Source organism: Pantoea sp. EEL5, from assembly GCF_049892805.1.
Classification (GTDB): Bacteria; Pseudomonadota; Gammaproteobacteria; order Enterobacterales; family Enterobacteriaceae; genus Pantoea; species Pantoea ananatis.
Genome location: NZ_JBNDNJ010000005.1, coordinates 57,311 through 114,474, shown reverse-complemented (window position 1 = coordinate 114,474; position 57,164 = coordinate 57,311). Strand labels below are relative to the sequence as shown.

Here is a 57,164-nt window from a genome sequence, read left to right as displayed (position 1 = left end):
GTCAAACAGGTGCGCTATCTGGGCGATAAACTCCGTGAAGCCGGCGTACCCATTGTTGAACCGACGGGCGGACATGCGGTATTTCTTGATGCTCGTCGTTTCTGTCCACACCTGACGCAGGATCAGTTCCCTGCGCAGAGCCTGGCAGCCAGCATCTATATGGAAACCGGCGTGCGAAGTATGGAACGTGGAATTGTTTCCGCCGGTCGTAGCAAGGAAACGGGGCAGAACCATCGCCCCAAACTGGAGACGGTACGTCTCACTATTCCACGCCGTGTTTACACTTACGCGCACATGGATGTTGTTGCCGATGGCATCATTAAACTGTACCAGCATAAAGAAGATATTCGTGGTCTGACGTTTGTTTACGAACCTAAACAACTTCGCTTCTTTACTGCGCGTTTTGACTTTATTTAATACAACCCTGGCCCCGCAGGGGCCCTGTTTCTCTCCTATAGCCCTTCCTTTATTTCAGACCTGCCGCCATGGCAGGTCTGCAGTAGAACCGTTATTATCCAGCGGATTCAGAATGACGCCAAAATGATAATAAAGAGTCAACAGGAGAATTTCTCATGGTTATTAAGAAAACAACACCCGGTTTAATGAGTGGAACGATGCTTATCATTGCCACCGTCATAGGTGGCGGTATGTTCTCACTGCCGATTGCTATGGCTGGCATATGGTTTCCAGGCGCATCAATTATTTTAACGCTCATTGCCATAATGATGCTGTTAACCGGACTGATGCTGGTTGAAGTCAATCTCCATTATGGCGGTGGTGCGAGTTTTAACACCTTCACACAGGATTTATTAGGTCATAAATGGAATGTTGTGGTGGGTATCGCATTTGGCTTTGTCTTGTATATTTTAACTTATGCTTATATTTCTGGCTCTTCTGCTGTCATCTCTCAGACGGTAGAAAAATACAGCGGATTTTATCTTCCAGCCCGCTTATCTGTGATCATCGTAAGCGTGTTGGTCGGTGGCATCGCATGGTACAGCTCACTTTTGGTTGGTCGTATTACAACGGTGTTAATTATCGGGAAGTTTGTTGCCTTTTTTGCTACCTTTTCTGGCCTGATATGGCATGTCGAAGGCGCTAAACTTATTGACAGTGCCGCCTGGGCGCTGCCTGACACGCAATATCTGCCTTATATTTTAATGACGCTACCTTTCTGCATCATCTCTTACGGTTTCCACGGCAACGTGCCCAGTCTGGTGAAGCTGTATGGCACTCAGGGGGTTGAGAATATCACCCGGTCGATTTTTATTGGCACGGCTTTCGCTCTGCTGCTTTACATATTCTGGTTGGTCGTCACCATGGGCAATATCAGCCGCGCCGATTTTTCGCCCATTATCGCCAAAGGGGGGAATATTGATGTATTTGTCGAGGCAATAGGGGGCTTATTTACCAGCACGTCTATGGATCTGATCCTCACTTTCTTTGGTAATTTTGCGGTAGCCAGTTCATTGCTAGCCGCGACGCTGGGGCTTTTCGATTATATTGCCGATCTGTTTCATTTTTCAGACGACCGTTCTGGCCGGTTTAAGACGGCCCTGGTAACGTATTTGCCACCCGCTGTCGTTTGTTTCATCCTGCCCGGTGGCTTTGTCTATGCAATTGGCTATGCCGGTCTGGCCTTTACGATCTGGAGCGTTATTCTGCCGCCTTTTCTTGTGAAAGCGGCCCGCAAGCGTTTTCCCACTGCAGTCTATACCGCACCCTGTAATAACATGATCCTTAATCTGGTTATCGCGGTGGGGGGATTCGTTTACCTGACGGTGGTACTTGATGTATTCCGACTGCTGCCTTCGTTTAGCTAAAGTGAAGCGAGCGCGATGTGTGCACCTTATCACCATCACCATCCTGTGCTCTCATGCTGCCTGATTAGCCCAGTGTCCCTTGCCGGGGGCTGAGCGACTCACGTCTTCAACACTTCTCAGGCTTCAGCCGCGATGCTCCCACGGACAAGCTGGCTGAAGCTCAGTGTCAGGGCTCAGTGAGCCCCGATCGACAAAGCGTATAACGACCTGTTATTCAAGGTGTGATGACAGGCAGCAGGCTAAAGGGTGATACCCTGCTGCTGCAGTCGCGTTGCGCGGAATCTTACCTGAAGGCAAACATGCATCTCTTCATGGCAACATCCTGAGATGAGGTCTGAGCAATGTGAATTGGGGTTTTAACAAGAGCGGCCCTCATTAAAACCAGTCAGAGGGCCAAGAGATCGGGACAGTGGTATTTATTTTGCTGATTTATTATTGATTTTTACTCGTTCAGTTAACAGACTGGTTTCAAGATCAGAAAAATTCAGGGTTCTCAAGAAGGCAGGATTAATATTCTTACAGGGTAACAGTCGGGTATCACCAAGGTTATTGACAAGAATGAGGTAAGGATTTGTTCCTTGCATATCAATCACAGAGTTCAATTTCCACATAATTTCCTCCTTGGTTCATGGATGTCATGAACACAGCTGGAATTATGCGTGGTAATCCGCCGGAAAAATGAGGAATCAGTGCTACCTGATGCTCTGTTTCCCTCATGGTAAGCATTAAATTATAAATACTTGATGTACATCTATGTCATTAAATTGTCACAATGAAAGCCATCGCGAATCGCGTAAGAAATAATTAACTAAAATTTGATCGGACCGACGATGAAACAGAGTTGTCATAATGGACGTAGTTATGAAGGGTTCATTTTCCTGCATCACACGTGTTGATTAAATCTGAATTTATTTTACATGACGCCCTGTCAGGCATTACGCCTTTTTCCGGATCTAAGCATTTTTCGCCAGGGAAGGTGTTGTCTCTGATTACTTATGTCTTAAAATATTAATAACATAAAAACTACCAATTTAACCTCATGGAAACAGGCTTGTGAGGTATATTCCTTACATGCTTATTATTTATTTCGCTATCTCATCCCAGCGCATGTCACAATTCAGGCGTTGCTTCTGGTATGGTAGTGGACTTGCATATTTTCATAGCGATAATCTTGGTTTTGACGAAAAAATTGTTCAACGCACAATCTGCAATCCACTAATTGATCATTTTGTCGCGGCGGTCATTTAATTTTAATTACCCCTTTTTTTCATCAATGCTGTTATGTCACGCAAGGACACAGCGAATCATGCGGGAAATAACCAAATAATAACTTTAATTAACAGTGAGATTACAATGCCAAATAAATTACTCAGTGCTAACGCCACCGTTCCACAGTGGGATCGCCATAATCTGGTTCCGAGAATCGTTCATCTCGGATTTGGTGCGTTTCACCGTGCCCATCAGGCTGTCTATGCAGACGTTCTTGCTGCTGAACACAGCAGCGACTGGGGTTATATTGAAGTCAATCTTATCGGCGGTGAGCAACAGATTGCCGATCTCAAGCGTCAGGATTTTCTCTATACCGTGGCAGAAATGTCCGCCAGTGCGTGGTCAGGCAGGGTGGTTGGCGTCGTCAGGCAGGCGCTTCATGCGCAGGTTGATGGCACTGAAGCCGTGCTGGAGGCGCTATGCCAGCCGCAGGTTGCCATTGTGTCGTTAACGATTACCGAAAAGGGCTACTGCCACGCGCCCGCGACAGGCGAACTGATGCGTGACCATCCCCTCATCGTAGCTGACTTAGCACAGCCCCATCAGCCCCATTCCGCCCCAGGCATCATCGTTGAAGCGCTGGCCCGCCGCAGAGCGGCGGGGTTAGCCGCCTTCAGCGTCATGTCCTGCGATAACATTCCTGAAAATGGCAGGGTGATTGCAGGGGTCGTTTGCGCCTATGCGCGGCAATGCGATCGCGAACTGGCAAGCTGGATCGAACAGCACGTCACTTTTCCTTCTACCATGGTGGATCGTATCGTACCCGCCGTCACCCAGGAAAGCCTGAATAAAATTGCGCAGGTAACAGGGGTGCAGGATGCTCTGGCGGTGGCCTGTGAACCCTTCAGGCAATGGGTGATAGAGGATAACTTCGTAGCCGGACGTCCTGAGTGGGAAAAGGCCGGCGCAGAACTCGTTAACGATGTTGTCCCGTACGAAGAAATGAAGTTGCGCATGTTAAACGGCAGCCACTCATTTCTGGCCTATCTTGGTTATCTGGCGGGCTATGAACATATTTGTGACTGCATGGAGGATCCCGATTTCAGACGGGCAGCACGAACGTTGATGCTGCAGGAGCAGGCACCGACATTGCAAGTTAAGGGCGTGGATCTGACGCGTTATGCTGACCTGCTGATCGCGCGCTTTGAAAACAATGCGTTAAAGCACCGTGCCTGGCAGATAGCCATGGATGGCAGCCAGAAACTTCCTCAGCGCTGGCTGGACTCGGTTCGTTGGCATCTCAGAAACGAAAGTGATTTTGACCTGCTCGCCCTGGGCATTGCCGGTTGGATGCGCTATGTCTCAGGCGTAGACGAGCAGGGAAATCCGATTGAAGTGATCGACCCGTTATTACCCACTTTGAACGCTGCTGTGGGATCCAGTGCTGATGGCGAGGCGAGGGTGAAAGCATTATTAGGTGTCGATGCCATTTTTGGTGAGGCGCTGGCAAATAATGCGTACTTTGTGGAGCAGGTAACCCGTGCCTATCAGCTTCTGCTTGATAAAGGGGCGAAAGGCGCGGTAGCCGCTGCCGTTGCGCATTAATCTTCAGTGAGGCAAGCCACGGGCAGTGGCTTGCCTGGCGATTACAGGTTATCGTTTGGACGGCCAGATTGGTCGGCAACGACGCCCGTATCTGGTTTGAGTTCGCGCGTAAACCAGCTTACGACTTCCTGGATCACTTCCGGCTGGTACCAGGTGAGGTCGGCATGCTCTGCCCCTTTCACCACAACGTAGTCCACTTTCTCACCGGCTTTCCTGAGTGCATCAAACAGCTGCGCACTTTGATGGGGCGATACCAGAGAATCTTTATCACCGTGCATAATCAGGAAAGGCGGCTTGCTGTTTCGTAAATGTCCCATAGGGCTGGCATGCCGTGCTTTTGCCGTGTCGTCCATGATGCTTGCGCCAGCAAACTCACGAAAGGCTGGACCGTGCACCAGCAATGCCTCGGTTACCGCAGGTGACTGATGAACTTTTTGAATTTCATCGGCATAACCTTCGCCAATGTTAAGGAGGTCGGATATGCCATATAGCGTTGCCACTGCCTGCACATCAGAGGATTTATCGGTGAAATCACCGCGATCAAACGCCGTTTCCCCCTGTGTGGTGCCGAGCATTTGCACAAGCCATCCCCCAGCCGAATCGCCGAGTACACCAATGCGCGCGGGATCAATGCCGTATGTCTCGGCATGTTGTCGCAAATAGCGCACTGCCGCTTTACCATCATTTACCGGAGCCGGGAAGGTATCCGGTACAACGCGATATTCCGCAGCGGCCACAACAAAGCCAGCCTCTGCCAGCGCCATACGCATCTGGATGTACTTATCGTGATTGGCACTGGTAAAACCGCCACCGGGAAAATAAATGATGGCGGGTTTAGGCGCGTCGGTGCGGGGCACTAACAGCGACATATGGAGCGGCCTGGTCTCTCTTGCCGTCGTGATTTGTGAATAAACGATGCCACTTATGGCATCTATCTGATTGCGTGTTGGTTTGACCTGAATAACCTTTGCACCCTCACGATAACCCGTCAGATCGTTATGCTCTGTCGCCATCGCGCTCCCCATTGTCATCATTACTGCTAACCCACCAATTAAAAAATTGTGGCATAGATTCATAATTTTTCCCCAGACGTTGAGAGAAATGCTCTCAATTGAACAAAAAAACCTGCATTGAGGCTGTCATTTTCAGCAATCAGACGGTAATGCATAAACGGCAAAGAGAAGTTGAGCGAGATTATGAAAGCCGGATTTTGGGGGAAAGATTGCGGAGTGATGAGGCGCGAGCCAAACCTTGTGGCGGTCTGGCCCGATGAGATTAGCGAATGACGATGGTAAGCAGGATAAAAACGACTGCGATAGCTACCACCTGAATAAAAATCCGATCAAGCGTGAATTTACGCATAGCGTCACCTCACGGCGTGAGTATTTGCCAGATACCCAATCCTGTCAGGATCAGGCCGGTTAAAAGAAAAATGAACGAAATTGCGCTTTCAGATGAAAACTTCATGATGTGCTTCCTTGTCATTATGATGACGGTTAATCGCATCCGTTGATGTGAACATTAACGTCACCTGGTGAGACAGCGTCCGGCTTCTGCCTGTCAGAAACCTATGCCGTTATCCCGGCCCGAGTGCGCTGATGTTTCGGCGGCAGGCACCTCTTTATTACGCCGCTCGATATCAATGTTGCATCAGGTGATAAGTCTGACGGTTTAACGATAGGCGGTAAGCCTCTTTATCGGCTGATTTTGGCGTCATGTTCCTGTGCGGCTATCCGCATGCATGGCGACAAAAAAGGGATGATCCAGCCTGCTGTTAACGCTGCTCGTGTAGGAATAACTGCTGCGACAGCAAGACATCGCGTCAATAAGGCTTACAGCGATTGCACTCGCTTTGCGGGAGGAGGGAATAGCGCGTTTTTGAACAGTAACATGACCACAGTCCTCATTCGTTAACTGCTGGCTGACCAGAATGGCGATTGTCATGCGGGTAATCATGGTCGGCTTTGCGAAACAGCCATCCGAACCTTCAATCACGCCGATACCATGAAGCCTGAATGAATGCGTGCCTAGTATAATCAGGATGCAACGTGAGTAAAGCCAATACCTGTGGGTGAGTGAGGATAGGTTTAAGTTACTCAGACATGAAATTATCGTTGCTGATTTCCGGTCACGGTTATCAGCCCTTACCAGTGCCTCTGATTCAGGGCGCTTTCACGCCATTCGCCATTCGCAGTTGCGAAGGGGTCAAGCCTGTCACCTGTTTGAAGCGGTGGCTGAAATGACTTAGCGAACTAAAGCCAGTATCCAGTGCGATTTGCGTCAACGGCAGCGAGGTTGACTGCACCATCTGCTGTGCTTTTTCCATGCGGCGCTGCATGACGTACTGATGCGGCGCAATACCGAGCGACTGGCGAAACATCCTGGCAAAATGGTACTCACTCAGGTTTGCCTGAGTGGCCAGTGCATCAAGCGTGAGGGGCAATGCCAGGTGCGCATCAATAAAAGCCAGCGTATTGCGTAATACAAAGGGGGCCAGTCCACCCGTTACCGCCGGAGGCCGCCACTGAACGCTGGAATAGTGCTGGATCAGATGAGTTAATAACAGGGTGCTGGCAGTGCTCAACATGAGGTGATTTGCGGGCTGCTGCCAGTCACAGCTGAGTAAGAACTGGCGATACAACGTGGTGATACTGGCATCACTGCAAAATATTTTCTCATCCAGTGCAATCGACAGCGGGCTGCGATCCCATATTTTCTCGCCCACATCGCGTAAATGCTCATCTGTGCAATAGAGATGCACAAAAGAGAGGTTATTACGTACGTCCCATGTGGATTCGCTCTGCTGCGGCATCAGGCAGAATTTATCTGGTCCACCGCCGTTTCGCCAGCCGGAAGCGGTTTTGTGGTAACTCTCATAGCCATCGGCAACATACAGGCTTAGCGTGTGATGGTTACTGTTTACGGTAATCCTGTCTTGCTTGTTGTGCCATGCTGCCAGCCGGATGCCGGAGTTAAGCATGACCGATTCGCGCAACACAGCTTTATTTTGACGCAGTATTTCAAACGTGTCGTAAACGCGAGACATAACTCTTTTCCGCCCGTTCATCAGAGGCTCAGTCTAGGGCGAGAGCCAGCAGGTAGCCAGATCTGTATCGTTAAAATGCGCAAGATTTTGCAAATCAGACGCAGGTTCATAGAAGCGTGCGTCCTCATCAGTTGGGACACTGTGTTCTGCTTCGTTTAAAGGAAAAAGCATGAACGCATTACTCTATGCTGTGGTCGTGGTTATCTGGGGTACAACCTGGATTGCCATCTTTTTGCAACAAGGGCCCGTTGATGTCACGGTGTCCGTTTTCTGGCGCTTCGCCATAGCCAGTATTTTATTGTTGACGCTCCTGCAGATAATGGGGCGCCTGCGCAGATTATCGCCGCGCGATCATCTGTTTTGCGCTTTGCAGGGCTGCTGTGTATTTTGCTTTAATTTTTGGTGCTTTTACACCGCCGCCGGTTATATCAATACCGGTTTAGAGTCCGTGATTTTTTCCATGGCGGTGCTGTATAACGCAGTAAACAGTTATCTGTTTTTTGGGCAGCGCCCCCAGCCGCGTTTCTGGTTTGCGGTCACGCTGGGATTAACGGGCATGATCCTGTTGTTTTGGGACGATCTGCACATCAGCGGCGCAAGCGGTGGACTGTGGCGAGGCATCGGCCTGTCGGCGTTGGGCACGTTTGGCTTTTCTCTGGGCAACATGATCAGCCTGCGGCATCAGCGCAGACAGCTGGAAACCATGACCACTAACGCCTGGGCTATGTTATACGGCGCAATGGTCATGGGCATTATCGCTCTACTTCGTGGCGTGAGTTTCTCACCGCTCTGGACACTGAGCTACCTCAGTGCCTTGCTTTATTTGTCCATATTCGGTTCGGTCATTGCGTTTTGGGCGTATTTCACCCTGGTCAGACGTACGGGCGCCGCTAAAGCCGCATACACAACACTGATGTTTCCGTTGGTTGCCCTCACCTTATCGACGGTTTATGAAGGCTATCACTGGCAAAGCCACAGCGTGGTGGGATTGCTGATGATCCTGGGCGGTAACCTGGTGATGTTCGGACGTCCCTTGCGCTGGCCAAAACCGAAACCCATGCCGGGCACGCTATAAAGCAGTGATCAGATAAGGCGTTATTCACTGGCTTGCGGAATGCTCTGCGGCTGAAGTTGATATATCCATGCGGTGACACTGTCACCGTTTTCCAGGGCCACCTTAACGCTGATCCGGTCATAACCCTCCTCAAATTCATCCAGCATCGGCCAGTGTAGGTACAGATTGTCCGAGGAAAAAAGAAAGCCCTGCACTTGTGGCCCGCGATCGTCCACAACAATACCGGGGAAGCCTGCAGCCGCGCCGCGCCCTTCAGTAAAAAAAACGCCCCGGACAACTCCGGCCTGCCAGGCGCCACCGATGTTCTCCAGAAGAGAGGCGTTACTGCGGCCCGGACACAGGGTGCCATAAACAAACAACCTTTCCATATTCGTCTCTGTCACAAAAAATGCCACCTTACCTGTCTGGAATGTCGTTGTCATCAGGCAGGGGCGATCAGGTCACGAGTCTGTATATCAGGCTGATAAACAACAACCTTATGCAAGGCAACGCGCAAATAGAACAGGGTTTAATCGCTAAAGGCTGAGGCAAGTCATTATTTTTTATTCCCGTCAGCGGTTGAGTGACTTAGTCTTTATTTTCTATTTATCAAGTTTTAGAAATTAAATATATCTCTGATTAACAGGTAAAGCTGGTTTGTACTGTGCCGATAAGAATGCATTGCGATAACCTTTTTTCAATTTCACACTCAGGGGCTTTTATGACTATTACCCAGCGTTTGGTGCTGGCATTTTCATTGCTGGCGTTATCACTTTGTGCGCTCGTTGCTGTTTCATTATCCGTGATATCCGGTTTCCAGTCGCGCTTTGAATATGTTCAGGTGAATGCGATACCCAGCATTAAAGATCTGAACAAGTCAATCAGTGCAACTAACCAGCTCGGGCTGGCATTGTATCGTCATCAGTCGATGGCCGACAGCGCGAAACAGTCCGCAGCTGAAGATAAAATCAATGGCATTCTTGATAATATTAAATCGCTGAATGACTACTATATGGCGAATGATATTTCCAGTGATGAAGATAAAGCGATGACGGTACAGGCGCAACGTAACCTTGACGCGGTTCGTAGCACGCTTCCGGCATTTCTTGCAGCTTCGCGCAGTCACGATAATGCCCTGTCGCTAGAACAGCTTCAGGGCGAAAACGGCATTGGCGCCGCTGCCCGCAAAATGGAGTCTGACTTCACCAAACAAATCGATTTGAATATTAAAATTGGTGATGGATTAAGAGCAGAGAATAACCGTATTTATTCACAGACGTTTTGGATGATGACAAGTGCATCCGTGCTGGTTATTGTGTTACTCGGCCTGTTCTCTGTCAGTATTATTCTGGGAATTAAAAGAAGCCTGACCAGCATTAAAGATACGATGTCGACCGTCAGTAATAACCTTGATTTGACCTGTTCAGCGCCTGTCCTCAGAAACGATGAAATAGGCCAGACCGCATCAGCGTTTAATGATTTGTTGAAACGTGTATCCACCACTCTGATGTCTGTGAACCATTCAGCGCAATCTGTCAGTACGGGCGCGACGCAAATCGCAGCGGGCAATGAAGACCTGTCATCGCGTACGGAACAACAGGCGGCTTCACTGGAAGAAACGTCAGTCAGTATGGCGACGCTGAGCGATACCGTGCGTCAGAATGCGGAAGGTGCGGTCCAGGCCAGCAATCTGGCAAATAATGCCAATACGCTGTCCAAACAAAACGGCTCCGCAGTCAGTCAAATGTTGACGACGATGGGCGACATTCGCGGCAGTTCTGCCAAAATTTCTGAAATCACCGGGCTTATTGAGGGGATTGCTTTCCAGACCAATATCCTGGCGCTTAATGCCGCGGTAGAAGCGGCACGTGCCGGTGAACACGGCAGGGGGTTCGCGGTCGTCGCCTCTGAGGTCCGTAATCTGGCACAGCGCTCTTCGTCCGCAGCCCGGGAGATTAAAGATCTTATCAACGTGTCAGTTTCACAAGTTGAGCAGGGCCTTGAGCAGGCAACAAGCGTGGGCAGCAATTCAGACAACGTCAGCAATGCTATTCAACAGGTCGCTGATTTAGTCAATGAAATTGCGGCCGCTACGGCCGAGCAGAGTAAAGGCATTGAGCAGGTTCATCTGGCCATCGGGCAAATGGATGAAGTGACGCAGCAAAACGCCTCACTGGTTGAAGAAGCGTCTTCGGCGTCTAAATCTCTGCAGGAGCAGGCAGAAACGCTGTCGAGACTGGTTTCAACCTTTAAGGTTAATGACAGTGTCACCCAGGTTGCTTCACCAGCCAGTGTGCCGGTGAGCCCGTCAGTACCCGCATTGAAAAGGCCGGATTTGAAAGCAGTCAACGTCGATAAGGTTAACTGGGAAAGTTTCTGATGCCTTCTTTAGGGATCTAAGCCCGCCGGTGCCTGCTGGCGACAAAAAGCGCTGTGTACGACAGCGCTTTTTTATTGCCCGATGCACGTCTTTTCTGCCAGTAAAGCGGGTGAGCGTGTCGCTTGTTGTCCTGGGTAACAGGCAGGCCTGATCAGGCCCCCTGTTACTGCCGGTTATCACTCACTGATCTTGCACCTGATTCTGACGGCGTCCTTCTCTTTGCATGACCAGGCTGAGCGAGGCCGGTAACAGCGTTAACGTGACCAGCGTTCCGGTGACCAGACCGCCGATAATGGCGTACGCCATTGGCCCCCAGAAAACCTGCCGGGAGATGGGCAACATGCCGAATATCGCCGCACAAGCCGTCAGTAATATTGGTCGGGCGCGATGAATAGCCGCGTGATAAATCGCCTCGTTGTGCATCATGCCTGCCTGAGTATTACTGTCCACCTCACTGATCATGATCACCGCGTTACGGATGATCATGCCTGCCAGCGCGATAATCCCTAACAGCGCAACAAATCCCATTGGCGTTCCACTCGGCAACATGGCGATAACGATGCCGGGTAAGCCGAAAGGGGCCATCAGCAGCGCCAGCAACATTCTTGAGAAGCGTTTCAACTGCAGCATCAACAGGATAAGCATCACACTCAGCGTGACCGGCAACACCGCAAACACCGATCGGTTACCTTTATCCGATTCGGCGACGGTACCGCCTTCTTCAATATGATAGCCGGCAGGCAAGGACGCGCGGAATGTATCCAGTTCGGGCTTCAGCTGATCTGAAACGTTTTCAGCACGCGCCGTAGGGGCAATATCGGTTTGCACCGTAATGTAAGGCTGGCGCTGACGTCGCCAGATAACCGGATCCTCAAGCTGCCATTTCAATGTCGCAACCTGACCCAGTGGGATTTTCTGTCCAGAGGCGGTATCCAGCATCAGACCGTTGAGGATATCGGTATTTTGCCGTTCCTCATCGTTTCCCCTGAGCACCACATCAATCAGTCGGTTACGATCACGGATCGTGGTTACCGTACTGCCTGACGTCACAGTATTCAGCATGGAGGCAATGCTTTCAGAAGAGACACCAACCGCACGCGCTGCCGTCTGATTGACATCAAGTCTGATAACCCGCTCGGGTTCACCTGCTGTCATATTCACCTCACGCGTATTTGGCGATCGTGACAGCTGTAAGGCCAGTTTTTCCGCAATTTCACGAACCTGCCTGTAGTCGGGGCCTGTAACGCGGTACTTTAGCGGCCAGCCAATCGGTGGCCCCAGTTCAAGGGGCGAAACGCGCGAGGTGATATCACTAAAGTCACGTGCCAGGATGTGATCCAGCTTGTTGCGTACTCTGTCACGAGCGTCAAGGCTCTTCGCAACCACCACCAGCTGGGCAGTATTTTCATTGTCCAGCAAGACCTCCATCGGCAAATAGAAACGTACCGCGCCAGAGCCGACATAACTGGAGAAATGATCGATGTCGTTATCGCTGCGTATCAGGTTTTCCAGTTGTCCGGTTCGCCGGGTGGTTTCGGTTTGAGAGGCATTCGCGGGCAATGTCAGGTTCACTAACAGCTCAGGGCGGTCTGAAGCGGGGAAAAATTCCCCCTGCATCAGCGTTGTGCCGAAGATCCCCATGCCCAGCAGCAGGAGGGCGAGAGTGACCGTCGTCCAGCGATACCTAAGCGTTTGATCGAGCAGGCGGCGATAAAATCGGCCCATCAGCCCCGGCTGTTTGTGCGTTGCGTGGGCGCTATCGGTCAGCAGCCAGGTGCCTGTCACGGGTGAAAACAGAATAGCCACCACCCAGGAGCAGAGCAGAGAAATCAAGACAACCGCAAAAAGCGAGTAACAATATTCGCCCGCGCTGGAGGCGGCAAAGCCCACTGGGATAAAACCGGCTATCATCACCAGCGTGCCCGTCAGCATAGGGAAGGCCGTGGTTTTAAACGCAAATGTTGCCGCCTGCCATTTGCTGTCGCCTGCTTCAATGCGTGACACCATGGTTTCCACCGTGATCATCGCATCATCAACCAGCAGCCCGAGTGCAATAATTAAGGCGCCCAGTGAAATACGTTGCAAACCTATCCCTGCAAACGTCATTCCGACAAACGTCATGGCCAGCACCAACGGGATCGCCGCCGCGACCACCAGCCCCGCCCGAAAACCCAGTGAAAAAAAGGATATCGCCAGGACAATGATGACGGCTTCCGCCAGCACCTGAACAAATCCGCTAACCGCCGTTTTGACGACGGTGGATTGATCGGCGACTTTTATCATATTGATACCATGCGGTAACTGGCTGGCGATAATTGCCATCCGCTGATTGAGTGCCTGGCCAAATCTGAGCATGTTGCCAGAAGGGGCCATGGAAACCGCCAGCCCAATGGCGGGCTCACCATTGACACGAAAGGTGGAAGAGGGTGGCTGTGAGGGCTGAAGCGAGATCGTCGCAATATCCGACAGCGGGATAAAGCGCTGACCAATGCGCAGTGTAACCGCCTCCAGGTTTGCCACCGTCGTCAGCGCACCGCTGACACGAAGCGCAATATTCTCTTTATCGGTGCGTATTTCCCCCGCGGGCGCCACGGCATTCTGCGCCGTTAATGCATCGCTGACTTGCTGAAGCGTAAGGCCCATACCATCCAGCTTCCTGGGTGAGAAGGCGATAACAATCTGCTCCTCCTGTTCACCCAACAGGGTAATTTTGCCCGTGTCAGGCACATCCATCAGGTCACGACGAATATTATCGACCTTATCGCGCAGTTCACGTGGGCTGAAGCCATCGGCGGTAAAACCATAAATGGTGCCAAACGTATCACCAAACTCATCATTGACGCCTGGGCCCTGAACGCCTTGCGGCAGGCTTGGGGCGATATCCTGCATTTTTTTCCGGATCTGGTACCAGATGGTTGGAACCTGTGCCGGGGGCGTATCATCGCGCAGATTAACAAATATCACCGTCTTGCCAGCCCGCGTTTCACTTTCAATAAAATCCAGCGAAGGCGTTTCCTGAAGCTTTTTTTCCAACGTATCGGTGACCAACTGCATGGTGTCTTCGACCGTGGCGCCAGGCCACTGTGCCGACACCACCGCCGTTTTAATCGTAAAGGCGGGATCTTCATTACGCGGCAGATCGATGTAGCTGAGAACACCCGTCGTCATCACTAACAGCATAAAGAAGATCACCAGCTGCTGGTGCGCTAGCGCCCAGGCGGACAGGTTAACGCCGTGCAGAGTGCTGTCCGGTTTCATTTGTCGTTCTCCTCAAGCCTGACGCGCTCGCCTGGCAGCAATGTTTTTACGCCTGCGGTGACCACGCGCTCGCCCGGCTGCACGCCAGCGCTGAGATAGATCTGCTGTGCATCAAACCGCGTCAGTTGGATGGGCCTGACCTGAATCTGCTGGGTTTTGCTGTTAACGACGAAGACGGCAGGCCGCTCCCCGGCTCGCGTGAGTGCACTGGCTGGCAGCGCAATGACCTGGTCCACTTTTCCGGGAAAAGTGCCCAGTACCGTTGAACCCAGTGCCATATCGGCTGGCGGATTGGTCAGCGTCACGCGAAGCCGCCAGGTGCGGGTTTGTGAATCGGCCTGCGGGCTGATATCACGAAACTGCCCGTCCGCCTTCAGCGCAGGATTGGATAACAGCGCGATCCGGATCGGCGTGGTTGTCGCCTTTTCTGTGAGTGTAGGTTCGGCGAGGTCAAACACGGCATCGCGCTTGCCGTCGGCTGCCAGCGTCATGACCGTCTGCGCCGCACTCACCACCTGCCCGGGCTGAACGTTTATCGAGGTGATCACGCCGTCACGCGGTGCGGTGAGCTGTGTCCAGGCCATATTATCGCGCGCATTTTTAAGCGCAGCCTCACTGCTTTGACGGCGGGAAACGGCGACCTGCCAGTCACCTTGCGCGCTATCTAACTGCGCGCGGGAGATGGCACCGCCCGGCATGAGCAGCTTCATACGGTGAAGCGTGAGAGCGGCAACGCGCTCCGATGCCCGTGCACTGTTGAGATCGGCCGTCGCGCTGCTGAGCTGATTTTGGGCAGCGTTACTCTCTAATGTCGCAAGCACCTGACCTGCGGTAACGTGCTGACCCATATCGGTCGTTCGGGCGGTTACCCGACCCTCCAGTCTGAACGCTAACGCTATTTCTTCGTGCGCCCGGATCTCACCCGTTTGCGTCATAAGACCGCCACTGGAAAAAGGCGGTACCGTCAGGGTACGGACGGGACGTAGCGTGTCCCGCTGGGCAGGCTTTTCATCTCTACACCCTGCAAGTATCAAGATGCCCACCACGAACAGTGGCGGTACAGCAGCGTTGAAGAGGGTGAGGTGGCGCAGCGCCTGGCGAGCAAAACAAGGAATAAAATCTGTCATAGCCGGATTCCTTAAATGAGACAGCCTCATTTAACGTGGCTTATGTCCAGAATCCTTTTATGAATCATCAAGAAATGGTCAAGGTCAGCAAAAATGCCTGGCGCAGGGCGCGCAGGCTTCACTTTTGCCGGTCCTACTCTGCTGGCAGGCTTTCTATTATGGGTAGCGTAATCATGATGTGTAATCCTCCTTCAGGCGGCAGGCTGGCACGGATAGCACCGCCGTGAGCCTCAACGATGGCTTTCGCAATAGACAATCCCAAACCGCTCCCGCCAGAATGACGGGCCCGGGAGGAGTCTGCCCGGGTGAAACGGTCAAACATAACGCTTAAGAACTGAGGATCGACACCCGGACCATAATCACGAAACTGCAGGGTGATGGCGGAGTCTGGGGCGTGCGCATCAATGGAAATTCGCTTGCCTTCGGCCGCATAGCGCAATGCATTCTCCATTAAAATCGTGATCACCTGACCGAAGCGGAAAGCATCGCCCGTATAAGGCAGCGATGTTGGTGACTGAACATCTATTTCCACCTGCTTAGCCTCCGCCTGTAGCGCCAGCCAGGAAGCCCTTTCCCGCACCAGGTCAGTAAGATTAAACCGGGACAGATTCAGGCTCAGCTGACCGGCATCGGCTAGCGACAGCAGATGGAGCTCGTCTGTCAGCCGGCTCAGTTGCGTCAGCTGCTTCATAATCATGGAAAACTGTCGAGGTTCGGGTTCAAACACGCCGTCCACAATGCCCTGTAGTCGCCCCATGGCCGCGGTTAAGGGCGAGCGGAGTTCATGGGCAATCGCAACATGTGAGGCTTTAAGTTCACGCTCATAGCGCGCCAGCTGCTGGGTCATCAGGTTAAAGTCATCGGTGAACCGCACTAACTCCTGCGGCGCGCCTTTTACCTGACCGACCGAGGTGCTGAATTTTCCCCGTGCGACATCACGCGCCGCGTGCGCCAACTGGCTGAATTGTTTTGCCAGCGGCAAGGCAAAGCGCAATCCCATCACCACAAAAAAGGGAATAATGAAAGCGACCAGCACGGCTACGGTAATCCAGTCCGAAGACGCAATAGAAGGGTCGGAAAAGCCAACGCCCCACCATTGATCGACGATCTGATGAAAGCGAGCCGGATCCTGCTCCGGATGCAGGCGCAGTTGGGAAAACTCTGCCCAGAGTGCGGCGGGCATACGGTAGTAAACCCAGAGTATTTGCAGGGCAAATCTCAGCCACATGCAAAAGGCGATAAGAATCACGCCGCCTAAGCCGAGAATCAGTATGCGGATACAGATCCAGCGCCACATTGAATCGTTGCTGTCTGGCTTCATGGTTGTCTGAACCTGTAACCCACGCTGCGCACTGCGGGTAAAATCTCCGTCATCCCTGCGGCCTCAAGCTTGCGGCGGAGATTGTAGACGTGTGTATCAACGACGCGTTCAAGCGCATCACTCTCTGGCAGACAGTTCTCGAGCAAAAACAGTCGGCTGAACGGGCGAGTGGGTGCGCGCATTAAGGTCACCAGAATGGAAAATTCCGTCGGTGTCAGATCGAGTCGGTGAGTGCCTTGTGCATTGTTAACCACCGCGGTCAGGGAGTCAGGATCGACCTCCAGCCCTGCCCAGCATAGCTTATCATCCGCCACTTTCGCTTGCCGCGCGCGGCGCAGTACGGCCTGAACACGCGCGACCACCTCGCCGGGATGGTAGGGTTTAACGACATAGTCATCTGCGCCATAGCGCAACGCGCCGATTCTGTCTGGCGCGTCTCCCATCGCGGTTACCATAATAACGGGCGTGTCACCGCTGCGTCTGATCGCGGCCAGCACTTCGGTGCCATTCATCACCGGCAGCATGACGTCCAGCAATATCAGGTCAGGTTGCCAACGCCCGACCTGTTCCAGCCCCGTCATGCCGTTACTGGCGACCATCACGTCATAGCCATCACGTTTCAGATAGGCTTCCAGTACGCTGGCGGCATCGGCGTCATCTTCAATAATCAATACGCGTTTTGTTTTCATTTGGGCCACCTTGACCGTTTCTCCATCGTTTCCTGGGCTTTTGTTGACACGCTGTTTTTATACTCCAGCCTGGTCGCGACAATGTCGCCTTCATGACACCACCTGATGAGATCAAGCAAAGTGATAATAACCGGAAAACATGCGCTTCACATGGTCAGTTTAATGCTGACGCTAAGTGTTCTGAATGCCAGGGCAGATGACAGTTCTGCGCCGGAAAACAGCCTGACAGTGGGTTTGGCGGCAAACAATGCACCACGTTACAGCGGGGCGAAACAGCTTCACTGGCAAGCCGTTCCGGTTATCCAGTGGCGCGAGGGGCCGATATTTTTTGATTCTCAGAAAGGGATAGGTTACGACTTACAGGCTGAAAACGGCCTTTACCTGGAGCATACACTGGGATTAAGTCTGGGTCGCTCAGACCGTGATTCGTCGTGGCGAGCAGGGGACGACAGCCTGAAAGGCATGGGGAATATCGATCCGGTTGTCAATACCGCCCTGGCTCTCGGTTGGTCGGTAACGCCCTGGTTTATCGTGGAAGGAAAAGCGACGCTTCCTCTAAGCGACAGCCAGGGTGTTCAGTATCAGACATCGGTCACCCTCATTCCATGGCAGACGAAAAGTGACACTGTAGCATTGCAGATAGCAGGACTGTTTGGGGATGCGCGCTATATCAACACGTTTTACGGGGTAAGCAGGGAGCAGCATGTCCGAAGCGGGTACGCCGATTACACCGCCCATGGCGGCTTCTATGGGACGGATGCCAGTGTGACATGGAGCCATCAGTTTGCTTCAGGATGGGGAACCAGTTTAATCGGCGATTACAGCTGGCTGGATAAAAACGCAGCGGACAGTCCAATTGTCTTCCGCCGCGGGGGGGCCTCCGTGACGGCGGCAATCACCTACTCATTCTGACAGGCCAGACCAACAGGATTGTCTGACGGCTACGGGCGCTGAGTTCCTGTGAGGGTTAAGCCAACCCCCAAAACAGGTCTGTCAGCGCTTAACCTTTATGGCATGCAATCCGGTCATAGCCTGTTGGCGATTTCTTTGCGGCTGCTTTGCGCTTTTTGCTGTTGATCTTAGGCAGCCAAATCCTGAACTGCTCAGCCAGCAGTCTCGCCTGTTGTTCATCAACCGTCCGGCAAATAAACAGCTTACTCTTGGTCTGATGCGTCACATCAGTGGCATAAATTTCGTAGCTGCTGCCGCGCTGATCGTATTCGATGTCGGTGAAATGCATGTGTGGCCACAGGCCAGTTCTGACCTCAAATTTGCTCAATTCCATGTTTGTTACCGTTAAGTTATTGCTGTGATTAATGTCGTTATCCCTGGTCGGGCCAGTAAATGTAGAACAAATTAGGATTTGTGCCAGTGCGAGGCAAAATTTTTCCGTATTTTTCAAGAGTGATGTGTAAAATCAAGGTATTACCCTCTAATGCAGACTGGTCTTAAGGAGAAAAAATGATTGTCAGGACATGGCACGGATGCGTTCCGCGAGAACATGCCGAAGGGTTTGCCCGCCATCTACAAAAGACGGGTGTTGAGCACGCCCTGGCGACGCCAGGGAATAAAGCCGCTTTCGTGCATCAGGAAGCGCAGGGAGAGTGGCAGCATTTTTTTCTGGCGACGTACTGGGAGGATTTAACTGCAGTGAAAAAGTTTGCGGGTGAAAATTACCACGTCGCCGTGACCTGGCCGGATGATAAGGCCTTTGCCTTAGTCTCTGACCCCTATGTTTTCCAGCATCAGGTGAGCGAAATCGTGCCGCTGTAAATGCTCAATATCGGTGCACCCGTCGGTTGATGAAATCAGCCGACAGGCTGACAAAAGCGGAGAAGATAGCCGTCGGGGTCCTGAACCAGGAACTCTTTTTGACATTCGACGCGTTCGCCCGTGTCGTAACAATTTTCGCGTAGCGGCCGAAAGAGGGGCGTACTCAATCTGAGCAGACGACTGTAGAGCGTCTCAATGTCCGGAACGTCAATCTGTAAGTTTATTCCTCGTCCCAGAGGATAGGCCATTTCAGCGGTGAGCCAACCGCCTTCGTGTACCTGTTCAATCATTAGCTGTACTTGACCATAACAGAGATAGGCAAAGTCAGGATTCTCGCGCCTGATTCTCACCTTAAAACCGATCGCCTCCACGTAAAAAGCCCAGGATGCCGCAAAATCCGTCACGGCAAGTTCAGGCACCATCGGGTTCCAGTATTGAGTGGCTGAGGTTTCATTGGGACGCATGGTTACGGGTAACACCCTGAATTTCAATAAAATTGTGGTTAAGTGAAATTTTCTGTCGAATAAAGCGGGCCAGACGACTAATAAATAACGCGATTCACCTCTGTGACTTTCCCCGATCGTAGCGATTCTGTCAATTTTGTCCTCAGCCTTTTTTGAACGCCAAACTGTCTTTTTAGTACCTTCACGCAACTGTCAAACATATCTGTTTATTTAATGTGATTAGTCTGGTAAAAGTGAGAAATATCATGTCAATTTGTTAATTTCTCAAGGTGTTTAATGTTTGGTTAAGGTTCCGGGCGTATGATTTGAGACCGGTGTGAAATAAATATTTTTCTAATGTTTTATTTCTCTTGCCAGATTTTTGTGATTTTGCCTGTTTTTTGCCGATTTTGACGACGTTTGATGAACGTTCAATTGCATTTTTCTCACTTTTGCATTTCAAAATTCATCTCAGTTTGTAGAAAAACGGCAAAACAGTTTAAGGATATTACTTGATGGCGTTTCTTCCGTTTTCCCGCCCATCTCTGGGTGAAACTGAACTGTCTGCAGTACGTGATGTGTTTGCATCGGGATGGATTACTACCGGGCCAAAATGTGCAGAACTTGAGCGTGCATTTTGCCAGCTGACCGGAAATCAACACGCTATCGCCGTGACTTCCGCCACCGCCGGTATGCACGTCATGTTGATGGCGCTGGGCATTAAGGCAGGGGATGAGGTTATTACCCCTTCACTGACCTGGGTTTCCACACTCAACATCATCACTTTACTGGGCGCCACACCGGTCATGATCGATATTGACGTCGATAACCTGATGGTCACGCCTGAAGCCATTGAAGCGGCAATCACCCCAAATACCAAAGCGATCATCCCTGTCCACTACGCTGGCGCACCCGCCGATATCGATGCCATTTATGCTATTGGCAAACGCCATGGCATTCCGGTCATCGAAGATGCGGCACATGCGGCCGGCACGTATTACAAGGGCAAGCATGTTGGCGGGCATGGCAATGCTATTTTTTCATTCCACGCTATCAAAAATATGACCTGCGCCGAGGGTGGTCTGGTCGTGACCGACGATGCTGCCCTTGCCGATCGGATCCGTAGCCTCAAATTTCATGGCCTTGGCGTCGATGCCTTTGACAGACAAACCCATGGCCGTCAGCCGCAGGCGGAAGTCATCATGCCCGGCTTTAAATACAACCTGCCTGATATCAGCGCGGCCATTGCGCTGGTCCAGCTTGAAAAGTTGCCTGAAATCAACCAGCGCCGCGCGGCCATTGCGCAACGCTATCTGGAGGCGCTGAAAGATACGCCCTTCAAGCCGCTGGTTCCGCCCGCCTGGTCGCACCAGCATGCGTGGCATCTCTTCATCATCCGTGTGGATGAGCAGGCATGTGGTTTCTCTCGCGATGCGCTGATGCAGAAGCTTAAAGAGCAGGATATCGGAACCGGCCTCCATTTCCGCGCGGCCCACACACACAAATATTACCGCGAGCACTATCCGCAATTATCGTTGCCCGCGACTGAGTGGAACAGCGAGCGCATTTGTTCGATTCCGCTGTTTCCCGACATGACAGATGATGACGTTGAACGCGTTATCAGCGCACTACGTGAACTGACTGGGGTTTAAATGTTCGACGATAAAGAGATTGAAAAAGTATCGGTAGTGATCCCGGTCTATAACGAGCAGGAAAGTTTACCGGCATTAATTCAGCGCACGAATGATGCCTGTAAAAGTCTTAATCTGGACTATGAGATCCTGTTGGTTGACGACGGGAGCCAGGATGCATCAGCCGTAATGATTGCTGACGCCGCCTCGCTGCCGGACAGCCATATTGTGGCTGTGCTACTTAACCGTAATTATGGCCAGCACTCCGCGATCATGGCGGGCTTCAGTCACGTCAGCGGAGATTTGATTATCACGCTGGATGCAGACTTGCAAAATCCACCTGAAGAGATCCCGCGTCTGGTGGCTGCCGCCCAGGAAGGCTATGACGTTGTGGGCACCGTTCGCCAGAATCGCCAGGACAGCTGGTTCCGCCGTCAGGCATCACGCACCATCAACCAGATGATTCAGCGCGTGACCGGAAAATCGATGGGTGATTATGGTTGCATGCTGCGGGCTTACCGTCGCCACATCATTGATGCCATGCTGAACTGCCACGAGCGCAGCACGTTTATTCCTATTCTAGCGAATACCTTTGCACGACGCACGATCGAATTGCCCGTCACTCATGCTGAACGTGAGCACGGCAGTTCAAAATACAGCTTCATGCGCTTAATCAACCTGATGTATGACCTGGTGACCTGCCTGACCACGACCCCGTTACGTATGCTGAGCGTGCTCGGCAGCCTTATTGCGCTGACTGGTTTTGCCTTCTCCGTGGTGTTAATTCTTCTGCGACTGTGTTTCGGAGCAGCCTGGGCCGGTGATGGCGTCTTCGTGTTATTTGCCGTGCTGTTTATTTTCATCGGCGCGCAGTTTATTGGTATGGGGCTGCTTGGCGAGTATATCGGCCGTATTTACAACGATGTTCGTGCCAGACCTCGCTATTTTATTCAACGTGTTATCAATCCTCAGAAAGACCGTTCTGTACAGGAAACCGAGTAATGAAAACTATCGTCTTCGCTTATCACGACATGGGTTGTGCGGGCATCAATGCGCTGTTAAAAGCGGGCTTTACCATCAGCGCGATCTATACCCATGCCGACACGGCGTCAGAAAATCACTTTTTTGGCTCAGTGGCGCGAATCGCGGCTGAAAATTCTATCCCGGTTTATGCCCCGGAAGAGGTTAACCATCCTCTGTGGATCGATCGCATCAAATCGGCTGAACCCGATGTGATTTTCTCTTTCTATTACCGTAACCTGCTGTGCGATCAGATTCTGAACAGTGCGAAGCAGGGTGCCTTTAACCTTCACGGCTCACTGCTGCCAAAATATCGCGGACGCGCACCATTAAACTGGGCGCTGGTCAACGGAGAAACCGAAACCGGTGTCACTTTACACCGCATGGTTAAAAAAGCGGACGCGGGCGAGATCATTGCTCAGCAGCGTGTCGCCATCGCCGATGAAGATAACGCACTGACGCTGCACCGCAAGCTGGTTGACTGCGCCAGCGCGCTTCTTGAAAGTGCTTTACCTGCCATGAAACAGGGCAACATCGTTGGCACCCCGCAAAATGAAGCGGACGCCACGGTCGTGGGCCGTCGTACGCCAGAAGATGGCCGGATTAACTGGGCGCTGCCTGCCAGCCAAATTAATAATCTGGTGCGTGCGGTGACCGATCCGTGGCCGGGCGCGTTTGCCTTTGCCGGCACCACCAAATTCGTGGTCTGGAAAGCAAAAGTACTCTCCACCCCGCATAACGTCAGGCCCGGCACCGTGCTGTCTGCAGAGCCATTTGTCGTGGCCTGTGGAGAAGGCGCCCTGGAGATTCAGACCGGCCAGACCGCAAACAGCGTGTACATGAACGGTGTTCAGCTGGCTCAGCATCTGGGCATGGTGAATGGCGCACTGCTTTATTCACAGGCCGTTGCAGCCGTAAAACGCCGTACCCGTGTCTTAATTCTGGGTGTGAACGGGTTTATCGGTAACCATCTGACCGAACGTTTGCTGCAGGATGACAATTTCGAAGTCTTTGGTCTGGATATCGGTTCTGATGCGATTAGCCGGTTTGTCGGACATCCACGCTTCCAGTTTGTTGAAGGCGACATCAGTATTCACTCTGAGTGGATTGAGTATCACATCAAAAAATGTGATGTGATACTGCCCCTGGTGGCCATCGCAACACCGATTGAATATACCCGTAATCCGCTGCGCGTTTTCGAACTGGATTTTGAAGAAAACCTCAAAATTGTCCGCGACTGCGTTAAATACGGCAAACGCATTATTTTCCCCTCGACGTCTGAAGTGTACGGCATGTGTACCGATGCGAATTTCGATGAGGATCACTCAAATCTGGTCGTGGGTCCGATTAACAAACAGCGCTGGATTTATTCCGTTTCCAAGCAACTGCTGGATCGCGTTATCTGGGCTTACGGGGAAAAAGAAGGGCTGCGCTTTACCCTGTTCCGTCCTTTCAACTGGATGGGCCCGCGCTTAGACAACCTGAACGCGGCGCGAATTGGGAGTTCACGTGCGATCACTCAGCTGATCTTAAACCTGGTGGAAGGATCGCCCATCAAGCTGTTTGATGGTGGTCGCCAGAAGCGTTGTTTTACCGATATCAGCGACGGTGTCGAAGCGCTGTTTAAAATTATTGAAAACAAAAACAATAATTGCGACGGACAAATCATCAACATCGGTAACCCGGATAACGAAGCCAGCATCAAAGAGCTGGCTGAGCGTCTGCTGGAAAGCTTTGAACGTCATCCGCTGCGTGCCAGCTTCCCACCGTTTGCCGGCTTCCGCGAAGTGGAGAGCAGCAGCTACTACGGCAAGGGCTATCAGGATGTTGAACACCGTAAGCCATCAATCCGTAATGCTAAACGTCTGCTCGGCTGGACGCCTACCGTGGAAATGAACACCACGATTGATAATACGCTCGACTTCTTCCTGCGTACCGTTGAGCTTCAGGACGACAAGGAATGAGAAAGGTTGGTCTGCGTGTTGATGTAGATACCTGGCGCGGGACAAAACTTGGCGTCCCCGCGCTTCTGGATCTGTTCAATAAACATGATCTCCAGGCGTCGTTTTTCTTTAGTGTCGGACCCGACAACATGGGACGCCATTTATGGCGTCTGATGAAACCACGCTTTCTGTGGAAAATGCTGCGCTCACGCGCAGCATCCCTTTATGGCTGGGACATTCTGTTAGCCGGAACGGCCTGGCCAGGAAAGCGGATCGGGGCAGGGATGAGCGATATCATTCGCTCAACCGCCGATCGCCATGAGGTCGGTCTGCATGCCTGGGATCATTTTGCCTGGCAAACCTGGGCGGGCGTCTGGAAAGCGCCGCAGCTCATTCAACAGATAGCGTTAGGGCGCGATGCGCTGGAAGCCATAACAGGACAACCGGTGACCTGCTCAGCGGTGGCCGGATGGCGCGCTGATGGTCGCGTAATCCAGGCAAAAGAAACGTTTGGCTTTCAGTACAACAGCGACTGCCGTGGTACCAGGCCGTTTCGCCCACAGTTAAGAAATGGCGAGCTGGGTACGGTTCAGATCCCTGTCACCTTACCGACATGGGACGAGGTCGTCGGACCCACGCTCAGCGCCGAACGTTTCAACGACTACATTCTGGAAAAAATTCAGGCTGACCAGGGCACGCCGGTTTATACCATCCATGCCGAAGTGGAAGGTATCAGCCAGCTTAGTGCGTTTGATACGTTGTTGCAGCGCGCCCGTGAGCAGGGAATACAGTTTTGCCCGCTGAGCGAACTCTTACCTGCAGACCTCGAAACCTTACCGGTGGGTAAAGTGGTTCGTGGTCATATCGCTGGCCGGGAAGGCTGGTTGGGTTGTGAGAATTTAACAAGGTAAGCACCATGACTGCCACCAAAAAGACCCTATTACTGGTTTCACTTTTTATCCTCTATTATTTAGTCCCTCTGGAGTTCCGTAATCTCTGGCAACCTGACGAAACACGTTATGCCGAAATCAGCCGGGAAATGCTGCAAAACGGTAACTGGATTACGCCGCATTTCTTCGGTCTGCGTTATTTTGAAAAACCGATAGCCGGATACTGGTTCAACACCGTAGGTCAGGCCATTTTTGGCCACAATAACTTTGCGGTCAGGATTGGTTCGGTCTTTTCAACGTTGATGAGCGCAGTGCTGATTTTCTGGCTGGGCTGCCGTATTTTTGCGCAGCGCAGCGTGGCGCTAACGGCCAGCGTGATCTTTTTAACCTCGCTGCTGGTTTACGGCGTTGGAAGTTACGCGGTGCTGGACCCGATGCTGACATTGTGGATGGTGGCCGCTATGTGCAGCTACTGGTACGCCAGTGAGGCACAAACTAACCCGCAAAGGGTCGTGCGTTATCTGCTGTTAGGGCTGGCCTGCGGTATGGGCTTTATGACCAAAGGCTTTCTGGCTCTTGCCGTACCGGTGATAGCGATCCTGCCCTGGGCCATCTGGCACCAGCGTTTCCGCGAACTGGTTATTTTTGGCCCGCTTGCCATCGTCAGCGCGGCATTAATCAGTGCGCCCTGGGCGATCGCGATTCAGCAGCAGCAACCTGACTTCTGGCATTACTTTTTCTGGGTCGAGCATATTCAGCGTTTTGCAGAAGAGAATGCCCAACACAAAGCGCCTTTCTGGTATTACGTGCCCGTACTGATCGCCGGTGCGCTTCCCTGGCTGGCGCTGCTGCCTGGCGCATTGCGGTCGGGCTGGCGCGAACGCAAACAGTCTCCCGGTGCACTTTATCTCCTGAGCTGGGTGGTCATTCCGCTGCTGTTTTTCAGTATCGCAAAGGGCAAACTGCCAACGTATATCCTGCCCTGCTTTGCGCCGTTGGCCTTGCTGATGGCCAGCTATGCCTGGCAAAAAGCCCGCCAGAACACGCGAGTCTTTACCATCAATGCGTGGATAAATATCGTATTCGGTACGGCCTGTATTATTGCGTTATTAGCCGTATTTGCGCCCTGGGGTTTGAGTCATCGACCGCTCTATGGACCGCATCAGTTGCTGGCGCTGTCTATGGCCGTGTTGTCCTTTGCTGGCTGGGCAATTGCGGGGCTTTTCAGCCTGAAATCGCCACAAAGTCGTTGGCTGGCAGCGGCGCTATGCCCGCTGGCTCTGGCACTCTGTGTGGGTTCGGCCATTCCTGAAGGCGTTGAAAACACGAAGCAACCTCAGGTGTTTATTCGCAGCATTGAAAGCAGCCTTGCCAATAGCCGCTACATATTAAGCGATAATTCAGGCGTCTCTTCTGCGATTGCCTGGACGTTGCAGCGTAGCGATATCATTGCATACAGTCAAAAAGGCGAACTGCAATATGGCCTCAGCTTCCCTGATGCGCATTCCTCCTATGTCAGCAGCGAAGATTTCCCGCAGTGGCTTAAGGCACATCGTAAAGCGGGCAATGTCTCATTGATTTTAATGCTGGATCGTGGAGAAGCGACGCCAACAGACTTACCGCCTGCGGATGCTGTTTACCGTAACGGTCGGATGCTTTTGCTGCAATATAACCAGGCTGATGAGTGATGAGTTTGTTGTTGGTCCTGCTGACCAGTCTGCTTACCTGTGCCGGTCAGCTCTGCCAAAAGCAGGCGGCGCGTCAGACAAACCGGGCACGACTTACAGGTTGGCTGGTTGCCAGCCTGGCGCTGCTGGCGCTGGGGATGGTCGTCTGGCTGTTAGTGCTGCAGCGGTTGCCCGTCAGCCTGGCTTACCCAATGCTGAGTATTAATTTCATCCTGGTCGCGCTGGCCGCGCGCTTTGTCTGGCAGGAAAGAATGACCCGCTGGCAGTGGATGGGCACCGCACTGATAGTGGTGGGCGTGGCCATCATAGGGAGTTACGCATGAGAGGCTACCTGCTGGCACTGTGCAGCGTCTTACTGGTGACGCTGGCCCAGCTGATGCTGCGCTGGGCAATGCACCAGTTGCCCGCGTTGCCGATGTTGATAACGCAATACGCGCTTTACTGGCTACCGCTGCTGGTGCTGTGTGGTGGCTTAACGGCGTATGCCTGCTCGATGGTGAGTTGGTTTTTAGCACTGCGCCACCTGCCGCTGAGCCGGGCTTATCCGCTACTGAGCATCAGCTACGTGCTGGTGTGGTTGCTGGCGATCAGCCTGCCGCTGTTTGCAGAGCCGTTCCATGCGGGCGCGATGGCGGGGGTATTTCTGATCCTGGTGGGTTTACTTTGTCTGTGCGTCAAGCCAGGAAAAACGAGCTGAAAGCACGGTTTCCCTCTGAGCCATGTCAGGCAGTTAACGTCTGGCTATGCCGAAAGAGCAGGGGCAGGCTTGGCGAACCGCGTTGATGCGAATCAAACACAAACGCCGGCATTATGCCGGCGTTTTTTATCATCACAGTCAGAACGTTTCCCAGTTACCCTCGGCTGGACTGGGCTGACGTAGAGAGACAGGCGCTTTGGTCACAGATTTTGCTGTGTTGTGGCTAACGGCCATTCCACTCTTGTTCGCGGGCAAACGGAACACGGCGACCGTTTTTTCCAGCTCTTCTGCCTGAGACTCCAGCGAGCTGGCGGCGGCTGAAGACTCTTCAACCAGTGCGGCGTTTTGTTGTGTTGTGGTATCCATTTCTGTCATTGCCTGAGCAATTTGTGATATGCCGCGGTTTTGCTCATCGGAAGCCGCCGCGATTTCGCTCATGATGTCCTTCACCTGCGTGACGGACAAGACTATTTCATCCATCGTCGATCCCGCCTGATCGACCAGCGTGGACCCTTCGTTAACACGATGCAGTGAATCACGGATCAGCGTCTCGATTTCCTTCGCCGCCACAGAACTGCGCTGCGCAAGATTTCTGACTTCGCCGGCGACAACTGCAAAACCCCGACCTTGCTCGCCCGCCCGTGCCGCTTCAACAGCTGCGTTCAACGCCAGAATATTTGTCTGGAAAGATATTCCATTGATTACGCTGATGATTTCGCCAATTTTACCTGAGCTGGTTGTAATGCCTTGCATGGTGGTGACTACGTTACGAATGATGTCACCGCCCCGTCCGGCATTCGCCGATGCTTCCGTTGCAAGCTGGCTGGCATGGTGCGCGTTTTCAGCATTTTGCTTAACGGTGGAAGTTAATTCTTCCATACTGGCAGCGGTTTGCACCACGGCGGCAGACTGCTGTTCAGTGCGCGATGACAAGTCCATATTACCGGCGGCGATCTCAGAAGAGGCACGCGCCACACTGTTCACTCCGTCGCGCACGTTGGTGATGATGTTTTGCAGACTTTCGTTCATCACGCTGACCGCCTGCATCAACTGGCCCAGTTCGTCGCGCCGCGTGGTTGAAAGCGTGGCGGTAAGGTCGCCTTCAGAGATGCGCTGAGCCACGCTCAACGTTTCTTTCAGCGGTACCGTAATGGCGCGCGTAATACGCCAGGCAACCAACAGGCTGAGCAGGATACACAATGCGGCAACGACGGCGATCTGACGTTCAGCGTTAAGTAGAGCGCTGGTAGATTCAGATGCCTGGTAGTCAAAGAGCTCAGCCACAGATGTATTTAACTTTTCGGCCACTGCACTGAGTTGTGAAGAGGCAGCGGCCTCTGCACCCACGGCAGTCATATAGTCCGTAAAAGCCTGCTTTAACTGCGTCAGATCCGTTTTCTGCGTATTAAGGACCGCCTGGATCTCAGGAATGGCGAGCGCCGAAAGCTGAGTTCGGATCTGCTCAATGGACGTAATGTTACCGTAAATTTCGACTTTACTGGCTTCAGTGGGCTTATCAATAAAGCGCTCGACGTCACCGGCGACCTCCTTCAGTAATGAGGCTAAGCGTAATACCTGCAGCATTGCCTCTGGCTGAGCGGGAACATTCACCCCATCAAGACTTTGCCCAAGCGTGAGCAGATCGTTACCCTGAATAACCGCAGAAGCCGCAAAGGTCTTTTTGGAGGCGAGATAGAATGCCTGGCGCAGGATTTGATAGCTTTGTAACGCGCTCCCCAGAACGTCAAGCTGTTGTTCACCCTGAGCGTTCCAGTCAAATTTCTTTAACGTGTCAAAATGGGCGCTTAATTCGTTGAGTGCGCGGGCGTTGACCTGAGCATACTGCTCGTCTTTCGTGTACTGATACAGTAAACGGTTCATGCGCGCTTTACTGAGTGTATTGACCATGTTGACGGTAACGTCTTGTTTTGCTGAATTCTCTTTAATGCTCTGGAAACCTTTAAAGGCCAGAAGCGCTATCGCGAGGGTCGCAACGATAAGCACGCCAAAACTCAACCCCAGCTTTTTTCCTATTTTCATATCGGAAAACGTACGTGTAATAAACATAATTTCACCCTGACAGGAAGGAAAAAGAAAGCGTGTTTTGCAGCCTGTATTAACCCCACACTGCTTAATGAAACTTATCGACTACCACCATGAAAACTTTAAAGACAATTTGAAATATAAATTCACAACTGTGACATCAGTCTGTTTAAGCGCTGTTTTATGACTTTTTTATGGTTTAGTATTAACAGTTAAGCCCATAATAGTTAGGGGGCGAATAATTTAAGCAGGTTTTTTGCTGACTTTTTTTTACATTTGAAACCAGAAAAAATATAAAATTTAAAAATCTTTACTAAGAATAAAGGATTTTAAAATCAATAAGTTGGTTGATCTGCCTTCCGGCGGGTATTTATTAACATCTTAAAGATTTGATAATCACCCCTGAAACTTAAATTCGCAGAAAAAATACGTTACTTTCTCTTAACATCGCCAGCTTAGTGATTAGCATTCTAGTTATAATTTGTATTAGTTAATTACAGAGATTAAATAATATTTCTATGAAACTCGCTCCCTGAGAGGTACGTTTAATCTGATTAATCTTTTTCAACTATTTGGAAACAGGCTAACCAAACATGCAATATATGACCTTTCTTCTTGCTGCATTAATTTTCTGCGGCTCTGCCGCCGCCGCGCCAGCGTCAGAACCCGTTTCACTACTCTCTCGGGCACTGCATGAGAGAATGCTGTTAATGAAGGATGTTGCAGCCTTCAAAAAAACGCACAATAAGCCGATTGAAGACCTGGCTCGGGAACAGGATGTGTTAGCCGAAGCCAAAGAGAAATCGGCAAAAGCTGGCCTCGATCCACAGTCTGTGACCGCTTTTTTTCAGGGACTGATGGATGCAAGTAAAGCGATTCAGTATCGTTATCTGGCAGACTGGTTGAGTGCTCCGCATGCCGTCCCACCCGCGAAAGATCTGGCAGAGTTGCGCCAGCAGATTAATCTGTTAGACGGACAGATTTTGCAAGCCATCAACCAGCAGCTGTCACAGGGTGGTTTTACCAAAGGCGATTTAGCTCAGCTACATCAGCAGCTAAATGTCCAGCATCTGAGTGATAACGACATCAATAACGTTTTGCTGGGGCTGGAGCACATTCGGCTCAAAAAATAACGGTCCGCCGCGCGCGGCGGAATGCACGTCCAACATCCTTGAACGTCTTCTCATAGGTTTGCAACGTGACAGGTTATCTACCTTAACGGGTACCGCAATTTTTACTCTAAGAATCCTTAACTCCCCGAAGCGTCAGCAGGAAGTTGACGCTTCGTAACCCGGCAATTGCGCCTTTCGCGGCGAAAGCACGCTCATCCGGGTTACCTGCGTTTCTTCATTGCTGAAAGCCTGCAGGGCTGTTTAAAGAAAGGTAGGGAATGTCACGATTTATATGGCTGTAGCCGACTACGTCGGGCGTAAGGGGCCGTTCATCATCTGCGCCATCTTTTACGTCCTCTGGCGCCGTCATGCCGCTTAAGCGCCATTCGAAACAAGGCTCTCACTGCAGGAGTTAATTCAGATTAAAACGTCCGCTTTGTGCTGTGAGTTCAACCGATAGATGCAACACATTTATTGAACCCTTCTGCGGGTGATTCATAGTCTGGCGTTTTTCTCGGTCTTTCGTTGAGCTGCCTGGCAACACTGTTTAGTCTTTGCTGGCTGTGAACCGATAAGTCAGTTCCCTTTGGAAAATATTGTCTGAGCAACCTGTTCGTATTTTCATTTGAGCCACATTGCCAGGGGGATTGAGGATCGCAGAAGTAAATCCGGATGTCTGCTGCTACAGTAAACCGGGTGTGGCAGGTCATCAGTTCTTAAAGGAGCCTCACCCCTGATTGTTTAGAGCGTTGATACTCTCGGAAGCGCTTAAAAACAGGGCATAAATAACCGTCGCAAGCACTTTTTTTTGACAGTCAGTAAAAAACTGAGGTTTTTAGCAATAATATTTTTTTAGAAAAAGTATGAAAGTGACGCCTTTTTCCAGGGGCAAAATTAAATAATCCTCCCACTTTATGTAACTGCTCACTTGCAGGCAGGTAACAACGAAACAAATCGATTGGAAATTAATCAACTGTGATAGTATGAGTTTCATTCCTCTAAAGGGTAACCACCATGTCTCTTCTCGATTACGCCAGGAAGTTCATGAGTGCTCCGTCCACGGTAGTCTGTCCTGCCTGCGGTTTAAGTTCCTCCCAGCCTGCCTCAAAGATTCGCCTGAAACAGGCTATGCTTTGTCCGGGATGTAAATCTCTCTTTGTCTCTCCACGTTAGCACCTGACTTTCAGATCCGACGATCTTCCCTGTTATACCGTAAAGACCTGGACCTGCAGCTGATAAATCCCTGATGCCTTACGCCCATCCTGAGAGAACGTTTCTGAACTGATTTCTCAACTGCTCCTGCGCGTTAATGTCGCATGAGAGCAAGACTATGAAAATAAATCCTGGGGCATGGTTTCGCCGCGCCCGTATCATGACAAAAGCGCCAGGGCGCGCATCGTTTTCTTCCAATGACCCTATGGGGGAAAACATTCCGCGCCCGGAGCTGTTCTCAACGCCTCAGCTTGAGCGTTATGGTCAAAAGCTGGCGCATACGCATAAATTGTCGCCGGACAAGATGCCGTACTACCTGCTCAAACGATTAAGTGATAACGAAGCCGTTATTACACAAAACTGTTACACGCTTAACGCCGGTAAAAAAACCAGCATTATGCCCGCTGGGGAGTGGTTGCTGGACAACTACTACCTGATTGAGGAGCAAATTCGCAACGTCCGCCAGCACTTGCCGACCAGCTTTGGCAAAGGTCTTCCTTCACTCGCGTCTCCGCACCCTTGTCCGCGTATCTATGATATTGCTACCGAGGCGGTTGCGCATGGTGACGGACGCTGGGACACCGCCAGTCTGACCAGCTACATCGGCGCCTACCAACAGGTCACGCCGCTGACGTTAGGGGAAGTCTGGGCGTTGCCCGGTATGTTGCGACTGGCGCTGATTGAAAATCTGCGTCGGGTCAGTATTGAGGTGGTTCAGGCTCAGCAGGAACGCAGCCTTGCTGACAGCTGGATAACGCGGATGACCGACTGCGCCGAACATGCGCCAGCTGACCTCATTCTGGTGATCGCCGACATGGCGCGTTCCCGGCCGCCACTGAGCAGTGCCTTTGTCGCGGAAATGGTTCGTCGTCTGCACGGGCAGGGGAATGCGCTGGCATTACCCTTGGGCTGGGTAGAACAACGCCTTGCCGAGCAAGGCCTCACAACCGAGTTACTGATCCATCGCTTCAACCAACAGCTTGCGGCCAGTCAACTTTCCGTCAGCAACAGTATTGCCGGGTTACGCCTGCTCAATGAAACCAACTGGGCTGATTTCGCCGAAAACATTAGTGTGGTTGAGCAGACGTTACGTCGCGATCCGGCGGGCATATATTCCTGTATGCATTTTGATACCCGCGATCATTATCGCCATGTGATTGAGATTCTGGCCCGGGAAAGTCAGCTCAGTGAGCCCGACGTGGCAAGCCGCATACTGGCGTTGTCAGTATCAACCCAACCGGGCATGCCCTCTCATCACATTGGATATTATCTGATGGGAGAAGGGCGGCGTCAGTTAGATCACCATTTGTCGGTGGCGAGCTCTGGCCTCAAACGCTTGCGGCACAGTCTCAACAGATATCCTCTGTTATCCTGGCTTGGGAGCATGAGCCTGTTAACCACGGCAGCCACCGCCGCAATATTGTATGACACAGCGAGTCTGGGTATGGCCTGGTGGTTGTTACTGCTGGCTTTACCTTTGATTGTGGCGTTGAGTCAGTTGGTCAGCGATATACTCAGTGAAGCGACGACCCGCTTTCGGACTCCCCGACCGCTGCCACGAATGGACTTTTCTGACGGGATTCCGGTGACGTCCTCCACGCTGGTGGCGATCCCCTGCATGCTGACGAGTCACGCCGGCTTCAGCACGCTCCTCACAAGCCTTGAAGTGTGCTGGCTTGGCAACCAGGACGATAACCTCTGTTTCGCGCTTCTTACCGATTTGGCTGACGCGGCGACTGAAAGTACGGATGAACAACGCGCACTGTTTAGTCAGGCGATGTCAGAAATGCACCGGCTTAACCTGCGCTATCCTTGCCGCCATCAGCGCTTTTATTTGCTCCACCGCTCGCCTGAATGGAATGCATCGCAGGGGATCTGGATGGGTTATGAACGCAAACGGGGCAAGCTGGCGTTGCTGAACAGCTGGTTACGTCATCCAGACACGCAATTTTCCAGCGTTGCGGGCATGCCCGCGAACCGCTTACCCGGACAGATTAAGTATGTCATCACGCTGGACAGCGACACGCTCCTGCCACGTGATACCGCGCATAAGCTAGTCGCAACGATGGCGCATCCGTTGAACAAGCCGGAATACGATCCGCGATGTCAGCGGGTCGTCAAAGGATACGGTATTTTACAACCGGGGCTGGCAGAAGAGATGCCGCGTAACGGTCAGGGCCGCTATGCCGCGATGCGCAGCAGCGTACCGGGTAATAACCCTTATTCCATGATGTCTTCAGATATCTATCAGGATCTGTTTGAAGAAGGCTCCTTCGTCGGCAAGGGAATTTACGACGTGGATATTTTTGTCCAGGCCACGGCCAACACCTGCCCGGAAAATCTGGTGCTCAGTCACGATCTTCTGGAAGGATGCTATGCCCGCGCCGGGCTGCTGAGCGAGGTCTTACTCTACGAGCAGTACCCGAACAACTATCTGTCCGACGTCGCACGCCGTACGCGCTGGATCCGTGGCGACTGGCAACTGCTTAACTGGCTTAAGCTGCGGGTCCGAAAAGCGGATGGGACGCGGGATAAAAACCCATTGTCGGCGCTCTCTCGCTGGAAGCTGTTTGATAACCTGCGCCGCAGCCTGGTCGCCCCCGCATTACTGGTGCTGCAGTTTAGCGCGCTGCTGTGGGTGCCGAATCCGGGATACTGGCTGGGCGTTCTGGCCCTGGTCTGGCTGCTGCCTGCTGTGCTCTGTATCCTTATCGATCTTGCCAACAAGCCGCATCGTCGTCCTCTGAGGCAACATCTGGTGCTGGTTACGGCGTGGGCACTGAAGCGACTTTCCCGGATCGGACTCAATTTTATTTTATTGCCCCATGAGGCGGGCTATTCGCTGTATGCGATCGCCGTGACGCTCTGGCGCCTTGGCATCAGCCAGCGCAACCTGACGCAATGGTCCAGCCACAGTCCGGACAGCCTTCAGTCCCAACTTTCTGCCTTTCGTTTTTATCGGGTAATGTGGCTGAATGTGGCTTGTGGTGCGGCACTCACGCTTCTGACGCTGCTACTGGCGCCACAATGGCTGACTCTAGCCCTGATCATCAGCCTGTCATGGTGCCTGGCACCGCTATTATTAAGTGGACTGAGTCGCCCGCCAGCACGTAAGGCGTTTCTGCCTGACCCGCAACAGAAACGACTTCTGCGTCAGACCAGCAGAGAAATCTGGGCGTTTTTCGAGACCTTCGCGACGGCGCAGGAAAACTCGCTTCCCCCGGACAATTATCAGGAAATCCCTGAGCCAAAAATCGCGCATCGCACGTCACCCACCAATATCGGACTGTCCTTGCTGGCGAACCTTACGGCCTGGGATTTCGGTTATCTCTCTGGCGCGGACGTCCTGCAGCGCATCACGCAGACGCTCGACACGCTGGATAAGATGGAGCATTACCGGGGACATTTGTATAACTGGTATGACACCCGCACGCTTGCGCCACTCAGCCCGCGTTATGTTTCCAGCGTTGACAGCGGCAATATGGCCGGCCACTTACTGACACTGCGCGAAGGGCTGTCAGCCATGCGTCATCAGCCCGTTTTCAACGGCGTACGCCTACTGGAGGGGCTGAATGATACTCTGCATGTGCTGGAAAAATACTGGGGCCATAACGCGCCAGCCAGCCTGGGCGTGCTGCGCAGGCAGTGCCTTAATGCTGCATCGTTACCTTCAGGGCAGTTGTTAAGCGAACTCGAAAAAATGCAGGTGCACGGCAACGAACTGGCCCGGCTGTCTCAGGAGGAAAGTCGCGTGGTGGTGCGCTGGACGGCGCATCTGGTCAGTCAACTGCAGCAGCTCTGTGATGAATGGACGACGCTGCTTGGCTGGCTACCGGTGACATATCATGCACAGGCCCTGCCTACGCTAAGTGAGCTGGCTGGCGGAATCACCCTTGAAGCGGTTATCGCGCCGACAGCCGTTATGACCCAGGCCCGGCGGCGACTGGCGATTATCAGCGAACTTGAACAACGTCTCGCTGACCATGCGCGAATGGATTTTACGTTTCTGTATAACACGGCTACCAGCATGCTAAGTGTGGGCTACAACTGCGATACCAACACGCTGGATAAAAGCCACTACGATCTTTTGCCTTCAGAAATCCGCCTGACCAGTTTTGTCGCTATTGCGACGAATCAACTGCCGCTTAAAAGCTGGTATGCACTTGGCCGACTGTTTACCACCATCGATCGTGAAACTGCCCTGATGTCCTGGAGCGGTTCAATGTTTGAATATCTGATGCCGAATCTGGTGATGCCAACCTGGCACGGCAGTCTGCTGGATGAGATGAGCAAATCTGCGGTAATCAGGCAGATAAACTGGGGCAAAGAGCGTGGCGTGCCGTGGGGTGTCTCTGAGTCTGGCTACCATGCGTTTGATGTTCAACATAATTATCAGTATCAGGCATTTGGCGTACCCGGCCTTGGTCTCCGGCGCGGACTCGCCGACGATATGGTGGTAGCCCCTTATGCCACGCTGCTGGCGCTGTTGGTTTCACCGCAAAAGGCCTGCGACAATCTGCTCAGGCTGCAGGAAAACGGCGCGCGCGGCGAATATGGTTTTTATGAAGCGTTGGATTATACGCCATCGCGACTGGCAACCGGGCAGCTTTTCCTGGTTGTTCAATCCTGGATGGCGCACCATCAGGGCATGGCTTTCCAGGCGCTGGGGCATCTGCTGCTTGATGCCCCTATGGCCGGGCGATTCATGTCGAGTCCGGCGTTCAGATCGGCCAGCCTGCTGTTACAGGAGCGCGTACCCGATGAGGTTGAACTCTACAGCCCGCGTCGTCATTTTGAGTCCCATGAGGGAAGAATTAAGCCTGTGCGCTATGAACCCCGAATCTTCACGCATGCGGATACGCCGACCCCCGAGATACAATTATTGTCCAACGGGCATTACCATCTAATGATAACGCCAGGCGGTGGGGGATACAGCCGCTGGAACAACATCGCATTGACACGCTGGCGCAGCGACAGCACCCGTGATAACTGGGGAACGTTCTGCTATATCCGGGATCCGCTCACTGACGAGGTGTGGAGCAATACCTGTCACCCTCTGGGGGCCAGTGCGGACATCAGCGATGAAATCATCTTTACCGATGCGGGGGCCGAGTTCAGGCGCGTGCTCGGCTCGCTCAGCGTGAAAACCCGGGTTGTGGTCTCACCGGAAGATGACATCGAACTGCGTCGTGTCACCCTGATGCATCGAGGCCGAAGCCCACGAACACTCGAGCTGACGACCTATGCTGAAGTGGTGCTTGCCTCGGACATCAGCGATCAGGCACACCCGGCGTTCAGCAACCTGTTTATTCAGACGGAAGCCGATCCCAGGCATGATGCCATTTTGTGCCACCGGCGTGCACGCTCGCCGGATGAACAGAGCCCGTATCTGTTTCATATGATGGTGGTGCATGGCGATTGTTCAGAGAACGTTTCATTCGACACCGACAGAGCGGGATTCATCGGCAGGGGTAAAAGCCCGGCTGATGCCCAGGCGGTCAGCATGAACGGGCCGCTCAGTAACACGTCCGGCGCCGTGCTGGATCCGATACTGTCGATACGCCACGCGATTACACTCCAGCCCGGACAGCCGGTGACCATTGATATCGTTTTTGGCGTCAGCGAAAACCGTCAGCAAAGCCTCGCGCTGATGGAAAAATACCGCGATCATCCTATTGCCGATCGCGTGTTTGAACTGGCCTGGTCCCACAGTCTGGTTGTGTTACGGCAGATGAATGCCAGCGAAGATGACGCAACTTTGTTCAACCGCCTCGCCAGCGCGGTACTTTATCCCTGTCAGGAACTGCGCGGTGACGAACAGGCCATCAGCCGAAACCGACGTGGTCAGTCGGGCCTGTGGGGTTGGGGGATCTCAGGTGATTTGCCGATTGTGCTGATCAGCCTGACCAGCGAGGAAAAAATTGCTTCTGTCACCACGCTGATTCAGGCACATCGCTACTGGCGACTGAAAGGGCTGGAGGTGGATCTGGTGATTCTTAATAACAGCCCTGGAGGTTACCAGCAGGCGCTGCAGACGCAGATTATGGATTTAATCTATGCCGGTTCTGAAGCCAGCCTGTTAGATAAACCCGGGGGGATTTTTGTCCGTAACGGTGAGCATTTGTCTGCCGAAGACAAGCAGTTGCTGATGAGCGTGGCCTGTCTGAGCCTGGACGATCGCGCTGACGGCATCAATGAACAACTTAACCAGCGTATTCACGCAACAAAAAAACGCGTCAGGCCTTTTGTGCCCTCGGTGACGTCAGAGAGCAATCATCACGCCGACTGGATACCGGAAACTCACCTGTTGCGCCATTTCAACGGATACGGTGGCTTTTCTCAGGACGGTCGCGAGTATCAGATCCTGCTGAGAGAAAACCAACCGACGCCAGCGCCCTGGTCAAACGTGCTGGCAAACGAGAACTTTGGCAGCGTGATTTCTGAAGCAGGCCAGGCCTACAGCTGGTTCGAAAATGCGCACGAATATCGCTTAACGCCGTGGGAAAACGATCCGGTAAGCGATCGTAGCGGGGAGGCATTCTATCTGCGTGATGAAGAAAGCGGCGCATGCTGGTCACCCATGACCCTGCCCGTGCGCGGTCAGGGCGATTATCTTACCCGCCACGGTTTTGGTTACAGCGTGTTTGCCCACCGTGAAAATGGACTGGACAGCGAACTGACAGTCCTGGTGGACGAGCAGGCGCCGGTTAAGCTTGCAATACTGAAGCTCAGCAACCATTCGGGCCGTACACGCAAATTGTCTGTCACCGGCTACGTGGAATGGACACTTGGGGCAACGCGCAACCACTCTGCTGCGCATATCATCACGCATTCGCCCGGCCTCGCGGGGGGGAGTGTGGTCATGGCCAATAACTTCTACGGTGCTAATGGCGGGGAACGCACCGCCTTTTTCGCCGTTAACGATCCTCAGAGTACGGTAACGGGCGACCGCCGCGAGTTTATCGGGCGTAATGGTTCACTGCGCGCCCCGGCCGCCATGACGCTTCGCAGACTCTCGGGTAAAACGGGAGCCGGGCTTGATCCCTGTGCCGCGCTACAGTCGACAACCTCCCTTATTGACGGTGACCAGAAAACCTATGTTTTTGTCCTCGGCGTGGCCGATAACCCGGCACAGGCACAGGAAACGCTTGCCCGTTTTCTGCATGAGGATAATGCGCGTCAGGCGCTGAATCAGGTTCACCATTTCTGGCACAACGTGCTTGATAAGGTCGTTGTGCAGACGCCCGAAAGCAGCGTTGATTTGCTGGTAAACGGCTGGCTGCTGTACCAGACATTAGCCTGTCGCATCATGGCGCGCAGCGGCTACTATCAGTCCGGTGGGGCATTTGGTTTCCGCGATCAGTTGCAGGATACGCTGGCGCTGAGCCACGTTGCACCGGAGCGACTGCGCAGCCAGATCCTGCTGTGTGCCTCACGGCAGTTTATTGAGGGGGATGTGCAACACTGGTGGCATCCTCCGCAGGGTAATGGCGTGCGAACCCGCTGTTCGGATGACTACCTGTGGCTTCCGCTTGCGGTTTGTCACTATGTGGATACAACGGGAGATACTGGCGTGCTGGCGCAGCAGATTCCCTATCTTGAAGGGCGTCCGCTCAAGCCCGGCGAAGAATCTGTTTATGATACGCCGGTTATCAGCCACCTCGAAGAGACGTTGTGGCAGCACTGCGTAAAAGCGATTGAGCGGGGGCTAAACTTCGGCCAGCACGGCCTGCCGCTAATGGGGGCAGGTGACTGGAATGACGGGATGAATCTGGTCGGTATTGAAGGCAAAGGTGAAAGCGTCTGGCTCGGCTTTTTCCTCTACGATATTTTGCAACGCTTTGCGGCGCTGGCTGAACAGCGCCAGGATGAACGCGTGGCAGCATTGTGCTATTCAGAAGCGTTGAGCCTGCAAAAAAATCTCGAATCTTACGCCTGGGATGGTGCATGGTATCTCCGCGGCTACTTTGACGATGGTACGCCGCTGGGGACAAGAGAATCGCAGGCGTGCTGGATCGATGCGATTGCACAAAGCTGGTCCGTTTTGTCCGGCGCAGCTGATCCAGTGCGCAGTGCGCAGGCTATGAAGTCACTCGACAGCTATCTGGTGGATAACGATGCAGGATTGATCAAGTTGCTAACGCCACCGTTTGATGGTCATGGTCCTAATCCCGGTTACATACAGGGTTATCTTCCGGGTGTGAGGGAAAACGGCGGGCAGTACACGCATGGCGCCATCTGGGCGGTCATGGCGTTCGCCCGGATGGGACAAAAAGCGCGAGCGTGGCAACTATGGTCAATGATCAATCCGGTAAACCACACGCTGCAGACTGAAGGCGTTAACATCTACAAGGCGGAGCCTTATGTGATGAGTGCAGATGTGTACAGCGTTGCACCTCATACCGGCCGTGCCGGATGGAGCTGGTACACCGGTTCCGCAGGCTGGGCCTACCGTCTGGTGACTGAAGAGTTACTCGGAATAAAACGGCACGGAGAGACGCTGGTTATTCGCACTCACTTACCTGATGACTGGCCTTCGATCAGCCTGACCTATCAACACGGGGGCAGTCAGTATTACATTAGGATTTCTCGTCACGACGGTGAACCTCGAGTGACTATGGATGGCACGCTCCTGCCGGATGACCGCATTCCTTTGCGGGATGATGGACAAAATCACAATGTCGATATTATTCAGCGCTGACCGTCCGCTCTGTGCCAGGAGCGGACATCGCCTGAACCTAACTTTTAGGTGCCAGGAAAAGACATGACTATCACCTGAACGGTTATAAGATTGACCTGTAAAAAATGCAGTCACGCAGGAGAATCTTCGCCTGAGTAACTTTCCGTTAACTCTTAAATAATTAGTTAATATGCACCTAATCAGGATGGCTTGAGAACTATTACGGCATAGCGGCAAAGGTCACCGGTATCATTTTTGAAGATACAGTCAGCAGGATCGCCCAGCTCAAGACAATCACCCGGTGACATCTCAAATGTTGTGCTGCCCTCAATAAATGTCAGCTTACCCTCAATGACCCAGATGAGCTGACGTCTTGAAAGATAGGAGATAGCTGGCATAGGCACGGCAGTATTTGCAGGAAGCTCAATGCTGACCAGGTCTACAGGTATCTGACCCGGTGAGGCATGGCGACGAATGTAGCCTGTTTCAGGATCCTGCCATACGGCCTGATCTTCATATCTGACAAGCATACCGGTGCGAGCTTCCGTTTCAGCAAGCAGCTGGGACATAGACATATCGAAAGCGCCAGAAAGTCTCGCAAGCAGGGTTGCTGTCGGGCTGCTTTCACCACGCTCGATTTTATGAATCATCGCCCGTGATACACCTGAATTTTCGGCAAAATCGGTCAGGGACCAGCCCCGTCTTTCTCTTTCAAACTTCACCTTCAGGCCAATACGAACGTTCAAGCCATCTTCTTTACTGGACAAATCATCTAGCATAATGGATAAATAAGATAGTGTACGGTTAGTCTACTTTAGTAAATGAAAGGCGGGGTGTCTACTATGCAAATTCGTACTGCAACAGAACGCGATGCTGAAACCATTGCTGAGATTTATAATGACGCAGTGCTTAATACCACGGCTATCTGGAATGAAAACAAGGTCGATTTTCTTAATCGAATAAAGTGGATGAGAGACCGCAGTGAGGCAGGATTTCCCGTCATTGTCTTTGTTGACGCGGACGATTCCGTACTGGGATATGCCTCATATGGTGACTGGCGCCCGTGGGACGGTTATCGCCACACCGTTGAGCATTCTGTATATGTGCACAAAAGAGCCCGGGGACGGGGAGCAGGTAAAGCTCTGATGGAGGAACTAATCAGGCGGGCTGCCGTTCAGGGTAAACATGTCATGGTAGCTGGCATTGAATCTGAAAACGTCGCATCCATATCGCTTCACAAAAAGCTCGGCTTCAGAGAGGTTGGCAAAATGTCAGAGGTGGGTACAAAGTTTGGCCGCTGGCTGGATCTAACGTTTTTTCAGCTACGCCTGGATACACGGGAACACCCTTGATAGTGAATATTCTCAGAACGCCAGAGTAGTAGTAATCAGAGACACAAGGACGTGCCGGCGATGGCTGACCTGCTCCCCGTTATTTGACACAGCATGACCAATGCCCGCTCTGTGCCAGAAGCGGACGCTTAACCTCAATGCAGTCTTAAGATGACGAATGATGCTTATTCTTGTATGTTAATTGATGATTTTCAAAATATTACGGGAATAACATGGCCAGTATCCAGAAAAGGTTAAGGATCGCAGCAGGACAGTTTGCTCCGGTTCGCGGCTGTATTGAAGAGAACATGCGTTATCACGAAATGTTGATTGAATCTGCGGCATCGGCAGGCGTTAACCTTATCATTTTTCCTGAACTTTCTCTGACAGGTTATGAACCAGAAATGGCTGAGGAGCTGGCTCTGGCTGATGAAACCTGTCTAAGTCCACTTCAGGCATTGTCTGACAGATACGATATGACGATTATTGTGGGCGCACCGCTGCATGTTAAAGATGGAAAACCGGCTATTAGCGCCTGTGTGATTTCTTCAAAACGGCCTGTTTCTTATTACCGAAAAATGTATCTCCACCCTGGAGAGTCTGACTATTTTTCAGCTGGTGATACTGAGTGTGTTTTTAAAGAAAGGACATTTAATGTCGGCATGGCCATATGCGCAGATGCAGGGCAGCCAGCACATGCAGAACGCACGGTGCAGCAGGGTGCTGAAGTGTATCTGAATTCCGTTTTGAGCGCCGGCGGGTTTGATAAAGATTCAGGGCAACTGCAAAGCTACGCCAGACTTTACGCAGTGCCCACGCTGATGGCCAATTACTGTGGCCCGTCAGGTGGCTGGAAACCGGTCGGAAAAAGCTCCGCATGGAATGCAAGGGGTGAACTTATTGCTCAGGCTCCGGAGGATTGTGCTGCCCTGGTCATCATGGACCTGCAGGATGGTGAGTGCTCTGGGCAAGTGATTTGCCTCCGTAAATAAAAAGAGATTGAGAAAGCTCAGCATGTCTCTTTTTTGAAAGCTCGTCGAAGCTTTCATGTCATATATGAGAGGTGCTTTTTTTAGATAATCACATGTCCTGTGGTTTGATAGCGTGAAAGATTAATGTCCGCTCCTCGCTCATAGCGGACCTCCAGCTCAGCCAGCATGTCCGCTTTGTGCCAGAAGCGGACGTTGCTTGCATCATGGTATGTTAGTTTACAGGGAGCAGGTCACGCGGGCACGCAAAGCTGAGGCCAGTACCGTGTCGTCCAACAGGCTCCAGCGACTGTTCAATCCTGATGCTCCAGATGAGCGTTGGGTCACCGAATGCTCTTAATGAGCAGATTTTAACTGCAAAGAGCAGCAAACGGAAAGCGGGTTTAACTAAGCAGGGAGAAGTGCGCGACAGGCAGAATCTGTCATAACGTAACCGGCTTCGCCGGGTGCCGGTGCCGGGAGGCCAGTTCACCCTGCAGGCATCAGTAGGCACCTTCATGCCGCTGACGCGGCATCAACAATAGTCATTTCCTGTCTGCCATGAGGCGTATTTTTTAAATGCAAACATTGTTTGCCCCTTATGCCTCCCTTTCAACAATGATTGAAGGGGAGGAGAGCAATGAGGCAGCTATAATCAAACCATTATCTATGGTCTTTCTTGTCCTTCCCCTTATGTTTTTTATCATTATCTTTGTGCTTTTTATGCAGTGCATGTTCATTTCGAATGAGGGCGCTTATCTCCTCCTCCTTATATGAAAGGTTCATTCTGGCTAGCTCATCCTGAACGTTTTTAGCACTATAACCTTTCTCTTTAATTAGTAAAGTAACTGAAGGTCGAAGCAACTCCAGGACTTCGGCCTCATCCATGCCGGGAGTGGGCAAGGAAGGAAGTTCATCAAGTTTTTTAATAACATCAGCCACTTCGGCTTTCGTTAAATACCTCTTCTCGCTCATGGTTTTTCCTTTGTCTGATACCACCTAAAAAAAGCATTAACAGGATTAAGGCATTAATAATTTATCTCTGAATTATTACAATTAAATGTAATGCGGCTTTTTTTAACTAAATTTTCAAGCAAAAGAAATCAATTTGCTATCCTTTTTCCGCTGTTGTTTTCACGCATCTGAGATAAACTGATACAGGCTTTTTTAAGTATGTATAATGTCAGATCTGAGCGTGAGGTTAAGTTAATAGCGCCATCGTTAAGACAGTTTTGAATGCCGAAATCACAAATAACGTGCCCTTATTAGCTTAAGCTGTGCATCTTTTAAAGACTATAACACTCATGCAGAATCAACTGATCCCGATAACAGTATTTCCATAATAAATTTCCACGCTCTTATGCCCATAAAGTACCTGCTTCTTCAATTTGTCAGAGCATTAATCAGTGCTGTTGGTGCCTGTTAAGCAGTCGATGAAACTTTGCTGGTAACCTGGTGAGAAGCACCCTTGATAAAGCGTCAAAACCGGACATGATAACGTCTCCTTTCAATGCCCAGAAAAGCGCCACCCAGGTCACGACTGTTGCTGCCACAATAAATGCGCCGCCCATGTCGAATGGAAAATGCACGCCCAGAAAGATACGTGACCAGGCTACCAGTAGTGAAAGCAGAGCCATGACAGAGCCAAAAACCCAGCTACGCCGGAAGAGCAATGCCAAAGCTACACTGAAAAACAGAGTGCCGTGATCGCTGGGAAATGAGGAGTTTGGCACGTGATCGATCCATAAATGACCAAGCCCCATCATAAAAGGGCGGGGGTGGAAATAGACGACTGAGCACACCATGCTAATTGACAGCGCTGTCAACCCACTAATTCCGACAAATAGGGCCGTTTCTCGCTCCCGTCTTCTTCCCGTGAACCAGTGAAGAAGCACGATCACAGGTATAAAGAAAATCAGATATTCCGCGCTGAAAACGGCAAAATCAATCAGCCAGTCAGGCGTGCCAACAGGCGCGTTAATTTTAAGAAACAGGTTTTGATTGAAAACTTCAGTAATGTTATCCATTGCGTATCTAACCTTAGAGAAATTAAGATTAGATATTGACCATAAAAGATTAATTTAACCTTAACACTCAACTTTTTTACGTCTGTCGTCTCACTGGATATTTGCCAGTCATGCTGCTCGGGAGGTGCTGTAAAATTATATGACACCGAACTGAGCCCTGCAGCAGGGACATTACACTTCCCCCACCAGGCACTGTTCTGCATCCATCCCGTCGGGCCCATTCTGTAAAACTTCGGTGCGCGCGGATTTCGCCAAATCAGAATTTGCTTTAGCGGATCTTTAGTCTTGCTTTTATAGAGACCTTACAATGGCGAGGTTCAATCCCAAAATGCCATTTCTGATATTAAACCAATGTCCGCTCCTCGCTCAAAGCGAACATCCGTTTAGGGTTTAGCCCGTTTTGTTCCAAAGCGGACGTTCAAGTAAACATAGAAAACAGCACTATCACAATAGCTGTCCATGATACCAACGCTCTCCGGTGAACCATTCATCACGAGCCTCACTCCCATAGTATTCGAGCGTAATACCCAATTCCTGCACATTAGCTGGAAGAATGAGCCCCCGCTCAGCAGCCAGGCTGCGCTCTTTAATCAAAGCGGAGGCACCATTTTCAGAACGGTTTTCAGTAATAAAGCTTTGGTAATAGTCTTCTGATCGATAGAGACAGATTTCGCTTGTAAACATATCCGGAAGGCATATAACCGCAGTAATCCGAGGGGCTGTAATTCATACCAGCAGTTGCCGTTATAAGATTTGAACAAGCATTAATCATGGCTTGGGCGCAATCTGCTTTAGTTTTAAGTGTGCTGTACTTTCCCTGAACAAGATTAATCTCTACCGGAATTTTGAAATTCCAGTAATGCTCATCTTCTGAAAACACGCTTCGTTGAGGGTTATGAAATGTATCAGCCCAACGTTTAAGAGCTTTTAAGCGGCGTGGAATATTTCTGACTTTGGTTCGATGATCTCTGTTAAGCCGTCTGCTCATGAGTATTTCAATTTTCACCCTTTCAAATGATTTAGGCTGTGTGCAGCTAACCGTTAAGCATTAATATAAATCACCTTTCTCGAGTTGAAACGCCTTATGGTCGCTTTTCGCTCATAGCGGACTTTGAGCGCCGACTGTCCACCTTGTGCCAGAGGCGAACGTTGCAAACGAACTTCTATGTTAAATATTGGACGCCGTCACTGATGAAACATTATGTTAGGTTAACTAGCTAAAAATTAATCGAGGGTATCGAATGTTTAGCATTTCAGAAGTAGATAAAAGTGATTCTGATCTGGCCTTGCTGGTCAGCGAGCTCGATGCCTTTCTGAGCGAATTGTATCCTGCAGAAAGTAATCACTGCCTTGACCTTTCAACAGTAAGTGACGAGCAGCTCCGTTGCATCATTGTGCGTGATGAAGGGGGGATTCCGTCAGGTTGTGGTGCTTTACTCTTTCTGAAAGATGGCTCAGCTGAGATCAAGCGGGTTTATATTCGACCGGAATACCGGGGCAGAAAGCTGGGAGAGCAGATAGTCAGTACAATCGAGATAATTGCTTCGGAACAAAATTTGCCCTTATTACGGCTTGAAACAGGGATTCACCAGCAACCAGCGATAGCACTGTATCGCAGATGCGGTTACGAGATATGTGATGCATTTCCGCCGTATGAAGCAGATCCGTTGAGTGTTTTTATGTTTAAAGAGCTTCCTAAAATGGCGCCAGGAAAGAACGGAATAAATCGATAGTCGTTCGCCGCCAGGTTGTTATGTTTAAAGTGGCAGAACATCTCTATCGCTATCATTTTGACGTCCGCTCCTCGCTCATAGCGGACCTCCAGCTCAGCCAACTTTGTGCCAGAGACTCTATAAAAAATTGATGGTTCTTTTTATCAAGATGCTTACCGTTTCTCTGACGCCATTATCCAACCTGCTGGTCGCGCCACCACTGGGGCTGTATTTATTCACCCACACCGCTAATCGCGCTCAATAACCAACGCCACACCTTGCCCGCCACCCACGCATAGCGTCGCCAGACCTCGCATTAACTCGCGCTGTTGCAACGCATTGATCAGCGTCACCAGAATACGGCAACCGGACGCACCAATAGGATGGCCCAGTGCAATGGCACCGCCGTTAACGTTAACCCGATCAGGTTGCCAGCTAAGCGCAGAACCTACTGCTAACGCCTGTGCTGCAAAGGCTTCATTTGCCTCAATTAAATCAACCTGATCCAGCGTCCAGCCTGCCTGGTGGAGCGCTTTATATGTCGCTTGTACGGGGCCAATGCCCATGATTGCAGGATCAACGCCGGCCACGCCGCTGCCCGCTATGCGGGCCAGTATTGGCAAACCCAATGTGGCGGCGCGTGTCGCAGACATCAGCATTACGGCGGCCGCGCCATCATTCAGGCTGGACGCATTGCCCGCGGTGATGCTGCCATCATTTTTGAATGCCGGGCGCAGGCGTGCAAGCTGTTCGGCACTAGTGTCGGCGCGAGGCTGCTCATCATCGTGCACTATGAGCGGCTCGCCTTTTTTCTGCGGCACCGGTACCGGTGTAATTTCGTCACGGAACGCGCCCCGTTGCTGCGCAGCAATGGCTTTCTGCTGTGAGTGCAGCGCAAAGGCGTCCTGCGCTTCGCGGCTTATTTGGTAGTCTTCAGCCAGGGTCTCTGCTGTGATGCCCATGTGATAGTCATTAAACGCATCCCACAGCCCATCGTGAATCACGCTGTCCACCAACTGGCTGTGACCGAAGCGGCAGCCGTTACGTGCATCCGGGATCAAATAGGGCGACCGGCTCATGCTCTCCTGACCACCTGCAATGATGATCTCCGCTGCACCGCTTTGAATCGCCTGGGTAGCCTGAATCACCGCTTTCAAACCCGAGCCACAAACCATATTCAGCGTCGTGGCGGGCACGCTGTAAGGAATACCGGCGCCCACTGCAGCCTGACGCGCCGGGTTCTGGCCACAGCCAGCGGTCAGCACTTGTCCCATCAGCACCTCATCAATTAACGCTGGGGCTATTCCGGTTTTCGTCAGTAATGCGGCAATGACGGTCTGACCCAGCTCGGCCGCCGTTAACGCTGCCAGCCCGCCGTTGAAGCGGCCCACGGGCGTGCGCGTAGCGGCCACAATCACACAGTCATTCATCGTGCCTCCACGGTAAAGGGCATTTCACGTACGTCGTCGGCCACAATCAGGGTGCCGGCGGTTTTCGCCTTAATGTCTTCAATGCTCACGCCCGGCGCATATTCCCGCAGCACAAAAGTGCCGTCACGGATCTCCAGCCAGGCCAGCTCGGTGATCACCTTGTGTATACAACCCACGCCGGTCAGCGGCAGGGTGCAGGCATTCAGCAATTTGGATTCCCCCTGTTTGGAGGCGTGCGTCATCATCACGATGATGTTCTCCGCGCCAGCGACCAGGTCCATGGCGCCGCCCATGCCTTTCACCATCTTGCCCGGAATCATCCACGAAGCGATATTGCCGTTTACGTCGACTTCCAGCGCGCCAAGCACGGTAATATCCACATGGCCGCCACGAATCATGGCGAAAGACTGCGCGGAGTCAAAAATCGCAGCGCCTTTGCGCGCGGTAACGGTTTGTTTGCCTGCATTGATCATGTCTGCATCAAGCTGTGCTTCAGTTGGAAACGTACCCATGCCCAGCAAACCGTTTTCGGATTGCAACATGACGTCGATACCGTCCGGAATGAAATTGGCGACCAGCGTCGGCATGCCGATGCCCAGGTTGACATAATCACCATCACGCAGTTCCAGCGCCACGCGCTGCGCCATCTGTTCACGCGATAACATCTGCGCCTCCTGCTTTTACCGTGCGTTGTTCAATCCGTTTTTCAAAGCTGCCCTGAATCAGGCGATCAACATAGATGCCGGGCGTATGGATCGCCGCGGGGTCCAGTTCGCCAGGCGGCACAATTTCTTCCACTTCCACCACGGTAATGCGTCCCGCCGTGGCCATCAGCGGGTTGAAGTTCTGCGCCGTATGGCGATAGATTACATTGCCGTACCAGTCGGCTTTCCAGCCCTTAACGATAGCGAAATCGCCGCGAATGGCCGGCTCCAGAATATAATGGCGGCCGTCAAACTCACGCACCTCTTTGCCTTGTGCGACGGGCGTACCATAACCGGTGGCGGTATAAAATGCCGGAATGCCCGCACCACCTGCGCGCACTTTTTCGGCCAGCGTGCCTTGCGGCGTCAGGATCACCTCCAATTCACCACTCAGCATCTGCCGTTCAAACAGCGCATTTTCACCGACATACGACGCAATCATGGTTTTAATCTGCCGGTTCTCCAGCAACAGGCCAAGCCCAAAACCCTCGACACCGCAGTTGTTGGACACCACGGTTAACCCTTTCGTACCCTGATGATAAATCTGTGCAATCAGGTTTTCCGGAATACCACACAGGCCAAAACCGCCTGCCAGTACGATCATGTTGTCTTGCAGCCCCGCCAGTGCCTCCTGGTAACTTGCGACGCGTTTATCTAATCCTGCCATTGCCGGACTCTCCTCCATCAGACTCTGGTGGCATCTTCACGTCACAGAAATATTTTGTGAATTTTATTTTTATGAAGTATTGATTTGCTTTTTTTATTAATAAATTATTAAGTGCTATTTTTCATAAGGTTAAAAAGCCCGGAATGAAAATGACAATCAAACAGTTACGTGCGTTCTTAGCGGTGGCTCACACTTTGAACTTCGCCGCAGCGAGCGAGCGCTTGTCGCTTTCACAACCTGCGTTGAGCCTGGCGATTCGGGGGCTGGAGGAGGCGTTGGGTGGCCCATTATTAATGCGCACCACGCGTCATGTGTCGCTCACGCCTGAAGGCGAGGCCTTCTTCCCCATGGCGCGACGGCTGGTGGCGGACTGGGACAACGCAGAAGACGCGATGCATTCGCGCTTTACGCTTCAGCTAGGAAAAGTGGCGATTGCCGCCATGCCTTCGTTTGCTGGCAATCAGCTGCCAGAAGTGCTTAAAGCATTTCGACAGCGCTATCCCGGCGTCAACGTGGCGGTGCATGACGTGATCAATGAACGCGTTCTGGAAATGGTGCAGGAAGGGCGGGTGGAGATGGGCGTAGCGTTTGAGCCAGAACTGACGGAATCTCTTGACTTTACGCCCCTTGACTGCGATCGCTTTGTTGCCGTTGTCCCTGCCGACAGCCCTCTGACGCGAAATGCGCAGGTCAGCTGGCGGGAACTGTTGCAATTCGACTTCATCGCACTGCAACGTCCCTCGGCGGTGCGCCGTCTGCTTGAGCAGTCGTTGGCGCAGGCCGGGCGGCAGTTGGATGTGGCATTCGAGAGCCATCAACTGATTACCGTGGGAAAAATGGTGGCCAGTGGCTTAGGTGTGAGCGCCGTGCCTGCGCTATGCATTCAGCAGATGCGCGAGGTTGGCGCGGTTTGTCTTCCGTTGGTCGCGCCGACACTTGAGCGCAATGTGGGGATTTTGCGTTTGAAACAGCATCAGCTTTCTCATGCTGCCGCAACGTTGGCACAAACCATGACGGAAGCCTGCCGCTGGCCAACGTTGTGAACGTCGATACAGGTCAGGGTGCATGGCCACACCATCCGAATGCCTACCCGTACAACCAGGTAAAGCGAATCATGCCATGCAGTACTGTTGCGCTGCATCGTGACGATCCAGCGTAAACACCTGCAACGTTGTTTTCTCGCTGCTCAGGGTAAAAACAGCTGTTGCCAGCGTGTTTTCTTCATCCGGATCCTGTGGTGACAAACGATAAATGGGCAGCACCACATCATGTTGATCCGAGAGAATCGTTTTTGCCGACGCGCCGTCCAACTGCGTCTGTGTCTTCAGCCAGTGATTCAAGCGCTGCTGACGAGAGCCGGAGCTGTCAGTAATCACCTGTTCAGTGGTTTCAAGCTTTTCATGAATCAGGTGATTGGCATGGGCGAAGACATCGTTCAACTGCGTAACAGAGCAGCCAGAACCGGTTGCTTCTACGCTAAACAGGCGACTGTCGCCCCGTTGTCCTAACGTATGGTGAAACGCTCCCGCACGTGGCCCTGTTGTCAGGATAGCAATCGCCTCATCCAGGGTTGTCGCATTCAGGGCCGCACGCGCCAGGATCTGACGAGGAAGTCCCGCTGGGCGTTCCACCGCGCGAATGTTATTCACCGTGTTAACAATCCCTTTCTCATTCACGGCAAACGTGTGGCCGCAAATCGAACCAGGATAGGCGAAGCTGATGAATTTCAGGCCCTGATCTGGAACGAGGGTAACCATCGCACAGTCATCGCGTAGTTGCGGAAAACCGTCTTCGTTGTGGGCAATAATCCGTTCACCGTTCGCATTCCTTCCGGCCACCGTGGTGCAGCCATCGGAGGTGGACCGCACCAGATCGCCACGGCAGTTCCACGCAAAAACTTCATCAAGCGGTGCCTGCAATCCTTCAGCAAGTCCCTCTAGTTCCTGCCAGATAAGCGGGAACTGCTGCTGAACACGCTGGCGCATAGCCTGAGTCTGCTCAGACGCTTTCATCGCCGTCACGGTTTGCCACAGCGCCGTTAAAGTGAGTTTGTTATGCCAGGCCTCGCGGCCAAAATGACCGAGTTGCTGACCAATTGCAAAAGCGGAGCCGGCGATTGTGAGTGCTTTCATTGTTTTTATTCACTTCTGTTCAGGAGACATGTTGCAAAAATTCTTTGAGACGTGGATTACTGCTGGCGTTGAGCAGCATATCAGGTGAGCCATCTTCGGCAATGGTACCACCATCGATAAAGATTAAGCGCGAGGCCACATCGCGGGCAAAGCCAATTTCATGTGTGACGATGACCATGGTCATTCCTTCTTCAGCCAGAGAGCGCATGACTTTCAATACTTCATGGCGCAGTTCAGGGTCCAGTGCAGAGGTTGGTTCGTCAAACAACATCATTTTCGGCTTAACGGCCAGCGCCCGGGCAATGGCGACGCGCTGCTGCTGACCTCCCGAGAGTTCAGACGGGTAGTGATCGGCACGTTCGCGCAATCCGACACGATCCAGCAGCGCCATTGCCTGTTCACGTGCCGCGGCTTTGCTCTGCTTACGCACACGAATTGGGCCGAACATCACATTCTCCAGTGCTGTAAGATGCGGGAACAGATGAAACTGCTGAAACACCATCCCGGCTTCTCGGCGGATGTCACACTCATTGGCATGGGGATCCGTGATGTGTTTACCAGCAACCAGCAACGTCCCGGTGGTAATTTCTTCAAGCTTATTGATACAGCGCAAAAGCGTGGATTTGCCGGAACCGGAAGGGCCAATAATCACCACCACTTCTCCGGTCTCAATCTTTAAGTTGATATCGTGAAGGACCTGCGTTGCGCCAAAGTTTTTGGATACTGCGTTAAATTCAACGATGCTCATAGAATATGCATCCTTTTCTCCAGTTGCTTAAGCAGGAAGCTCAGGCACAACGTGACAGCCAGATAAATCATCGCCACGGCGGTCCATACCTCAAGTGCCCGGAAATTACCGGCAATAGTTTCCTGGCCCTGACGCGTTAATTCGGCCACGCCAATGACAATAAACAGTGAGGTATCTTTGATACTGATAATCCATTGATTGCCTAAGGCAGGGATCATACGGCGCAGCGCTAACGGCATAATGACATGCCACAACGTACTCCGCTGCGATAGCCCCATTGCCAGACTCGCTTCCTTGAAACCCTTGTTAATAGACAGAATGGCACCACGAGTGATTTCCGCAATATAGGCGCCCGAGTTGATGACAATGGTCACGATGGCTGCCGTAACCGGCTCAATACGAATCGGTAGCACCATCGGCAGGGCGAAATAAATAAACATCACCTGCACCATGATCGGGGTTCCACGAATCACTTCGACGAAAATCAGCGAAAGTGTTTTAGTTATCCTGCCGCCTAAGGCACGGCAGGTACCTGCCAGCAATCCAATAATAAAACCGCCCAACAATCCCGACAGTGAAATAATCAGCGTCAGTTGCAACCCCTGCAAAAGAATCGGTAACGATTCCCAAATATACTTACTTTCAAAATTCATAATTCGACCCATGGAGCAAAACGAGGCCGACTTACGCCGGCCTGGCAGGATTATTTCGGTTCTTTAGCAAACCATTTTACATAGATTTTGTTGTACGTACCGTCAGCACGCAGTGCCTTAAGGGCCGCATTGACTTTGGGTGTCAGAGGGCTGTTTTTCTGCATCGCAAAGCCGTACTGCTGAGGCAGAATGCTGTCGTTTTCACCGACGGCTTTAATCTTGCCATCGCCGGCAGTTTTTACGTAGTAGAGGACGTTCGGCGAGTCGTGCACAACCGCATCCAGATTACCGGCCTGTAAATCGAGATAAGCATTATCGATATTGGGGAATTCAACGTAGTCGGCCTTGTATTTGCCTTTCATAAATGTGGCGGCAGCCGTACCCTGTTTCAGGCCGACTTTTTTACCCACTAAATCGCTGAACTTCGTGATTGACGTGTTGTTGCTTTTGACGGCGATTAATAAATCTGCGTTGTAGTAGCCATCACTGAAATCGACGACCTGCTTGCGAGGTTCAGTGATTGTAATGTCCGCCATGGCAACGTCCAGGTTGCGCGACTGCAGGCCGGGAATTAATCCGCCAAAATCCATCGGCCGTAATTCATAGCTGACATTCATTTTTTTCGCGATGGCATTCCATAAATCAATATCGAAGCCAACATATTTATCGCCTTGTTTAAATTCAAAAGGCACAAAAGCCGTATCAACGCCGACCACTAATTTATCCTGCGCTGCCACAGCTAAGGTGGCGGAACAGGCGACCAGCGCGAATGCAATTTTTAACTTAGTAAATAATCCAGACATAATAACCCTCAGCGTCAGTGAAATAGCGTGCAGTACATGTCACCCGATGGTGTCCATCGGGATATAAAAAAGAGAATATTGATTATTCAGGACAGGTCAGAACGTGCCCTGATTAAACCTAAAGTTTACGCAGGAATAATGTGATCCTGCGTGTCGGGCACTGGCGTCTGCGCGCCGTTCATTACCATCGAAAGAAAACTGTAATAGCCATTAATACCTATCAGATCGACCACGCCTTTTTCGCCCCATAACTCGATGGCCTGCTGCCAGGTGATATCACTGACGTTTTGCTGCTGATGTAACTGCTGGCAGAAAGCGTAAATGATCGCTTCATCCGGCTTTAAATCCGTGGGCGGGCGTTTTTCATTGATGGCCTGCACAGCCGCCGCTGAAATCCCCTTTTCACGCGCTATGGGGGCGTGAATGGCCCACTCAACAGGCTGCGACCAGTGCCGTGCCGTCATCAAAATCGCCAGCTCAGACAAGCGCTGACCCAGCGCACTACGATAGCGAAGATATTCCCCGATGCGTTGTGCGTGGGCCATCAGTTCGGGACTGCGTAACAGCGGTTCAAAGGGTGGGAGCAGTGCGCCACGCGGACCGTTGATAATCTCTTCAGCCAGGACGCGCTGTTCATCGCTCCACTCATGTGCCTGCAGCGGCGGTAAACGGTTCATCATAATCTGGCGGTCTCTTCACGAATCACGGTATTCAGCGTATCTACCACAAAATCAAGCTGGGGGGGCGTCACAATAAACGGTGGGGCGATTAAAATATGATCGCCATACTGACCGTCCAGCGTGCCGCCCATGGGATAGACCATCAATCCGCGCGCCATACAGTTCGCTTTGATGGCCGCGTGAAGTTTCAGGCCCGGATCGAATGGCGTTTTATCTGCTTTATCAGAGACCAGTTCAACGCCCGCAAACAGACCACGACCGCGTGTATCGCCCACGTAGGGTAATTCGCCTAAGACGTTACGCAGGGCGTTTTGCAGATAAGCACCTTGCTGTTTTACCGCCTCCAGGAGATTATCGCGTTCAATCACGTGCTGAACAGCCAGTGCGGCTGACGCCGCAGTAGCGTGACAAATATAGGTATGACCGTGCTGGAACAGCCCGCTACCCGCCTGAATCGCTGACACAATTTTCTCACTTGCCAGCACAGCCCCAATGGGTTGATAACCGCCGCCCAGACCTTTGGCGATGGTCACCAAATCGGGCACCACATCATCTTGTTCAAACGCATAGAGCGTGCCGGTGCGGCCCATTCCACACATCACTTCATCGGCGATATAGAGAATGCCGTATTTATCACACAGGCGGCGCACGCCTTTCAGATAGCCGGGCGTTGGCGGTGTGGCACCGGTGGTCGCCCCGACGACCGTTTCCGCGCAAAAACCTATTATGGTTTCCGGGCCAGCCTCAATAATGGCCTGTTCAAGCTCGTTCAGCAGGCGTTCGGTGTACTGCTGCTGAGTTTCATCCGCGAGGCGATCGCGATATTCGTTACAGGCGGAAACCCGAATCACGTCGATAAGCAAAGGCGCAAACTGGCGGCGACGCCATTCATTGCCGCCTACGGCCAGCGCACCCAGCGTGTTGCCATGATAACTTTGCTTACGGGCAATAAACTTCGTGCGTGACGTCTGGCCGATTTCTACAAAATACTGACGGGCCAGCTTGAGAGCTGTCTCAACAGCTTCCGAACCGCCGGAGACAAAATAGGCATAGTTGAGATCACCCGGCGCGTGACGCGTCAGGTGGTCGGCAAGCTGTTCGACAGTATCACTGGTGAAAAAACTGGTATGAGCATAAGCCAACTGATCGATCTGGCGATGCATTGCGGCCAGAACATCTGGGTGTGCGTGTCCTAAACAGGAAACGGCGGCCCCCCCGCAGGCGTCGAGATACTGTTTACCGTTCGTATCATAAATGTACGCGCCTTGCGCGCGCGCCGCCACCTTGGGCGTGCTGCGCAAACTACGGTGGATGATATGGCTCATTGCTGGATCCTGCTCCTGAATACGCTGTATAGACTCTGCGCATCTTGCAGGATTCATTTGAATCACGTCAATGAAATAATGATTCAAATGTATTCTATTTTCTTATGACCGAGCCCTTTGTCTCGTGCTGTCAGGATTTGCCCTGTACCACATAAGCGCCCGATTCCATTAAATAGCGCTCTGCATTTTCGATTTTAGCCACCGCATCGCGGCCGTGACGTGCGACCAGCATGGCCAGCAGGCACTCTGCCAGCCCCATGCCAGAAACGACGGAAGGGAAAAAAGACGGGCTGTCGATAGAAAACAGCATTTTACAGTCGGCGGCCTGGGCCAGCGGCGAAACCAGCGAATCGGTTATGGCAATGATCTTTGCGCCCGCCTGTTGTGCGGCCTGCAACACGGCCAGAGATTCGCGAGAATAGGGGGCAAAGCTGATGAGCAACACACAATCGCGTGACGTAAATTCCCGGGTGAAGACTTCGATGTTACTCGCCAGCCCATCGATCAGTGACACGTTGCGATGAAACAGGCGATAAACATAGAACAGCGACCAGGCGATCGGGAAGCTTGCACGGAAACCGCAAACGTAGACATTCTCGGCCGCATCCAACAGGGACACGGACTGCTCCATCATCGGCCGATTCTCGTTATGCGTAAATTCCAGATTGCTCTGGTGAGCCTGAAACATCTCACTATAGAGTTGAGACTGCGGACCCGATGCTATGAGCTTCTCCGCCCTGGATACATATGTATCATTGCGCAAGCCAATATCATCAATGAATGCGTCTTTCAGCTCACCCCAACCGCTGTAACCCAGCCGTTTTGCCAGACGAAGCAGGGTGGCAGGTTTAACGCCAGCCTGAAGAGCAAAGGTGCGCATCGATTGGACGACCAGTTCATTGGTATGCTGCAGCACATATTCCGCAGCGCGTTGCAGTTCCGCAGACAACGTATTGAACTCGCTGAGAATGTTTTCCCTTGGATTCATAATCACTTTTCACAGGCAGTAAGGTTCAGGTATCTAAACACATTTGTTAACGAGACTCTATACAGGTAAAAATCGCCTCAAATGGTATCGTCTGCTGACTAACGACAGGTGAAGCTCCCCGGTCACCTGAAGATTTATCTCATCACCAGGCGATCCATTATTTTTCCGGACAACGCCGGCGAACAGACGAATTACGTGTTGTGCAGGGAACAGAAGCGCTGTCTGTATCCGTCAGCGGGCAGGCTGTATAAAAATGTGTCTTGACGGTTTCGGGCTGGCGCAACTGGCTGAGAACGTTGTATCAGAGCACCTGCAGAAAGGAACGCTGGTTGAAGTACTGGCCGACTGGCAG

General features: G+C 52.0%; 49 protein-coding genes and 2 pseudogenes (2 of these 51 running past the window's edge). 23 read left to right on the top strand and 28 right to left on the bottom strand.

All coding sequences use genetic code 11. From position 1 onward, the window contains the following. Together ACPXSQ_RS17890 and ACPXSQ_RS17885 are read left to right on the top strand one after the other, a co-directional pair. On the top strand, window positions 1-417 hold the 3' end of the coding sequence (locus tag ACPXSQ_RS17890; RefSeq protein ID WP_282472860.1) for a tyrosine phenol-lyase. It extends 954 nt beyond the left edge of the window; 417 of the gene's 1,371 nt are visible here — the last part of the coding sequence; its start codon lies off the left edge, out of view; the stop codon is at window positions 415-417. A gap of 155 nt (window positions 418-572) precedes the next feature. Beyond that, window positions 573-1,823: an aromatic amino acid transporter gene (locus ACPXSQ_RS17885; protein WP_426144198.1), complete on the top strand. Its 1,251-nt coding sequence runs from the start codon at window positions 573-575 to the stop codon at window positions 1,821-1,823. Window positions 1,824-2,239: 416 nt separating this feature from the next. Here ACPXSQ_RS17885 and ACPXSQ_RS17880 read toward each other — a convergent pair whose 3' ends face one another. Then, window positions 2,240-2,434, bottom strand: a complete 195-nt coding sequence (locus ACPXSQ_RS17880; protein ID WP_013027819.1) for a hypothetical protein — start codon at window positions 2,432-2,434, stop codon at window positions 2,240-2,242. A gap of 742 nt (window positions 2,435-3,176) precedes the next feature. Here ACPXSQ_RS17880 and ACPXSQ_RS17875 point away from each other — a divergent pair. Further along, a complete protein-coding gene (locus tag ACPXSQ_RS17875) occupies window positions 3,177-4,637 on the top strand; it encodes a mannitol dehydrogenase family protein (RefSeq protein WP_014598167.1) in 1,461 nt (486 codons plus the stop codon). 41 nt (window positions 4,638-4,678) lie between these two features. Here the strand turns inward: ACPXSQ_RS17875 and ACPXSQ_RS17870 are convergent, their stop codons facing one another. Further along, window positions 4,679-5,713 carry an alpha/beta hydrolase gene (locus tag ACPXSQ_RS17870; protein ID WP_019105845.1) on the bottom strand — a complete coding sequence of 345 codons (1,035 nt, stop codon included), beginning with the start codon at window positions 5,711-5,713 and terminating at the stop codon, window positions 4,679-4,681. A 193-nt stretch (window positions 5,714-5,906) separates the two neighbouring features. On the opposite strand from ACPXSQ_RS17870, the gene ACPXSQ_RS17865 reads away from it, so the two are divergent. Then, window positions 5,907-6,062, top strand: a complete 156-nt coding sequence (locus ACPXSQ_RS17865; protein ID WP_014333085.1) for a hypothetical protein — start codon at window positions 5,907-5,909, stop codon at window positions 6,060-6,062. A 288-nt stretch (window positions 6,063-6,350) separates the two neighbouring features. On the opposite strand, the gene ACPXSQ_RS17860 is transcribed toward ACPXSQ_RS17865, so the two are convergent. Both ACPXSQ_RS17860 and ACPXSQ_RS17855 read right to left on the bottom strand, forming a co-directional pair. Continuing rightward, window positions 6,351-6,632, bottom strand: coding sequence for a hypothetical protein (locus ACPXSQ_RS17860; protein ID WP_013027822.1), 282 nt, complete (start codon window positions 6,630-6,632; stop codon window positions 6,351-6,353). Between the two features lie 166 nt (window positions 6,633-6,798). Further along, window positions 6,799-7,683, bottom strand: coding sequence for a helix-turn-helix domain-containing protein (locus ACPXSQ_RS17855; RefSeq protein WP_014598165.1), 885 nt, complete (start codon window positions 7,681-7,683; stop codon window positions 6,799-6,801). A 169-nt stretch (window positions 7,684-7,852) separates the two neighbouring features. Here ACPXSQ_RS17855 and ACPXSQ_RS17850 point away from each other — a divergent pair, with 169 nt between their 5' ends. Beyond that, window positions 7,853-8,758 (top strand): DMT family transporter, encoded by a 906-nt coding sequence (locus ACPXSQ_RS17850; RefSeq protein WP_013027824.1) that lies wholly within the window; start codon window positions 7,853-7,855, stop codon window positions 8,756-8,758. Between the two features lie 20 nt (window positions 8,759-8,778). Here ACPXSQ_RS17850 and ACPXSQ_RS17845 read toward each other — a convergent pair whose 3' ends face one another. Further along, the gene (locus ACPXSQ_RS17845; RefSeq protein ID WP_014333089.1) at window positions 8,779-9,126 is read right to left on the bottom strand and encodes a gamma-glutamylcyclotransferase family protein; all 348 of its coding nucleotides are present in this window, start codon (window positions 9,124-9,126) and stop codon (window positions 8,779-8,781) included. A gap of 332 nt (window positions 9,127-9,458) precedes the next feature. On the opposite strand from ACPXSQ_RS17845, the gene ACPXSQ_RS17840 reads away from it, so the two are divergent. Continuing rightward, window positions 9,459-11,117: a methyl-accepting chemotaxis protein gene (locus ACPXSQ_RS17840; protein ID WP_014333091.1), complete on the top strand. Its 1,659-nt coding sequence runs from the start codon at window positions 9,459-9,461 to the stop codon at window positions 11,115-11,117. A 180-nt stretch (window positions 11,118-11,297) separates the two neighbouring features. Here ACPXSQ_RS17840 and ACPXSQ_RS17835 read toward each other — a convergent pair whose 3' ends face one another. The 4 genes from ACPXSQ_RS17835 to ACPXSQ_RS17820 all read right to left on the bottom strand — a co-directional run bounded on the left by ACPXSQ_RS17835 (window position 11,298) and on the right by ACPXSQ_RS17820 (window position 17,512). Further along, a complete protein-coding gene (locus tag ACPXSQ_RS17835; RefSeq protein WP_105088706.1) occupies window positions 11,298-14,375 on the bottom strand; it encodes an efflux RND transporter permease subunit in 3,078 nt (1,025 codons plus the stop codon). After that, entirely contained in the window at window positions 14,372-15,502 is a 1,131-nt protein-coding gene (locus tag ACPXSQ_RS17830; protein WP_014604610.1) for an efflux RND transporter periplasmic adaptor subunit, read from the bottom strand. The genes ACPXSQ_RS17835 and ACPXSQ_RS17830 overlap by 4 nt, the downstream gene beginning before the upstream one ends. Window positions 15,503-15,635: 133 nt before the next feature. Beyond that, entirely contained in the window at window positions 15,636-16,823 is a 1,188-nt protein-coding gene (locus ACPXSQ_RS17825; protein WP_014604611.1) for a sensor histidine kinase, read from the bottom strand. Further along, on the bottom strand, window positions 16,820-17,512 hold the full coding sequence (locus ACPXSQ_RS17820; protein WP_014604612.1) for a response regulator: 693 nt from the start codon (window positions 17,510-17,512) through the stop codon (window positions 16,820-16,822). The genes ACPXSQ_RS17825 and ACPXSQ_RS17820 overlap by 4 nt, the downstream gene beginning before the upstream one ends. 105 nt (window positions 17,513-17,617) lie before the next feature. On the opposite strand from ACPXSQ_RS17820, the gene ACPXSQ_RS17815 reads away from it, so the two are divergent. After that, a complete protein-coding gene (locus tag ACPXSQ_RS17815) occupies window positions 17,618-18,424 on the top strand; it encodes a MipA/OmpV family protein (RefSeq protein WP_426144197.1) in 807 nt (268 codons plus the stop codon). 88 nt (window positions 18,425-18,512) lie between these two features. Here ACPXSQ_RS17815 and ACPXSQ_RS17810 read toward each other — a convergent pair whose 3' ends face one another. After that, window positions 18,513-18,797 carry a hypothetical protein gene (locus ACPXSQ_RS17810; protein WP_014604614.1) on the bottom strand — a complete coding sequence of 95 codons (285 nt, stop codon included), beginning with the start codon at window positions 18,795-18,797 and terminating at the stop codon, window positions 18,513-18,515. Window positions 18,798-18,973: 176 nt separating this feature from the next. Here ACPXSQ_RS17810 and ACPXSQ_RS17805 point away from each other — a divergent pair, with 176 nt between their 5' ends. After that, window positions 18,974-19,285 (top strand): hypothetical protein, encoded by a 312-nt coding sequence (locus ACPXSQ_RS17805; protein ID WP_013027833.1) that lies wholly within the window; start codon window positions 18,974-18,976, stop codon window positions 19,283-19,285. Between the two features lie 35 nt (window positions 19,286-19,320). Here the strand turns inward: ACPXSQ_RS17805 and ACPXSQ_RS17800 are convergent, their stop codons facing one another. Further along, the gene (locus tag ACPXSQ_RS17800) at window positions 19,321-19,707 is read right to left on the bottom strand and encodes a bleomycin resistance protein (protein WP_014604616.1); all 387 of its coding nucleotides are present in this window, start codon (window positions 19,705-19,707) and stop codon (window positions 19,321-19,323) included. Between the two features lie 536 nt (window positions 19,708-20,243). Between ACPXSQ_RS17800 and arnB the strand changes: the two genes are divergently transcribed. Genes arnB through arnF form a run of 7 tightly spaced genes read left to right on the top strand, consistent with a single transcriptional unit; the run spans window position 20,244 to window position 27,597 of the window. Next, on the top strand, window positions 20,244-21,380 hold the full coding sequence (gene arnB, locus ACPXSQ_RS17795) for a UDP-4-amino-4-deoxy-L-arabinose aminotransferase (protein ID WP_014333101.1): 1,137 nt from the start codon (window positions 20,244-20,246) through the stop codon (window positions 21,378-21,380). Continuing rightward, window positions 21,381-22,361 (top strand): undecaprenyl-phosphate 4-deoxy-4-formamido-L-arabinose transferase, encoded by a 981-nt coding sequence (gene arnC, locus ACPXSQ_RS17790; RefSeq protein ID WP_013027836.1) that lies wholly within the window; start codon window positions 21,381-21,383, stop codon window positions 22,359-22,361. It abuts the gene before it with no gap. After that, a complete protein-coding gene (gene arnA, locus ACPXSQ_RS17785) occupies window positions 22,361-24,343 on the top strand; it encodes a bifunctional UDP-4-amino-4-deoxy-L-arabinose formyltransferase/UDP-glucuronic acid oxidase ArnA (RefSeq protein ID WP_014604617.1) in 1,983 nt (660 codons plus the stop codon). The genes arnC and arnA overlap by 1 nt, the downstream gene beginning before the upstream one ends. Next, the gene (gene arnD / locus ACPXSQ_RS17780; protein WP_013027838.1) at window positions 24,340-25,233 is read left to right on the top strand and encodes a 4-deoxy-4-formamido-L-arabinose-phosphoundecaprenol deformylase; all 894 of its coding nucleotides are present in this window, start codon (window positions 24,340-24,342) and stop codon (window positions 25,231-25,233) included. Before arnA ends, arnD begins: the two co-directional genes overlap by 4 nt. 5 nt (window positions 25,234-25,238) lie before the next feature. Next, window positions 25,239-26,900 (top strand): lipid IV(A) 4-amino-4-deoxy-L-arabinosyltransferase, encoded by a 1,662-nt coding sequence (gene arnT / locus ACPXSQ_RS17775; RefSeq protein WP_104933802.1) that lies wholly within the window; start codon window positions 25,239-25,241, stop codon window positions 26,898-26,900. Continuing rightward, entirely contained in the window at window positions 26,900-27,223 is a 324-nt protein-coding gene (arnE, locus tag ACPXSQ_RS17770) for a 4-amino-4-deoxy-L-arabinose-phosphoundecaprenol flippase subunit ArnE (protein WP_024471468.1), read from the top strand. The genes arnT and arnE overlap by 1 nt, the downstream gene beginning before the upstream one ends. Next, window positions 27,220-27,597 (top strand): 4-amino-4-deoxy-L-arabinose-phosphoundecaprenol flippase subunit ArnF, encoded by a 378-nt coding sequence (gene arnF / locus ACPXSQ_RS17765; RefSeq protein ID WP_013027841.1) that lies wholly within the window; start codon window positions 27,220-27,222, stop codon window positions 27,595-27,597. The genes arnE and arnF overlap by 4 nt, the downstream gene beginning before the upstream one ends. Window positions 27,598-27,735: 138 nt before the next feature. On the opposite strand, the gene ACPXSQ_RS17760 is transcribed toward arnF, so the two are convergent. Next, window positions 27,736-29,664 (bottom strand): methyl-accepting chemotaxis protein, encoded by a 1,929-nt coding sequence (locus ACPXSQ_RS17760; protein WP_426144196.1) that lies wholly within the window; start codon window positions 29,662-29,664, stop codon window positions 27,736-27,738. A 569-nt stretch (window positions 29,665-30,233) separates the two neighbouring features. Here ACPXSQ_RS17760 and ACPXSQ_RS17755 point away from each other — a divergent pair. Next, window positions 30,234-30,773, top strand: a complete 540-nt coding sequence (locus ACPXSQ_RS17755) for a chorismate mutase (protein WP_013027843.1) — start codon at window positions 30,234-30,236, stop codon at window positions 30,771-30,773. 428 nt (window positions 30,774-31,201) lie between these two features. On the opposite strand, the pseudogene ACPXSQ_RS17750 reads toward ACPXSQ_RS17755, so the two are convergent. Next, a pseudogene (locus tag ACPXSQ_RS17750) lies at window positions 31,202-31,462 on the bottom strand (IS30 family transposase); the annotation flags it as partial. A 304-nt stretch (window positions 31,463-31,766) separates the two neighbouring features. On the opposite strand from ACPXSQ_RS17750, the gene ACPXSQ_RS17745 reads away from it, so the two are divergent. Continuing rightward, window positions 31,767-31,925 carry a YnfU family zinc-binding protein gene (locus tag ACPXSQ_RS17745; protein WP_217267919.1) on the top strand — a complete coding sequence of 53 codons (159 nt, stop codon included), beginning with the start codon at window positions 31,767-31,769 and terminating at the stop codon, window positions 31,923-31,925. Between the two features lie 157 nt (window positions 31,926-32,082). Further along, window positions 32,083-40,665, top strand: coding sequence for a GH36-type glycosyl hydrolase domain-containing protein (locus ACPXSQ_RS17740; protein WP_426144195.1), 8,583 nt, complete (start codon window positions 32,083-32,085; stop codon window positions 40,663-40,665). A 179-nt stretch (window positions 40,666-40,844) separates the two neighbouring features. Here ACPXSQ_RS17740 and ACPXSQ_RS17735 read toward each other — a convergent pair whose 3' ends face one another. Beyond that, entirely contained in the window at window positions 40,845-41,423 is a 579-nt protein-coding gene (locus tag ACPXSQ_RS17735; protein WP_426144194.1) for a helix-turn-helix domain-containing protein, read from the bottom strand. A gap of 63 nt (window positions 41,424-41,486) precedes the next feature. Between ACPXSQ_RS17735 and ACPXSQ_RS17730 the strand changes: the two genes are divergently transcribed. After that, window positions 41,487-41,996: a GNAT family N-acetyltransferase gene (locus ACPXSQ_RS17730; protein ID WP_426144193.1), complete on the top strand. Its 510-nt coding sequence runs from the start codon at window positions 41,487-41,489 to the stop codon at window positions 41,994-41,996. Window positions 41,997-42,208: 212 nt separating this feature from the next. Then, window positions 42,209-42,967, top strand: coding sequence for a carbon-nitrogen hydrolase family protein (locus ACPXSQ_RS17725; protein WP_288494494.1), 759 nt, complete (start codon window positions 42,209-42,211; stop codon window positions 42,965-42,967). A gap of 639 nt (window positions 42,968-43,606) precedes the next feature. Here ACPXSQ_RS17725 and ACPXSQ_RS17720 read toward each other — a convergent pair. From ACPXSQ_RS17720 to ACPXSQ_RS17705, 4 genes are all read right to left on the bottom strand, one after another. Further along, complete coding sequence (locus ACPXSQ_RS17720; protein WP_044042375.1) at window positions 43,607-43,918, bottom strand: hypothetical protein; 312 nt, start codon at window positions 43,916-43,918, stop codon at window positions 43,607-43,609. Between the two features lie 428 nt (window positions 43,919-44,346). Further along, on the bottom strand, window positions 44,347-44,970 hold the full coding sequence (locus ACPXSQ_RS17715; RefSeq protein WP_014606067.1) for an undecaprenyl-diphosphatase: 624 nt from the start codon (window positions 44,968-44,970) through the stop codon (window positions 44,347-44,349). A 444-nt stretch (window positions 44,971-45,414) separates the two neighbouring features. Next, a complete protein-coding gene (locus ACPXSQ_RS17710) occupies window positions 45,415-45,654 on the bottom strand; it encodes a DUF3916 domain-containing protein (protein ID WP_258165756.1) in 240 nt (79 codons plus the stop codon). Further along, window positions 45,593-45,958 carry a DUF3916 domain-containing protein gene (locus tag ACPXSQ_RS17705; protein ID WP_258170243.1) on the bottom strand — a complete coding sequence of 122 codons (366 nt, stop codon included), beginning with the start codon at window positions 45,956-45,958 and terminating at the stop codon, window positions 45,593-45,595. The genes ACPXSQ_RS17710 and ACPXSQ_RS17705 overlap by 62 nt, the downstream gene beginning before the upstream one ends. Window positions 45,959-46,211: 253 nt before the next feature. Here ACPXSQ_RS17705 and ACPXSQ_RS17700 point away from each other — a divergent pair, with 253 nt between their 5' ends. Then, complete coding sequence (locus tag ACPXSQ_RS17700; RefSeq protein WP_014606068.1) at window positions 46,212-46,703, top strand: GNAT family N-acetyltransferase; 492 nt, start codon at window positions 46,212-46,214, stop codon at window positions 46,701-46,703. Between the two features lie 227 nt (window positions 46,704-46,930). On the opposite strand, the gene ACPXSQ_RS17695 is transcribed toward ACPXSQ_RS17700, so the two are convergent. From ACPXSQ_RS17695 to ACPXSQ_RS17685, 3 genes are read right to left on the bottom strand one after another with little or no spacing between them, the layout of a single operon-like run. After that, complete coding sequence (locus ACPXSQ_RS17695; RefSeq protein ID WP_426144192.1) at window positions 46,931-48,112, bottom strand: acetyl-CoA C-acetyltransferase; 1,182 nt, start codon at window positions 48,110-48,112, stop codon at window positions 46,931-46,933. Next, window positions 48,109-48,777, bottom strand: coding sequence for a CoA transferase subunit B (locus ACPXSQ_RS17690; protein ID WP_116197851.1), 669 nt, complete (start codon window positions 48,775-48,777; stop codon window positions 48,109-48,111). The genes ACPXSQ_RS17695 and ACPXSQ_RS17690 overlap by 4 nt, the downstream gene beginning before the upstream one ends. After that, window positions 48,764-49,483, bottom strand: coding sequence for a CoA transferase subunit A (locus ACPXSQ_RS17685; protein ID WP_089517883.1), 720 nt, complete (start codon window positions 49,481-49,483; stop codon window positions 48,764-48,766). Before ACPXSQ_RS17685 ends, ACPXSQ_RS17690 begins: the two co-directional genes overlap by 14 nt. Before the next feature lie 143 nt (window positions 49,484-49,626). Between ACPXSQ_RS17685 and ACPXSQ_RS17680 the strand changes: the two genes are divergently transcribed. Then, entirely contained in the window at window positions 49,627-50,526 is a 900-nt protein-coding gene (locus ACPXSQ_RS17680; RefSeq protein ID WP_426144191.1) for a LysR family transcriptional regulator, read from the top strand. Between the two features lie 69 nt (window positions 50,527-50,595). Here the strand turns inward: ACPXSQ_RS17680 and ACPXSQ_RS17675 are convergent, their stop codons facing one another. The 7 genes from ACPXSQ_RS17675 to ACPXSQ_RS17645 all read right to left on the bottom strand — a co-directional run bounded on the left by ACPXSQ_RS17675 (window position 50,596) and on the right by ACPXSQ_RS17645 (window position 56,812). Further along, window positions 50,596-51,615, bottom strand: coding sequence for a C45 family autoproteolytic acyltransferase/hydolase (locus ACPXSQ_RS17675; protein WP_426144190.1), 1,020 nt, complete (start codon window positions 51,613-51,615; stop codon window positions 50,596-50,598). A 19-nt stretch (window positions 51,616-51,634) separates the two neighbouring features. After that, a complete protein-coding gene (gene glnQ / locus ACPXSQ_RS17670; protein ID WP_426144231.1) occupies window positions 51,635-52,357 on the bottom strand; it encodes a glutamine ABC transporter ATP-binding protein GlnQ in 723 nt (240 codons plus the stop codon). A gap of 2 nt (window positions 52,358-52,359) precedes the next feature. Further along, complete coding sequence (gene glnP / locus ACPXSQ_RS17665) at window positions 52,360-53,016, bottom strand: glutamine ABC transporter permease GlnP (protein WP_426144189.1); 657 nt, start codon at window positions 53,014-53,016, stop codon at window positions 52,360-52,362. A 50-nt stretch (window positions 53,017-53,066) separates the two neighbouring features. Further along, a complete protein-coding gene (gene glnH, locus ACPXSQ_RS17660) occupies window positions 53,067-53,819 on the bottom strand; it encodes a glutamine ABC transporter substrate-binding protein GlnH (RefSeq protein ID WP_426144188.1) in 753 nt (250 codons plus the stop codon). Window positions 53,820-53,944: 125 nt separating this feature from the next. After that, a complete protein-coding gene (locus tag ACPXSQ_RS17655; protein ID WP_426144230.1) occupies window positions 53,945-54,496 on the bottom strand; it encodes a carboxymuconolactone decarboxylase family protein in 552 nt (183 codons plus the stop codon). Further along, window positions 54,496-55,824 (bottom strand): aspartate aminotransferase family protein, encoded by a 1,329-nt coding sequence (locus ACPXSQ_RS17650; protein ID WP_426144187.1) that lies wholly within the window; start codon window positions 55,822-55,824, stop codon window positions 54,496-54,498. The genes ACPXSQ_RS17655 and ACPXSQ_RS17650 overlap by 1 nt, the downstream gene beginning before the upstream one ends. A gap of 130 nt (window positions 55,825-55,954) precedes the next feature. After that, a complete protein-coding gene (locus ACPXSQ_RS17645; protein ID WP_089517889.1) occupies window positions 55,955-56,812 on the bottom strand; it encodes a MurR/RpiR family transcriptional regulator in 858 nt (285 codons plus the stop codon). 116 nt (window positions 56,813-56,928) lie between these two features. Between ACPXSQ_RS17645 and ACPXSQ_RS17640 the strand changes: the two are divergent. Then, window positions 56,929-57,164 (top strand): annotated as a pseudogene (locus ACPXSQ_RS17640) (LysR substrate-binding domain-containing protein) (its annotated part continues 99 nt past the right edge of the window); the annotation flags it as partial.

What these genes read in the sequence shown, in the direction of transcription:
- ACPXSQ_RS17740 (WP_426144195.1), top strand. Translation starts at nt 32,083, where the DNA reads ATGAAAATAAATCCTGGGGCATGGTTTCGCCGCGCCCGTATCATGACA.
- ACPXSQ_RS17800 (WP_014604616.1), bottom strand. Translation starts at nt 19,707, where the DNA reads ATGGTGCCTGAACTTGCCGTGACGGATTTTGCGGCATCCTGGGCTTTT.
- ACPXSQ_RS17820 (WP_014604612.1), bottom strand. Translation starts at nt 17,512, where the DNA reads ATGAAAACAAAACGCGTATTGATTATTGAAGATGACGCCGATGCCGCC.
- ACPXSQ_RS17830 (WP_014604610.1), bottom strand. Translation starts at nt 15,502, where the DNA reads ATGACAGATTTTATTCCTTGTTTTGCTCGCCAGGCGCTGCGCCACCTC.
- ACPXSQ_RS17840 (WP_014333091.1), top strand. Translation starts at nt 9,459, where the DNA reads ATGACTATTACCCAGCGTTTGGTGCTGGCATTTTCATTGCTGGCGTTA.
- ACPXSQ_RS17755 (WP_013027843.1), top strand. Translation starts at nt 30,234, where the DNA reads ATGCAATATATGACCTTTCTTCTTGCTGCATTAATTTTCTGCGGCTCT.
- ACPXSQ_RS17835 (WP_105088706.1), bottom strand. Translation starts at nt 14,375, where the DNA reads ATGAAACCGGACAGCACTCTGCACGGCGTTAACCTGTCCGCCTGGGCG.
- ACPXSQ_RS17875 (WP_014598167.1), top strand. Translation starts at nt 3,177, where the DNA reads ATGCCAAATAAATTACTCAGTGCTAACGCCACCGTTCCACAGTGGGAT.
- ACPXSQ_RS17735 (WP_426144194.1), bottom strand. Translation starts at nt 41,423, where the DNA reads ATGCTAGATGATTTGTCCAGTAAAGAAGATGGCTTGAACGTTCGTATT.
- ACPXSQ_RS17645 (WP_089517889.1), bottom strand. Translation starts at nt 56,812, where the DNA reads ATGAATCCAAGGGAAAACATTCTCAGCGAGTTCAATACGTTGTCTGCG.
- ACPXSQ_RS17715 (WP_014606067.1), bottom strand. Translation starts at nt 44,970, where the DNA reads ATGGATAACATTACTGAAGTTTTCAATCAAAACCTGTTTCTTAAAATT.
- arnE (WP_024471468.1), top strand. Translation starts at nt 26,900, where the DNA reads ATGAGTTTGTTGTTGGTCCTGCTGACCAGTCTGCTTACCTGTGCCGGT.
- ACPXSQ_RS17680 (WP_426144191.1), top strand. Translation starts at nt 49,627, where the DNA reads ATGAAAATGACAATCAAACAGTTACGTGCGTTCTTAGCGGTGGCTCAC.
- ACPXSQ_RS17725 (WP_288494494.1), top strand. Translation starts at nt 42,209, where the DNA reads ATGGCCAGTATCCAGAAAAGGTTAAGGATCGCAGCAGGACAGTTTGCT.
- ACPXSQ_RS17880 (WP_013027819.1), bottom strand. Translation starts at nt 2,434, where the DNA reads ATGTGGAAATTGAACTCTGTGATTGATATGCAAGGAACAAATCCTTAC.
- ACPXSQ_RS17720 (WP_044042375.1), bottom strand. Translation starts at nt 43,918, where the DNA reads ATGAGCGAGAAGAGGTATTTAACGAAAGCCGAAGTGGCTGATGTTATT.
- ACPXSQ_RS17845 (WP_014333089.1), bottom strand. Translation starts at nt 9,126, where the DNA reads ATGGAAAGGTTGTTTGTTTATGGCACCCTGTGTCCGGGCCGCAGTAAC.
- arnA (WP_014604617.1), top strand. Translation starts at nt 22,361, where the DNA reads ATGAAAACTATCGTCTTCGCTTATCACGACATGGGTTGTGCGGGCATC.
- ACPXSQ_RS17825 (WP_014604611.1), bottom strand. Translation starts at nt 16,823, where the DNA reads ATGAAGCCAGACAGCAACGATTCAATGTGGCGCTGGATCTGTATCCGC.
- glnH (WP_426144188.1), bottom strand. Translation starts at nt 53,819, where the DNA reads ATGTCTGGATTATTTACTAAGTTAAAAATTGCATTCGCGCTGGTCGCC.
- ACPXSQ_RS17655 (WP_426144230.1), bottom strand. Translation starts at nt 54,496, where the DNA reads ATGAACCGTTTACCGCCGCTGCAGGCACATGAGTGGAGCGATGAACAG.
- ACPXSQ_RS17690 (WP_116197851.1), bottom strand. Translation starts at nt 48,777, where the DNA reads ATGTTATCGCGTGAACAGATGGCGCAGCGCGTGGCGCTGGAACTGCGT.
- ACPXSQ_RS17805 (WP_013027833.1), top strand. Translation starts at nt 18,974, where the DNA reads ATGATTGTCAGGACATGGCACGGATGCGTTCCGCGAGAACATGCCGAA.
- ACPXSQ_RS17865 (WP_014333085.1), top strand. Translation starts at nt 5,907, where the DNA reads ATGAGATTAGCGAATGACGATGGTAAGCAGGATAAAAACGACTGCGAT.
- ACPXSQ_RS17760 (WP_426144196.1), bottom strand. Translation starts at nt 29,664, where the DNA reads ATGTTTATTACACGTACGTTTTCCGATATGAAAATAGGAAAAAAGCTG.
- glnP (WP_426144189.1), bottom strand. Translation starts at nt 53,016, where the DNA reads ATGAATTTTGAAAGTAAGTATATTTGGGAATCGTTACCGATTCTTTTG.
- ACPXSQ_RS17810 (WP_014604614.1), bottom strand. Translation starts at nt 18,797, where the DNA reads ATGGAATTGAGCAAATTTGAGGTCAGAACTGGCCTGTGGCCACACATG.
- ACPXSQ_RS17710 (WP_258165756.1), bottom strand. Translation starts at nt 45,654, where the DNA reads ATGTTTACAAGCGAAATCTGTCTCTATCGATCAGAAGACTATTACCAA.
- arnT (WP_104933802.1), top strand. Translation starts at nt 25,239, where the DNA reads ATGACTGCCACCAAAAAGACCCTATTACTGGTTTCACTTTTTATCCTC.
- ACPXSQ_RS17675 (WP_426144190.1), bottom strand. Translation starts at nt 51,615, where the DNA reads ATGAAAGCACTCACAATCGCCGGCTCCGCTTTTGCAATTGGTCAGCAA.
- ACPXSQ_RS17745 (WP_217267919.1), top strand. Translation starts at nt 31,767, where the DNA reads ATGTCTCTTCTCGATTACGCCAGGAAGTTCATGAGTGCTCCGTCCACG.
- ACPXSQ_RS17730 (WP_426144193.1), top strand. Translation starts at nt 41,487, where the DNA reads ATGCAAATTCGTACTGCAACAGAACGCGATGCTGAAACCATTGCTGAG.
- ACPXSQ_RS17885 (WP_426144198.1), top strand. Translation starts at nt 573, where the DNA reads ATGGTTATTAAGAAAACAACACCCGGTTTAATGAGTGGAACGATGCTT.
- ACPXSQ_RS17855 (WP_014598165.1), bottom strand. Translation starts at nt 7,683, where the DNA reads ATGTCTCGCGTTTACGACACGTTTGAAATACTGCGTCAAAATAAAGCT.
- ACPXSQ_RS17850 (WP_013027824.1), top strand. Translation starts at nt 7,853, where the DNA reads ATGAACGCATTACTCTATGCTGTGGTCGTGGTTATCTGGGGTACAACC.
- ACPXSQ_RS17695 (WP_426144192.1), bottom strand. Translation starts at nt 48,112, where the DNA reads ATGAATGACTGTGTGATTGTGGCCGCTACGCGCACGCCCGTGGGCCGC.
- arnF (WP_013027841.1), top strand. Translation starts at nt 27,220, where the DNA reads ATGAGAGGCTACCTGCTGGCACTGTGCAGCGTCTTACTGGTGACGCTG.
- arnD (WP_013027838.1), top strand. Translation starts at nt 24,340, where the DNA reads ATGAGAAAGGTTGGTCTGCGTGTTGATGTAGATACCTGGCGCGGGACA.
- ACPXSQ_RS17685 (WP_089517883.1), bottom strand. Translation starts at nt 49,483, where the DNA reads ATGGCAGGATTAGATAAACGCGTCGCAAGTTACCAGGAGGCACTGGCG.
- arnC (WP_013027836.1), top strand. Translation starts at nt 21,381, where the DNA reads ATGTTCGACGATAAAGAGATTGAAAAAGTATCGGTAGTGATCCCGGTC.
- ACPXSQ_RS17870 (WP_019105845.1), bottom strand. Translation starts at nt 5,713, where the DNA reads ATGAATCTATGCCACAATTTTTTAATTGGTGGGTTAGCAGTAATGATG.
- arnB (WP_014333101.1), top strand. Translation starts at nt 20,244, where the DNA reads ATGGCGTTTCTTCCGTTTTCCCGCCCATCTCTGGGTGAAACTGAACTG.
- ACPXSQ_RS17815 (WP_426144197.1), top strand. Translation starts at nt 17,618, where the DNA reads ATGAGATCAAGCAAAGTGATAATAACCGGAAAACATGCGCTTCACATG.
- ACPXSQ_RS17650 (WP_426144187.1), bottom strand. Translation starts at nt 55,824, where the DNA reads ATGAGCCATATCATCCACCGTAGTTTGCGCAGCACGCCCAAGGTGGCG.
- ACPXSQ_RS17705 (WP_258170243.1), bottom strand. Translation starts at nt 45,958, where the DNA reads ATGAGCAGACGGCTTAACAGAGATCATCGAACCAAAGTCAGAAATATT.
- ACPXSQ_RS17700 (WP_014606068.1), top strand. Translation starts at nt 46,212, where the DNA reads ATGTTTAGCATTTCAGAAGTAGATAAAAGTGATTCTGATCTGGCCTTG.